This window comes from Kosakonia sp. MUSA4 (genome assembly GCF_013085925.1).
Taxonomy (GTDB): Bacteria; Pseudomonadota; Gammaproteobacteria; order Enterobacterales; family Enterobacteriaceae; genus Kosakonia; species Kosakonia sacchari_B.
Window position 1 is genome coordinate 1,500,865 of the sequence record NZ_CP025697.1, and the last position, 56,746, is coordinate 1,557,610.

Below are 56,746 nucleotides of genomic sequence, written 5' to 3' on the forward strand. Positions count from 1 at the left end.
TCTGTTGCTGGTGGCGATGGGCAGACGCGGTTTTATCGGTCAGTGGCTGTATGACTGGTTCGGTATCACCTTTGCGTTTAGCTGGCGCGGCGCGGTGTTAGCCGCCGCGGTGATGTCTTTTCCGTTGATGGTGCGCGCGATCCGCCTCGCGCTGGAAGGCGTGGACAGAAAGCTTGAACAGGCTGCACGCACGCTTGGCGCAGGGCGCTGGCGCGTCTTTGCCACCATCACGCTGCCATTGACGTTGCCGGGAATTATTGTCGGTACGGTGCTGGCCTTCGCCCGCTCGCTCGGCGAATTTGGCGCGACCATCACCTTCGTCTCCAATATTCCGGGGGAAACGCGCACCATTCCCTCGGCGATGTATACCCTGATTCAGATGCCTGGCGGTGAAAGCGCGGCGGCGCGGCTGTGTGTGATCTCGATTGTGCTGGCGCTGATCTCGTTGCTGGTATCGGAATGGCTGGCGCGCATCAGCCGTGAACGGACAGGGAGATAACCGATGCTGGAGCTCGATTTCACCCAGACGCTGGGAACACATCAACTGCGTGTCGCCGAATCGCTGCCTGCCAGCGGAATTACGGCGATTTTTGGTGTTTCCGGTGCCGGGAAAACCTCGCTGATTAACGCGATCGGCGGCCTGACGCACCCGCAAGAAGGGCGTATTGCCCTGAACAATCGCGTACTTCTCGATACTTCGCGCAAAATTTGTCTGCCGCCGGAAAAACGTCGTGTCGGTTATGTTTTTCAGGATGCGCGCCTGTTCCCGCACTATAAAGTGCTCGGTAACCTGCGTTACGGCATGGCGAAATCAATGGCCGGGCAATTCGACAAGCTGGTGGCGCTGCTAGGGATTGAGCCGCTGCTGGGGCGTCTGCCCGGAACGCTCTCCGGCGGCGAAAAACAGCGCGTCGCCATTGGCCGCGCGTTATTAACCGCGCCGGAACTGATGCTGCTGGATGAGCCGCTGGCTTCGCTGGATATTCCCCGTAAACGTGAGCTTTTGCCTTATTTGCAGCGGCTGGCGCAGGAGATCAACATTCCGATGTTGTATGTCAGCCACTCGCTGGATGAGATCCTGCATCTGGCTGATAAAGTGATGGTGCTGGAAGCGGGGGAAGTGAAAGCGTTCGGCAGCCTGGAGGATGTCTGGGGCAGCCGCGTGATGAACCCGTGGCTACCGCCTGAGCAGCAAAGCAGCGTGTTAAAAGTGGTGGTGCTGGAACACCATCCGCACTACGCCATGACCGCGCTGGCGCTTGGCGATCAGCATATCTGGGTGAACAAAGTCGATCGCCCGCTGCAAAGCACGTTGCGCATTCGTGTGCAGGCGACGGACGTTTCCCTGGTGCTGCAACCGCCGATGAACACCAGTATCCGTAATATTCTGCGCGCCAAAGTGGCGCAGTGCTTCGATGTTGATGGGCAGGTAGAAGTTCAACTTGAGGTGGGGAGCCGCACGCTGTGGGCGCGCATCAGCCCCTGGGCGAGAGATGAATTGGGTATCAAAGCGGGCCAGTGGCTGTATGCGCAGATTAAGAGCGTGTCGATTACTGCCTGATCACAGCAGTTCCTTGTAGATATAGCTGGCGATACTGTCGGTCGTGTTATCGCCAATCACCACATCGGCGTGCGCTTTGACCGCATCGTCGGCATTCCCCATCGCTACGCCAACGCCCGCCGCTTCCAGCATGCTGATATCGTTATAATTATCGCCAAACGCCACCACGTCCTGCATCGACAAACCTTGTGATGCCACCCATTCGGCGAGGCGCTTGCCTTTGCTGTTTCCGGCGCGGGCGATATCGACCTGATCGTGCCACGACCATTCACATTCCAGCCCCAGCGTCTGCTCGATATGGTGGGCGAAATCCTTCAGTTTTTGCGTATCTTCGTCGGTGAGCGCGAACTTCCAGATGGCTTGCACTTCCTGCGCCGCGCTGCTCAGCGATGCTACTTGTTCAAACACCGGACGTTGTTCCGGCGGCAGCGATTGCGCCCAGTTGTTGGTGCGCAGCACATGGCCGGTGGGTTTCTCGTACAGCATGGCGTTATCGACATACATCAGGCCATGAATCTCATGCTCGTTAAGCTGAGTAATCAGTTGTTGCGCTTGCGGTACCGGTAGTGGATCGGCAGCGAGTACTTTTTTTGCACGATAATCATACAAATAAGTGCCATTACAACAAATTGCAGGTGTATCCAGCGCCAGTGCCTGATAAAAAGGGTGGATGGCGACATGATGCCGACCGGTGACGATGATGAGTTGATGTCCTGCCGCTTTTGCGCGGGCCAACGCTTCAAGGGATGAGGGCAAAAGCGTTTTTTTCGGTGTCAGTAGCGTACCGTCTAAATCCAGAGCAATAACTCGCGAAGTCATAACATATTCCGTGGTCGATGTTGAAATTTTTGCGTCCGGGCATGGTACACCGCGTCGCCGGATGCGCAAAATCTGGCGCAGAAAATCAGCATCAAGCCAGAAAAAAGGCTATCCTGGTTACTTAACGCAAATAAGAATTAGAGGAAAGGAGTGTTCATGAAACAAACCGTTTATACCGCAAGTCCGGAAAGTCAGCAGATCCACGTCTGGCGTTTGAATTCTGAAGGCTCACTGACGCTGGTTCAGGTCGTTGATGTGCCTGGTCAGGTTCAGCCGATGGTGGTCAGCCCGGACAAACGTTACCTCTACGTGGGCGTTCGCCCTGAATTTCGCGTTATCGCTTACCGTATCGCCCCTGACGACGGTGCGCTGACGTTTGCGGCGGAAGCGCCGTTGCCGGGCAGCCCGACGCATATTTCCACCGATCGCAGCGGCCGCTTCCTGTTCAGCGCCTCTTACAATGCGGGCAGCGTCAGCGTGACGCGCCTGGAAGACGGTATTCCGACGCAGAACGTCGATGTCGTGGAAGGGCTGGAAGGGTGCCACTCGGCGAACATCTCTCCGGACAACCATACGCTGTGGGTTCCGGCGCTGAAGCAGGATCGTATCTGCCTGTTCACGCTGGCGGATGACGGTAATCTGACGGCGCAAAACCCGGCGGAAGTGACCACCGTGGAAGGCGCAGGTCCGCGTCATATGGCGTTCCATCCGAACGCGCGTTTCGCCTATTGCGTGAATGAGCTGAACAGCTCCGTTGATGTCTGGCAGTTGAGCGATGTGCACGGCAAAATCGAGTGCGTACAGACGCTGGATATCATGCCGCCAGATTTTACCGATACCCGCTGGGCGGCAGATATTCATATCACGCCGGATGGTCGCCACCTTTATACCTGCGATCGTACCGCCAGCCTGCTGACGATTTTCAGTGTCTCGGAAGATGGCAGCGTGCTGTCGCTGGAAGGTTTTCAGCCGACGGAAACACAGCCGCGCGGTTTCAACATCGATAAGAGCGGTAAGTATTTGATCGCGGCCGGGCAGAAATCGCATCACATCGCACTGTATGAAATCACCGGCGAGCAGGGGCTGCTGACTGAGAAAGCGCGTTATGCGGTAGGTCAGGGGCCGATGTGGGTGGTGGTTAACGCTTTCTGATGCTGATCATCAGCCATAAAAAAACCTCGCCGCGGCGAGGTTTTTTATTACTGCTGAATTACTTCTTCGGCTCAGCGACAACCTGGCTGCCCACGCCGCGGTTGTTAAACTCCCACATGCGGTTGAACTGCGGGTTGTTCAGCTCGCGCTGTACATTGCCTTTATCATCCACCGCGCCGACATTGCCTGCGTACGCACGGCCAGAAACAGCGGCATCTGCCCACGGTTTAGCGACGTTAAAGCCTTCATTAATCACGCTGTCGCGGATAACGACCTGACCGTTGGTGTTGCCATCAACGTCCAGAGAACGGCCGAGCTGCGCCACGCCGTTGCCGGTAAAGCGGCTGTTCACGGCGAGGAAGCCGTAGTACAGGTTAGAGAGCGTCGCCGGGGCGAAGACGTAGCCTTCTTTCTGCGTGCGGGAGTTCACTACGCGGAAATCGGTGTTATCAAACACCACCGCGCCGCGACCGGAAACGATATCCACATCCCCTTCGAGGTAGCTGTTGGTCACCAGCGTACGGGTCTGGCGATCGCTACGCAGGGTGTTGTCCACGCTGCTGTTGGTAACAAAGAAGGTGTTCTGGCGACCCAGAATGTTGACGTTGTTGATCTGCACTTTATCGCCGTCGCTGCGCAGCGCCACCGCCTGGTGATTGCCCGCATCAACACTGTCGCCCAACGTGTTCTGGATGGTCAGATTCTGCAATTGCAGGCCATTGTTCTGTGACCAGAAAACCGCAGAACACATCATACCAACCGTTGCGGCGCGTTTGCTCTGGCAGTTATCGAACATATACCACGCGGGTTTACCCGGCATATATTTGCCTGATGGATTGACCAGACGACGCCAGGTGTTTGGATCGATTTCAGAGTCAATCGCCATACCAATTTTTACGTCCAGCGCTTTCTCGCCGGTCCCGTAAATGGTCACGCTGCCAGAAGCGGCAGGCACATACACCGTACCTTCATACTCGCCCGGCATCACGGCGATATATTGACGATCGCTGGCATGCTTGTTGATTGCCGCGTCTACCGCAGCCTGAATGGTGGTGTGCGTTACGCCTGGAGTACCTGCCGGGCCAACCACGAAATCCGCTTTTTCCGGCAGACGAATCGACACCGGTTTCCATACCGCGCCGTCCGGCGTCAGCGAGGTAAAGTAGCGATCCGCCACGAAGTTTTTCGCTTCACCCGCGCTGAGGACAGGGCGCGAGGTCGTGCCCGGTGCTTTCTGTTCAGAGGGACGTTCAGCCGGCGGGGTTGAGCTACAGGCGGTCAGTGTCACGCCAAAAGCGAGCGCCAGCGCCAGACGGGAAACCGATGATGTGTTCAAAGCGTGCTCCAGACTATGCAAAGTTGAAAGGGTTACGTCAAAGCCTGCTTTTTTATACTAAGTTGAGCGAAACGGGAAGCCAAAATCGAAAAAAGTCAGCGGTAAGTGAACGAAAATGCCCGTTATTTGGCGGATGGGGGAATTCCCGCCGTGCAAAGGCGTCGGCGGGAAGGGTAATTAAGGATGCAGGGCGAGACCTTTGATCACTTTATCGATGGCTTTTTTCGGCCCGCGCAGGGCAATGCCGACCAGGTTCATTGCCTCCGCATCTTCCTGCTGAAACACGGCGCGGTTAGCGTCATCATTGCCGGTAGAGAACATCGCTTCCACATACGGCACCACCGTCACTTCCCGCTCCAGCCCCTTGCGGTGGGTACGCTGCAAATCGGCCAGCGTACCGGCGAAAATCAGCATCGGCTGCCCGGCAATGCGCTCATAGCGACGCCCGGCGGCATCCACGTAGGGTTCACCCAGCACTTCCGGCGCGGCAGAGACCACGCCGGTGGCGAGAAACGCCACCACATTCAACCGTTGCCAGCTTTCCAGATCGTCACGTACCACAAGGGCAACTTTGGTATCAAACATGCGTTTTTCTTCTCCGTCTGTCGTAAAAGCCCATCTTCGAAGAAGCGCGTTCAGCGGGATAGAACGTTTGTGCACTGGCGCTGGAAGGCGGCGGGAGAGAGGCGATACGCGCGCTGGAACCATCGGCCAAGGTGGCTTTGATCGGCAAAACCCACCTGCGCCGCCACCTGCGCGGGTTCCAGCCCGTGCGCCAGCAAGGCTCTGGCAGTGCGTAAACGCAGGCGAACCAGATAGGCATGCGGCGTCTGGCCAAAGGCTTTCTGAAATTGTCTGCTCAGACGAAAACGGTCAATACCGCAGTGCGCCGAAAGCGCGTCCAGCCCGATATCGTCCGCCATGCGGTCATGCAGCATCTCTTTCACCTGCTGCATACGCAGCACGGTTTCATCCGGCGGCAGGGCGGTTTTGCCATCAATATGGCGGGTAAGCAGCTTAATGAGATGATCCAGACTCTGATCGCGGGCGAGTCGGCCTTCATGGTGATGAAGGGCAAAAAATGCCTGCTGAATGGCGTGGATCAGCATGTTGTCATCGGTCAGGGTGTTACGAAAAGCCGCTTCGATTTGCGATACGTCTCTGTGCCCGCGCTGTTGCAGCATGGTGGTGACCCACTGTTGCGGCAGGTAAAGCATCACATAGGTAAAGCCATTTTCGTCCGGCGCATGTCCGTCATGCACCGCGCCTGGCTCAATCAAAATCGCGCGGCCTGGGTGGCTGGTATGCAACGCGCGGTGGCAGTTAAAACGCTGCACGCCTTGCTGGGTCACGCCCACCAGCACTTCGTCATGATCGTGCGGATCGTAGGCGTGCCCGGTGAAGTGGGCGCTGACGCTCTCAATGCCGGTTTCCTGCTCGCGGCGAAAATCCACCCAGTCGCCGGATGCACTACGTTGTGCGCACATTAATTAGCTGAACATCGCCGTAATGCTGGCGCTGGCGAGTTTATGAAAATGGACGTTAAAACCGACCATCGCACCGCTGGCATTTTCATCCACTTCCAGATGATCCACATCCAGCGCGTAAACGGTAAAGATGTAGCGATGGGTTTCGCCTTTCGGCGGCGCAGCGCCACCGTAACCGGCTTTGCCGAAATCGGTGCGCGTCTGAAGCGCGCCTTCCGGCAGTTCAGCAACGCCGGAACCGGCGCCCTGCGGCAGAACGCGCGTATCGGCAGGCAGGTTGGCGACAATCCAGTGCCACCAGCCGGAGCCGGTCGGTGCATCCGGGTCATAGCAGGTGACGACAAAACTTTTGGTTCCGGCAGGAACATCGTCCCATGCCAGATGCGGGGAGAGGTTGTCGCCATCGTAGCCCATGCCGTTAAACACATGGCGATGCGGCAGTTTTTCACCGTCGCGTAAATCATGACTGATAAGCTTCATTACGGGTTCCTCTGTTCGTTCAGGCTGAAGTGTAGCCTATGCGAACAGATCGCTGCGTGCAACGGCACGATTTACCGCGCCGGTCAGTCGCGACAACTGCTCTGGCGTAATGATGTACGGCGGCATCAGGTAGATGAGCTTGCCAAAGGGCCGGATCCATACGCCTTGTTCAACGAAGAAACGCTGTAGCGCCGCCATGTTTACCGGCGAGCGGGTTTCCACCACGCCAATTGCGCCGAGCACACGAACGTCTGCCACCGTGGCAGCGTGCGCCGCAGGAGCGAGTTCTTCTTTGAGCTGGGCTTCAATGGCCGCAACCTGCTCGCGCCACGCACCGCTTTCGAGAAGCGTCAGGCTGGCGACGGCTACCGCGCAGGCCAGCGGGTTGCCCATAAATGTCGGGCCGTGCATAAAGCAGCCTGCTTCGCCGTTGCTGATGGTTTCGGCGACCAGGCGCGTGGTCAGGGTGGCGGAGAGCGTCATCGTGCCGCCGGTCAGCGCTTTGCCGAGGCACAGAATGTCCGGCGTGATATCTGCATGTTCGCAGGCAAACAGTTTGCCGGTGCGGCCAAAGCCAGTGGCAATTTCGTCAGCAATCAGCAGAATGCCTTCGCGATCGCACATCTTGCGTATGCGTTTCAGCCACTCCGGGTGATACATGCGCATGCCGCCCGCACCCTGAACAATGGGTTCGAGGATCACTGCCGCGATCTCATGGCGATGCGCCGCCATCAGCCGGGCAAATGCCACCATATCAAGCTCGTCCCATTCCCCGTCGAAGCGGCTTTGCGGTGCAGGCGCAAACAGGTTTTCCGGCAGATAGCCCTTCCACAAGCTGTGCATGGAGTTGTCCGGATCGCAGACCGACATTGCGCCAAAGGTATCGCCGTGGTAGCCGTTGCGAAAGGTGAGAAAACGTTGCCGCGCTTCGCCTTTTGCCTGCCAGTACTGCAAGGCCATCTTCATCGCCACTTCCACGGCCACCGAGCCGGAATCTGCCAGGAACACACACTCCAGCGCTTCGGGCGTCATCGCCACCAGCTTGCGACAGAGGTCGATCGCCGGTTGATGCGTTATGCCGCCGAACATCACATGCGAAACCGCATCAATCTGCGCTTTCATCGCCGCATTCAGCGCCGGATGACCATAGCCATGAATCGCCGCCCACCAGGAGGACATGCCATCCACCAGCCGCTCGCCGCTGCTGAGGTGCAGCTCGCAGCCTTGCGCGGATTGCACCGGGTAAACCGGCAGGGGAGAGGTCATTGACGTATACGGGTGCCAGATATGGCGCTGGTCAAAAGCGAGATCGTCTGCGGTCATAATCGACTTGTAAACCAAATTAAAAAGTTTTAGGTTTACGAGTCTACACCGAATCAAAAATTAACAACACCCTTTGGAGACGCCCGATGGCTCACCACGCACGCTGGACAATGTCGCAAGTTACCGATCTGTTTGAAAAACCATTCCTTGAACTGCTGTTCGAGGCGCAGCAGGTTCACCGTCAGCACTTTGATCCGCGCCAGGTTCAGGTCAGTACGCTGCTGTCGATCAAGACCGGCGCCTGCCCGGAAGATTGCAAATATTGCCCGCAGAGCGCGCGCTACAAAACCGGGCTGGAATCCGAGCGGCTGATGGAAGTGGAGCAGGTGCTGGAATCTGCGCGCCAGGCGAAGCTCGCGGGCTCAACGCGTTTCTGTATGGGCGCGGCCTGGAAAAACCCGCACGATCGCGACATGCCGTACCTTGAAAAAATGGTTGAAGGGGTCAAAGCGATGGGGATGGAAGCCTGTATGACGCTCGGCACGCTGAATGAAAACCAGGCGCAGCGCCTTGCCAGCGCCGGACTGGATTACTACAACCACAACCTCGATACCTCGCCGGAGTTTTACGGCAATATCATCACCACCCGCACTTACCAGGAACGTCTCGACACGCTGGATAAAGTGCGCGACGCCGGGATCAAAGTTTGCTCGGGTGGCATTGTCGGGCTGGGGGAAACGGTGAAAGATCGCGCCGGTCTGCTGCTGCAACTGGCGAACCTGCCTACGCCGCCGGAGAGCGTGCCGATTAACATGCTGGTGAAGGTTAAAGGCACGCCGCTGGCCGATAACGAGGATGTCGATGCCTTCGATTTTATCCGCACCATCGCCATTGCCCGCATCATGATGCCCACTTCCCATGTGCGCCTTTCTGCCGGTCGCGAACAGATGAACGAACAGACCCAGGCGATGTGTTTTATGGCCGGGGCGAACTCGATTTTCTACGGCTGCAAACTGCTGACTACGCCAAACCCGGAAGAGGATAAAGATCTGCAACTGTTCCGCAAACTGGGGCTGAACCCGCAGCAAACGGAAGTGCTGAATGGCGATAACGAACAGCAACAGCAGATTGAGCAGCAACTGCTGCACGCCGATACGGAGCAATTCTACAACGCGGCAGCGCTATGAGCTGGCAACAGCGTATTGATGCCGCGTTGAGCGAACGCCGCGCGGCAGATGCCCTGCGCTCGCGACAGACGGTGGCACAAGGCGCCGGACGCTGGCTGACGGTCGGTGAGCGGCGTTTTTGCAACTTCTCCAGCAATGATTACCTCGGCTTAAGCCAGCATCCGGCGGTGGTGCAAGCCTGGCAGCAGGGCGCGGAACGCTACGGTGTGGGCAGCGGCGGCTCGGGCCACGTCAGCGGCCACACCGTGGCGCATCAGGCGCTGGAAAGCGAACTGGCCGAATGGCTGGGATACCCGCGCGCACTGCTGTTTATCTCTGGTTTTTCTGCCAACCAGGCGGCGATCGCCGCGCTGACCGGCAAAGAGGATCGGATTGTCGCCGACAAGCTGAGCCACGCGTCGTTGCTGGAAACCGCCAGCCACAGTCCGGCGCAGTTGCGACGTTTTGCGCACAACGATGTAGCGCAGATGCGAACGCTACTGACAAAACCGATTGACGGCCAGCAACTGGTGGTTACCGAAGGCATTTTCAGTATGGATGGCGACAGCGCGCCGCTGGGGGAAATCGCCCAGGTAGCACGCGAGGCGCAGGCATGGCTGATGGTTGACGACGCGCACGGCACTGGCGTGGTGGGCGAGCAGGGGCGCGGCAGTTGCCATCTGCATGGCATCAAACCTGAGATATTGATTGTCACCTTTGGCAAAGGCTTCGGCGTCAGCGGCGCAGCGGTGCTGTGCAGCGAAACGGTTGCCGACTATCTGCTGCAATTTGCCCGTCATCTGATTTACAGCACCGCAATGCCACCGGCGCAGGCAATGGCGCTCAGCGCGGCATTACGGGTGATCCGCAGTGATGAGGGTGAGCAACGCCGGGCAACGCTGGCGGCGCTGATCGCGCGTTTTCGCCGCGGCGCGGCGCAACTGCCGATGACGCTGGCAGATTCAGAGAGCGCCATTCAGCCGCTGATCGTTGGTGATAACGCGCGTGCCCTGCGTCTGGCGGAGCGTCTGCGTCAACAGGGTTGCTGGGTGACAGCGATTCGTCCGCCGACCGTACCGCCGGGCACTGCGCGCCTGCGCCTGACGCTGACGGCGGCTCACCAGGCGGAAGATATTGATAGTCTGCTGGAGGCGTTATATGGCGGTGAATAAACGCGCCGTTGCCGCCGCATTTGGCCGCGCGGCGCAAAGTTACGCTCACCACGACGCGTTACAGCGGCTGAGCGCCGATCTGCTGCTGACGCAACTGGGCGAAATCACCCCCTCGAATGTGCTTGATGCCGGCTGCGGCCCCGGCGCCATGAGCCGTTACTGGCGCGGGCTGGGCAGTAACGTGACGGCGCTGGATCTCTCGGCCACTATGCTGGATGAAGCGCGCCGACAGCAAAGCGCCGATCGCTATCTGCTGGGTGATATCGAAGCGCTGCCACTGGCGGATGCACAGTTCTCACTGGTGTGGAGCAACCTCGCCGTGCAGTGGTGTGATGATTTACGCCAGGCCATCAACGAACTCTGTCGCGTGACGCAACCCGGCGGTTTTGTGGCATTTACCACGCTGGTGGAAGCCTCGTTGCCGGAATTGAATCAGGCCTGGCGGGCGGTGGATGACCAGCCGCATGCCAATCGCTTTTTACCTCTTTCGGCAATCGAACAGGCTTTAGCGGGTTGGTCTGTACACAGCGGTGTCGAGAGCATCACTTTGCACTTTGATGACGCTGCCCGCGCGCTGCGGTCGCTGAAAGGCATTGGCGCGACACATTTACACAACGGCAGGCAGCAGGGGCTGACGCGGGGCAAACTGCAACGTCTGCAACTCGCCTGGCCGCAACAGCAGGGGAAATGTCCCCTGACGTATCATCTTTTTTGGGGAGTTATCACGCGTGATTGAACGCTATTTTGTCACCGGCACGGATACCGAAGTGGGGAAAACCGTCGCCAGTTGCGCGCTGCTACAGGCGGCAAATCTACGCGGTTTGCGCAGCGCAGGGTATAAACCGGTTGCATCCGGTAGCGAAATGACGGCGCAGGGGCTGCGTAATAGCGACGCGCTGGCGTTGCAGCAGCACAGCAGTTTGCCGCTGGATTATAAAACCGTGAACCCTTACACCTTTGCGGAACCGACCTCGCCGCACATTGTCAGCGCCGATCTGGGCGAGCCGATTGACGCCGCCGTGATGTCTGCCGGGTTACGCACGCTGGAGGCGCAAGCAGAATGGCTGCTGGTGGAAGGGGCGGGTGGCTGGTTTACGCCGCTTTCAGAAACGTTCACCTATGCGGACTGGGTTATCCAGGAGCAGTTGCCGGTGATTCTGGTGGTGGGCGTGAAATTGGGCTGCATCAACCACGCCATGCTGACAGCGCAGGCGGTACGCCAGGCAGGATTACGGCTCGCGGGCTGGATTGCTAACGATGTGGTGGCACCGGGCGCGCGTCACCGGGAGTATATGGCGACGCTGCGGCGCGTGATGCAGGCTCCACTGATGGGTGAAATCCCCTGGTTTGCCCACGCGCCCGAAAAAGAAAAAACAGGCCATTTTCTCGATCTCAGCGTACTGACTCCCGTGTCATCCAGTGTGACAGCATCTGATCATCCAGTTGTCTGACATCTCCCTGCGCGACGTTGCGCCCCCGGTGCAGCAGACAAAAACGGTCAGCTACCCGGCGGATGAATGAGAGATGCTGCTCGGCCAGTAAAATGGTCATGCCGAATTCCTGATTCAACCGCACGATCAAGTTGCCCAGTTTATGGATAAACGCCTGGCCCAGCCCGCGCGTCGGTTCATCAAGCAGGAGCAGCCGCGGGCGGGTGACCAGCGCCCGCGCCATCGCCAGTTGCTGCTGGTTATCCTCTGACAGTTCTGCGCCACGTATCGGGCGCAACGTATACAGCTCCGGGAACAGGTCGTAAATATCGCGACCCAGTACGCTTCCCGGCTCGCCGACAGCACGCATGGCAATGTGCAGGTTCTCCTCGACGGTCAATTGCGAAAAGATACGCCGGTCCTGCGGCACATAGCCAATTCCCATTGCGCTGCGATGCTCCGCCTGAATACTCAGCAGATCGCGCGGCGGTGCGCCGGCTTCCTGCCAAATCATGCTGCCGCTCTCAATGGGCAAATAACCGGAAATACAATTTATCAGTGTCGTTTTCCCCATTCCTGGCATGCCAATAATCGAATTACAGACGCCTGGGGTTAAATCAAGATCAACATTCCATAAAGTATGCTGATTACCGTAGTACTGGTTTACTGCGCGTAGGCTCAACATTGTCCGCTCCTTCTTACGGCTCTGGTGACCCTTCTGTATTGCAAAAGGCTTGCCAGAAGCGAAAAAAGGCTTTTTTTTCGGATGCGGATGATAAAACTGCCGTTTAGCACGCGGGAAAGAGAGAACGCAGGTAAATATCCTGCACTTTGCCAGTGCTACCAGTGTTGGATTGTGGTGCAGCAAAGCGACAATTTGTGATGGGTATCTCATGAGGATGACGTCTTTGTTTAGTTGATAATGAGCAAAAAGAAGTGATAAAAATTTTTTAATGAACAGCGATTGGGTCTTGTTGGGAATTTGTCGGCTGGCGAGGTATACGGGCTGGCGGCAGTTATCCACTATTCCTGTGGATAACCTTGTGCATTAGAGTTAGAAAACGTTCGGCAAGCGAGAGAGGACGCGGCTTGCGTCTGAATTGGTGCGAAACCCGGCTTTTTAAATTAATTATTGCTTATCAATTGGTTATATAAAATCAATGGTTGTAAGAAAAGTGTCACCGGTTGCCACAAAACTTTCAAGGTGCGGCTTGACAATTGTTAAAAAGTGAAGGTTCCTGGGGATAACCCTGCGGGTCTGGTGTTTTATCTTGTCGGGGAGAAAATTTAACGCGGAAACGCATTTCCTTATCGCGGGTAGACCAGATCAGCTAACCTGCCACTGTTTTTTCATCCAGTATTATTTATTGGCAAAAGTGAACAGGGTGAGTAAAATATGTTACCTGCCCGCTCATTCCTTCACCAGGTAGCCGTTCATGAGTAAACCGTTCAAACTGAATTCTGCTTTTCGCCCCTCCGGCGACCAGCCTGAGGCGATTCGTCGGCTTAAGGAAGGTCTGGAAGACGGCCTCGCGCACCAGACGCTGCTGGGGGTTACCGGCTCGGGTAAGACCTTTACCATCGCCAATGTCATTGCCGATCTGCAACGCCCGACAATGGTGCTGGCGCCGAACAAAACGCTGGCGGCGCAGCTGTATGGCGAAATGAAGGAGTTCTTCCCGGAAAACGCGGTGGAGTATTTCGTCTCCTACTATGACTACTACCAGCCGGAAGCCTATGTGCCCAGTTCGGACACCTTTATCGAAAAAGATGCCTCGGTGAACGAGCATATCGAGCAGATGCGTCTGTCTGCAACGAAGGCGCTGCTGGAACGCCGTGATGTGGTGGTCGTGGCGTCCGTTTCAGCCATCTATGGTCTGGGCGATCCGGATCTCTACCTGAAGATGATGCTGCATCTGACCAACGGCATGATTATCGACCAGCGTTCGATTCTGCGTCGCCTGGCAGAACTTCAGTACACCCGCAACGATCAGGCTTTCCAGCGCGGGACGTTTCGCGTGCGTGGGGAAGTGATTGATATCTTCCCGGCGGAATCGGATGACCTGGCGCTGCGCGTGGAGTTGTTCGACGAAGAAGTAGAGCGCCTGTCGCTGTTTGACCCGCTCACCGGGCATGTGGAATCGACCGTTCAGCGCTTCACCATCTACCCGAAAACGCACTACGTGACGCCGCGCGAGCGTATCGTGCAGGCGATGGAAGAGATCAAAGATGAGCTGGTGGAACGGCGCAAAACGCTGCTGGCGAACAATAAGCTGCTGGAAGAGCAGCGTCTCAGCCAGCGCACGCAGTTCGATCTGGAGATGATGAACGAGCTGGGCTACTGCTCCGGCATTGAAAACTACTCGCGCTATCTCTCCGGGCGCGGTCCTGGCGAGCCGCCGCCAACGCTGTTCGATTACCTGCCGTCCGACGGTTTACTGGTGATCGACGAATCCCACGTCACCATCCCGCAAATCGGCGGCATGTTCCGTGGCGACCGCGCGCGTAAAGAGACGCTGGTGGAGTACGGTTTCCGTTTGCCGTCGGCGCTGGATAACCGTCCGCTGAAATTTGAAGAGTTTGAAGCGCTGGCGCCGCAGTCTATCTATGTTTCGGCAACGCCGGGCAATTACGAGCTGGAGAAATCCGGCGATGAAGTGATTGACCAGGTGGTACGTCCGACAGGTTTGCTGGATCCCATCATCGAAGTGCGTCCGGTTGCTACGCAGGTTGACGATCTGTTGTCGGAAATCCGCATCCGCGCGGCCATTAACGAGCGCGTGCTGGTGACGACGTTGACCAAGCGTATGGCGGAAGATCTCACCGAATACCTGGAAGAGCACGGTGAGCGGGTGCGTTATCTGCACTCTGATATTGATACGGTTGAACGTATGGAAATTATCCGCGACCTGCGTCTCGGCGAGTTTGATGTGCTGGTGGGCATCAACCTGCTGCGCGAAGGGCTGGATATGCCGGAAGTGTCGCTGGTGGCGATTCTGGATGCGGACAAAGAGGGCTTCCTGCGTTCGGAGCGTTCACTGATTCAGACCATTGGCCGCGCGGCGCGTAACATCAACGGGAAAGCGATTCTGTACGGCGATAAGATCACGCCGTCGATGGCGAAAGCGATCGGTGAAACCGAACGCCGCCGCGAAAAACAGCACGCCTATAACGTCGAGCACGGTATAACGCCACAGGGCCTTAACAAGAAGGTGGTGGATATTCTGGCCATGGGCGAAGGGCTGGCGAAAACGCGTGCGAAAGGGCGTGGCAAAACCCGCACCCCGGCGCAGGTGGAAGCGGCAGAACTGGCGCTGACGCCGAAAGCGCTGCAACAGAAAATCCACGAGCTGGAAGGGCTGATGATGCAGCATGCGCAGAATCTGGAGTTCGAAGAGGCGGCGCAGGTGCGCGATCAACTGCACCAGCTACGTGAACTGTTTATTGTCGCATCTTAATGTTTGCTTAACCTACTCCTGACACACTGCCCCCACTATTCTGGAGGGCAGTGTCATGCAGCAGTTTAAGGTTCGTGAATTTTTAGCCGTCGCCTTCGCACTGGCATTAGTGATCGGTTTCGCTCATCTGTGGGTGCTGAGCTACTGATGGCAAATAGCGGGCGGCCGGAAGAAATTTAATCCACGCCCGCACCCCGGATTGCGTCAGGCGGTTGTGCAAAAAGAACTGTGCGTCATGAAGCTGTGCAATACGCGACACAATGCTTAACCCCAGCCCGGTTCCGCCGTAACGGCTGTCCATGCGCACAAACGCTTTGCTCAGTTCTCCGCTGCGGCTCTCATCAATGCCCGGACCTTCATCCTCCACGGCCAGCACTGGCGTAGCAGCCGGTTCGATGCGTATCGTAATGACCGAACCTTCCGGGCTGTAGCGGTACGCGTTCTCCACCAGATTTCTCACCAGCAGCCTTAACAGCGTGGCATCGCCGGAGACGGCAATATCGGCGTCAATTTCCGGCACCGCCAGCGTTTGCTTGCGCCCGGCGAGCATGGTTTCCAGCTCGCTGCGAATGGGCACCACCACGTCGGCCATCAGCCGTACCTGCTGGTAACTGCCAGCCGAAAAAGACTGCCCGACGCGGGCAAGCAGCAACAACTGCGCGATGTTTTCCGTCATCTGTTCGAGCCGCTGTACCAACGGCTCGACGTTGATGCCGTTGGTTTTTGCCATCAACTCCAGATGCAGCCGCAGCCCGGCCAGCGGCGTGCGTAGCTCATGCGCCACATCTGCTGTAAATAATCGCTCGCGATCCAGCGTGAGCGTCAGCCGCGAGACGAGATCGTTAATTGATGTCGTAACAGCTTCCACTTCGCTGACGCTGTTATTTAACGTAATCGGTTGCAGGTTATTCGGCGTACGTTTGTTAAGCTCTTCCTGCAACTCCAGCAGTGGGCGGGTAATGGCTTTGACCGCCTGCATGCAAAGCACCAGCGCCAGCCCGATAATCAGCAGGCTTGGCACCAGCAGGCTGGCGACCGCCTCGCGGACTTCATGTTCAACATGTTTACGGTTGTTATGGTTGTGGAGCGCCGCCTGCACCAGCAACTGGATCTGCTCTTCACTTTCATGCCACAGCCAGAACACACTGACCAACTGGCAAAACACCAGAATCCCGCCGATGGTCAGCAGCAGACGGCGGCGCATGCTCCAGTGGCTGAAATTGAAAAACGCCATTGATTACTCCCGGTGTTGCGGCTGAACCAGCATGTAGCCAAACCCGCGGACGGTACGGATGCGCGATTTGCCGATTTTGTCGCGCAGATTATGAATATGTACTTCCAGCGTATTGGTCGAGGGCTCGTTGTCCCAGTTGTAGATATCGTTATAGAGAATTTCCCGGTGCACCGGGCTGTCGGCTTTCAGCATCAGGCGCGAAAGCAGGGCGTACTCTTTCGGCGTCAGATCCAGCAACTGGTTGTCCAGCCATGCCTGGCGGCGGGTAACATTCAGCGTCAGATTACCGTGGGTGATTTCGTTTTCACCCTGATTATGATGACGGCGCAGCAGCGCGCGGATACGGGCATTCAGTTCATCCAGCGCGAAGGGTTTGACCAGATAGTCGTCCGCGCCGGTATCCAGCCCGGCGACGCGATCTTCCAGCGTATCGCGGGCGGTGAGAATCAGCACCGGTTGGGTATATTTTTCTCGCCGCAAACGGGCGAGCAGATGTAATCCGTCTTCATCGGGCAGACCAAGATCGAGCACGATCAGGCTGTAGTGGCCGTTCGCCAGACACAGCACCGCTTCGTGCGCGGTGGATACGCCATCGCAGGCATATCCTTCGCTTTGCATCGCCAGAATCAACCCCTGCAACAGCAGAGCATCGTCTTCAACCACCAGAATTTTCATTTCGCCTGCTCCCGGCAAGACGTTAAAATATCGTCTTCAGCACGGTACTCTTTCGTGCTGACCCCCAGTATACCCAACATTGTCGGGAAGAGGTTGTCCTGCGAAACCGCCTTCTCCCGCGCATTTTTTTGCAGACACTGGTTATTCACGCCGTAGCGTTTCTGGTAGTCATCGGACAACCAGATCAGCATCGGAATATGTTTTTGTGTTTCCGGTGCGATGGAATAAGGCAGACCGTGCAAATAAACGCCATTTTCACCCAGCGATTCACCATGGTCGGAGAGATACACCAGGCTGGTGGTAAATCTGTCCTGTTTGGATTGCAATAATTTAATCGCTTTATCAACAATATAGTCGATATACAAAATGGTATTATCGTAGGTATTTACCAGTTGCTGCTGTGAGCAGCCCTGAATTTCGTTGGTATCACAGGTCGGCGTAAATTTGCGGAACTGCGCCGGATAACGGTTGTAATAAGTCGGCCCGTGGCTACCAATGGTATGTAAAACGATAATGCCGTCGCCCTGTAATTTGTCGATATAGCTGGCGAGATCGTGGAATAAGATCTCATCCTGGCATTCACCCTTAATGCAATATTCCGGCAGGTTTAACTGCGTCACATCCTGGTGCGGCACGCGATCGCAAGCGCCTTTACAACCGCCGTCATTTTCATTCCATAAAACCTGAATGCCGGCGCGTTGGATAATATCCAGCAACCCTTCCTGATGATGGGCAAGCTGATCGTCGTAATGTTCCCGCGGCATCCCCGAAAACATGCACGGGACCGAGACAGCGGTGGCTGTGCCGCAGGATGTCGCGTTCGGAAAGTAAATAACATTATCCTGTTTTAACAGCGGGTTAGTTTCACGCTCATAACCGCCAAGCGAGAAATTCGCCGCGCGGGACGTTTCACCCACGACCAGTATGGTCAGGTTCTTACGCGGACCATTTTTCATTTCCGGGCGTTGTTGAGCATCTTCACCAATACGTACCAGCGGCAAGTTATCCATGCGATTATGGGAATACCAGGACAGAGACGCCACAATGGAGTTGGACGGGCTGAGAGATTTCACCAGCTCTTTATTATTGCGGAACAGCGAGGCGTAATCTTTATAAAACAGCAGCGCCACCAGCACGATAAGCAGCGCAGAAATAACGATACTGACCGCGCGATACGCGATGCTGCGCAGCGCTGATTGCGCCGGTTTAATTTTAATAAACCAGGCAATGAGTACCGGCACAATGGCCGTCAGTAAAATCGTCAGCACCATTTTTGTCGACATCAGGGCGAAACTTTCCGCAGGCGTGGTGTCGAGAATATTGGTGATCATTGAGCGGTCAATGACGATGCCAAAGGTCGAAATAAAATATTGCGCTGCCGCGCTGACCAGCACAAACACCGTGATAAGCGGGCGTTCAAGAAAGAAGAATGACGCCAGCGACAGCAGGATATTGATCACGCTGAACGCCACCACCGGCATTGACAGAAATACCAGCCAGTTACGCAGCGAGTTTACCGGTAATAGCGTAAAAGCCTGATGGTAGAAAACGATATTCAGCGCCAGCGCAATATAGAGCGCAAACAGAATAATAAACTGAAGACGGCTTAACGCCGGTCGACGAAGGTGAAGCATAGGTATTCTCTGGTCCAGTAAAGGAAAGTAGCGCTATGCTGACAGGCGTTTTTTAAGACAACCTTAAGAAATTAAGCAATCCAGCGGCGAGTAAAAATGGCCGCTGAAAAGTTAACCCAGTTGCTGTACCGCCTTTTCCAGCGCGGCGCGCAGCAGATGGCGATCGTGGCGATAGGGGATATCGCCTGCTTCCAGCACTTCCTGAATAATTAATCTTTCAGTGACGGCGCTGACATTCACTTTCGGCCCGACGACCACGGCATCGATAATCTTTCGGCCGACATATTGTTCCATAATGGCCAGTTTATCGGCGAGCGACAGGCTGGCGGCGGCGGGGCTGAGCTCTTTCCCCAGATTGCTGATAAACACAACGGGCGCGGGCGTGCGGCGCAGCGCCTGCGCTAACTCTTCCAGCAGCAACAGCGGCAGCAGGCTGGTGTAAAAGCTGCCGGGACCGATGAGAATCAAATCCGCTTCGGCAATCGCCTGTATTGCTTCCCGGGTGGCGGACACCCTGGGAAACAGCATTAATTCCTGAATCGGCGCATGAAGCTGGTCGATATTCACTTCGCCATATACTTGATGTCCTTCACTGTCGGTGGCCATTAAATCGACAGGTTGTTCCGACATAGGAATTAAAAAGGCATCCACTTTTAATAAATTACGAATTAAATTGATGGCTTCCAGAGGCCGCACGCTCAGGTGATCCAGCGCTTTTAACATCAGGTTTCCGAGGTTATGCCCGGAAAGTTCACCATTGCCGCTAAAACGGTATTCAAACATCGCCGAAGCGACGCTCGGCTCGGTGATTAATTGGTTCAAACAGTTGCGCATATCGCCCCAGGCAATGCCGCCTTCTGAGCGGCGAATTCGCCCGGTAGAACCACCATTATCGGTAGTGGTTACAATGCCGGTGAGACGCGATCCCAGCGACGCAAGCGAAGACATCACACGCCCCAGACCATGTCCGCCGCCGAGTGCGACAACACGATCCAGATCTGCCAGTGTGCGATTACGCATAATGATTCCTTAGTAAGATTTACCGCGCTACGTTAGCCTAAATACCACCAAAAGACGATGCCTCGCTGAGTGGAAAATGACACATATCAATGCAAAAACGCGATTTTCTCGTACTCTGTAGCGAAAGTGCGTGATCATGGCGATATATATAAAAATATATAGCGATATTCATGATGGCGAAAAGAATTTTCCCGCGCTACTATCGCCTTAAGCAATTTTAGCGTTACTGACAAAACATACACTCTAGCCTCTTCGTCTACGTTTCCGGTTAATCGTGAAATATGACGATTTGGCCGTAGCAAAACCGGCAACGGTTTTCGCTGCCAGGGTGCAGGAAGAAATGACTGCATCTCCCGTATTTGGAAAGGTGTACATGCCCTCACAACTTACTGATGCGTTCGCGCGTAAGTTTTATTACTTGCGTTTGTCGATCACGGATGTGTGCAATTTTCGTTGCACCTACTGCCTGCCGGACGGTTACAAGCCGGGCAGCGTCAACAACAATGGCTTTCTCAGCGTCGATGAAATTCGCCGTGTCACGCGCGCCTTCAGCGCCATGGGCACCGAAAAAGTGCGTCTGACGGGCGGAGAACCGTCACTGCGCCGGGATTTCCCCGACATCATCGCCGCCGTACATGAAAACGCCGCCATTCGCCAGATCGCGGTGACCACCAACGGTTATCGGCTGGCCCGCGACGTTGCGCTGTGGCGCGATGCCGGGCTTACCGCCATCAATGTCAGCGTCGACAGCCTCGATGCCCGCCAGTTTCATGCGATTACCGGGCAGGATAAATTCCGCCAGGTGATGGACGGCATCGACGCCGCATTTGCCGCCGGTTTTGCCAAAGTCAAAGTGAACACCGTGCTGATGCGCGATGTGAATCATCACCAGCTTGATACCTTTCTGGCGTGGATCAAATCGCGTCCTATCCAGCTGCGCTTTATCGAATTGATGGAGACCGGAGAGGGCAGCGAGCTGTTCCGCAATCATCACATCTCCGGCATGGTGCTGCGCGATGCGCTGCTCAAACGCGGCTGGATCCACCAGTTGCGCCAGCGCAGCGATGGTCCGGCGCAAGTGTTCTGCCACCCGGATTACGTCGGTGAAATCGGTCTTATCATGCCGTATGAAAAAGATTTCTGCGCCAGTTGCAACCGTCTGCGCGTCTCCTCCACGGGCAAACTGCATTTGTGCCTGTTCGGCGATGGCGGTGTGAATCTGCGCGACCTGATGCAGGCCGATACGCAGCAAACGATGCTGGAGCAACGCATTGCAGTCGCGCTGACGCATAAAAAGCAGACGCACTTCCTGCATGATGGCAACACGGGCATTACGCAAAACCTTTCATACATTGGCGGCTAAGCCGCAAGGAGAATGAGATGAGCCAGGTCAGCGCTGAATTTATTCCGCTCAGGCTTGCTATTTTGACGGTCTCTAACCGTCGTGGCGAAGAGGATGATACCTCCGGTCACTGGCTGCGCGACGCCGCGCACGATGCCGGTCATCAGCTGGTGGCGAAAGCGATTGTCAAAGAGAACCGTTACGCGATCCGTGCGCAGGTCTCCGCGTGGATCGCCAGCGACGACGTGCAGGTGGTGCTGATTACCGGCGGCACGGGGCTGACCGAGGGCGATCAGGCGCCGGAAGCGCTGCTGCCGCTGTTCGATCGCGAAGTTGAAGGGTTTGGCGAAGTGTTCCGCATGCTCTCTTTCGAAGAGATCGGCACTGCGACATTGCAGTCCCGCGCGGTGGCCGGTATCGCCAACAGGACGCTGATTTTCGCCATGCCCGGTTCGACAAAAGCCTGTCGTACCGCCTGGGAAAATATCATTGCGCCGCAGCTTGATGCGCGCACGCGTCCGTGTAATTTCCATCCCCATCTTAAGAAGTAAGTTATGTCACAACTGACCCATATTAATGCCGAGGGTGAAGCGCATATGGTGGATGTTTCCGCCAAGGCCGAAACCGTTCGTGAAGCGCGCGCGGAAGCGTTTGTCACTATGCAGGCCCGCACGCTGGCGATGATTGTCGAAGGCAGCCACCACAAAGGCGACGTATTTGCCACGGCGCGTATTGCGGGCATTCAGGCGGCGAAACGCACCTGGGAGCTGATCCCGCTGTGCCACCCGTTACTGCTGAGCAAAGTGGAAGTCCAGTTGCAGGCGCAGCCGGAGCACAACCGTGTGCGTATCGAAGCGGTCTGCCGTCTGAGCGGTAAAACCGGCGTCGAAATGGAAGCGCTGACGGCGGCTTCGGTTGCCGCGCTGACTATCTACGATATGTGTAAAGCCGTGCAGAAAGATATGGTGATTGGCCCGGTGCGCCTGCTGGAAAAGAGCGGCGGCAAGTCGGGGGATTTCAAGGTGCAACACGATGATTAATATATTTTTCTTTGCGCAAGTGCGCGAACTGGTCGGCTGCGACAGTCTGGTCTCTGAGACGATTTTTCCGTCCGTTGAAGCGCTGCGCCAGCATCTGGCGGCAAAGAGCGATCGCTGGTCGTTGGCGCTGGAAGAGGGCAAGCTGCTGGCGGCGGTGAACCAGACGCTGGTCAGCTTCGATCACCCGTTAAGCAGCGGTGATGAAGTGGCGTTTTTCCCGCCGGTCACCGGAGGCTAAAATGAGCGAGACGCGAATTTGTGTCGAACGCGCGGCATTTAACGTCGGCGAAGAGTACAGCTGGCTGGCGGCGAATGATGAAGATGGCGCCGTGGTGACCTTTACCGGCAAAGTGCGCAACCACAATCTTGGCGACAGCGTCAGCGCATTAACGCTGGAGCACTATCCGGGCATGACTGAAAAATCGCTGGCTTCAATCGTTGAAGAAGCGCGCAGCCGCTGGCCGCTTGGCCGCGTAACGGTTTATCACCGCGTCGGAGAACTCTGGCCGGGCGATGAAATCGTGTTTGTCGGCGTCGCCAGCGCCCATCGCAGCAGCGCCTTTGATGCCGGGCAATTTATTATGGATTACCTGAAAACCCGCGCGCCGTTCTGGAAGCGTGAAGCCACCGCAGAAGGCGATCGCTGGGTTGAAGCCCGCGACAGCGATAAACAGGCTGCACAGCGTTGGTAATTCATTGAACCAGGATGTGTTAACCTTAGTGATATAACCCCATCTATCAGGAGTGACTATGGACCGTTATCCTCGTTCTGATTCTATCGTCCAGCAGAGCCGCACCGGGCTTCAGACCTATATGGCGCAGGTCTATGGCTGGATGACCTGCGGCCTGCTGCTCACCGCTTTTGTCGCCTGGTATGTGGCTGGTAATGATGCAATCATGGCCCTAGTTTTTTCGAGCCAGATTACCTTTTTTGGGCTGATTATCGCGCAGCTGGCGCTGGTATTTGTGCTTTCCGGCTTGATTCAGCGTTTGAGTGCGGGCATGGCAACCACGCTATTTATGCTCTATTCCGCGCTGACCGGGCTGACCCTCTCCAGTATTTTGCATATTTACACTACTGAATCTATTGCCGCGACCTTTGTGGTCACCGCCGGCATGTTCGGTGCGATGAGCCTGTACGGTTACACCACCAAACGGGATCTCAGCGGTTTCGGCAACATGCTGTTTATGGGGCTGATCGGCATCGTGCTTGCTTCGCTGGTGAATTTCTGGCTGAAAAGCGAAGCGTTGATGTGGGCGGTGACCTATATCGGCGTGGTGATTTTTGTTGGTCTGACGGCGTACGACACGCAGAAGCTGAAAAACATTGGCGAGCAGATCGATACCCGCGATGCTTCGCTGTTACGTAAGTATTCCATTCTCGGCGCGCTGACGCTGTATCTCGACTTTATCAACCTGTTCCTGATGCTGTTGCGCATTTTCGGCAACCGCCGTTAAATTGTCAGTCGCCATCAGGCAAATCGCCTGATGGCGCTACGCTTATCAGGCCTACAGATCCCGCATTGCCCTTGCCTGGCCCGTAAGCCGGATAAGGCACAAGCCGCCATCAGGCAAATCGCCTGATGGCGCTTCGCTTATCAGGCCTACAGATCCCGCATTGTCCATGCCTGGCCCGTAGGCCGGATAAGGCGGTAAGCCGCCATCCGGCAATCCGCCGCCATCGAATCAATCAGCCCACTTTCTCCATCGCGCGTTCATTTTTCTCCCGCAGTTTCTTCGCCCGGCTCTCCAGCGCCAGATAACCGATCAGCGCCAGCAGCAGCGGCAGAAAATAGTAGAGCACGCGATAAGCGAGCAGGGCCGCGATAATGGTTCCCTGCGCCACATGTTCACCCGCCAGCAGGGCGATAAATACCGCTTCCAGCACGCCGATACCCGCCGGAATATGCACAATCACCCCGGCAATACTGCTTACCAGCAGCACGCCGAGCACAAAAAAGAAATCCGCTTTCATGCCCAGCAGCAGCCAGATAATTGCGCCCATTGCTATCCAGTTGGCGCTGGAGATCACTAACTGGGCGACGGCGAATTTCCATGAAGGCAACACCAGCTTGTGGCCTTTCACCGTCAGATGACGGCGCTTAGCGAAAGCGCAGCACCACAAATAGCCGATAATCACCAGCAGCAGTACCACACCAACAATGCGCAGCGTGCGTTCATCGATATACCAGTGCGCCGGGATCTGCACCACGCCAAAGGAAAAGATCACACCGCCCAACAAAATGTAGCCCAGCCAGTTGGTGGTAATACTGAGTGAGAAAATCCGCGTGATCGTGCTGCCTGGCAGCCCAAGGCGTGAATAGAGCCGATAGCGCATGCCGATGCCGCCAACCCAGGTACTGAGCGTCAGGTTAAAGGCATAACAGATAAACGACACCAGCATCACCTGGCGTTTCGCCAGTTTATGCCCGCAGTAAGCGCGGCCGAGCAGATCATAAAACCCGTACAGCACATAGCTGACAATCACCAGCGCGACGGCGCTAAGCAATGCGGTGCGGTTGTAGTCGCCAATCACTTGCCAGACATCGTCCCAGTTGACCTTCTGCGCATAGAGCACCAGCAGTACCACCACGGCGATAAAAAACAGCACCGTCAGGATCTTTTTCGCCAGCCGCCAGCGAGGATGGGATTTCTTCATCAGGGTTTCACCCCCGGATGTTCTGTTTCCGCACGATCCTGGGTTTCGATTTCCGGCTGGATGGGCGGTTTCACCTGCGACAGCTGCGGCGTATGTGCAGGAAGCCAGCCGGCCATGGCCGGAAAATGGCGTAAGAAGTGGAACACGACAATGCTCTTGCCAAGGTTCCACCAGGTGCGCTTCGGCGCCATCGATTCGTCCACCCGCACGCAGTCCTCACGAATAATGGCCTGCAAATTGTCGCGCAGCGTCTGGTTAAATTCACGGTCATGGATAATCAGGTTAGCCTCCAGATTCAGCGACAGACTGAGCGGATCGAGGTTGCTGGAACCGACGGTCGCCCAGTGATCGTCCATCAGCGCTACTTTGCCGTGCAGCGGGCGGCGGCGATATTCATACACCTGAACGCCGCCTTTCAGCAGATAGTTGTACAGCAGCTCCGCGCCGACTTTGACAATCGGCATATCCGGCTCGCCCTGCACAATCAGTTTCACCGACACCCCGCGCCGGGCAGCGTTGCGCATGGCGTGCAGCAGGCGATAACCGGGGAAGAAGTAGGCGTTGGCAATAATCACTTCACGGCGGGCTTTGGCCAGCATCTTCAGATAATGACGTTCAATATCGTCGCGATGATCGTTATTATCGCGCCAGATAAACAGCGCTTGCGCTTCGCCGGGCGTGCGGTTCTCTTCCGGGCGATGGCGTCGGCGCTGCCACCAACGTTTTGCCGGCGCGTTATCCGGCAGATTCTCCAGCTCAAATTGCAGAATATCTTCCACAATCGGCCCTTCAACGCGCACGGCGTAATCCTGCTTGGCTTCCGGGCCATAGCTGGTGAGATGTTCCGCTGAATAGTTAATACCGCCAACGAAAGCCACGGTGTTATCGATCACCACAATTTTACGGTGCATGCGGCGAAAGAGATTGGTGCGCATACCGAGCAGGCGCGGGCGCGGATCGTAATAGCGGAATACCACGCCCGCGGTGGTCAGTTCGTTGACAAACGGTTCGCTTAAATCCGGCGAGCCGTAACCATCCAGCAGCACTTCGATGTTGATCCCGCGCCGGGCGGCCCGCAGCAGCACCTGCTGCAACTGGCGGCCAACGTCATCCTCAAACCAGATAAAGGTTTCCAGGATGACGCGTTGCTGCGCATGGTCGATGGCGTCATACAGCGCCGGATAGTAGTTGTCGCCGTTTTCCAGCAACTGAATACGGTTACCTTCCCGCCATGTGCATTTCATAGGTGGATCTCCGCGCTCAGAGGGGCGTGATCGGAAAGGTGTCGCCAGTTACGCAGCGGCAGCGCGGTCGGCGCGCTGGCATTGGCGTTTTTCACATAGATGCGATCGAGCCTCAACAAGGGCAGCGCGACCGGGAAAGTGCGGGCAGGGCGGCCGTGAGCGCGGGTGAAAATCTCCTCCAGCCCGGCCTGCGTCTTCAGCGGATGGTTGGCTTTTTGCCGCCAGTCATTAAAGTCGCCCGCCACCACGACCGGTTCGCCTTCGGGCAGCGCATTCACCCACTCTGCCAGCATGGCGAGCTGCGCCTGGCGATGAGCTTCCCGCAGGCCAAGATGAACGCAAATGACATGTACTGAATGGCCGAGATCCGGGGGCGTAATGCGACAGTAGAGCAGGCCGCGTTTTTCGCTGCCATCGACAGAAACATCACGATTTTCAAAGTGTTCAATCGGATAGCGGGAAAGCACCGCATTCCCGTGATGGCCTTCGGGATAAACCGCGTTGCGTCCGTAGGCGTAATCGCTCCACATGGTATCGGCAAGAAATTCATAGTGGGTGGTGTCCGGCCAGTTCTCCACATGCAGTGGATGTACTTCGTGGGCGCCCATCACTTCCTGCAGGCAGACGATATCCGCGCTGACGGTCCGTACCGCGTCGCGCAGCTCAGGCAAAATAAAGCGCCGGTTAAACGCGGTAAAGCCTTTGTGGGTATTAATGGTGAGCACTTTCAATGAAAAATGTCGCGCGTGTTGGGTCATAATTCTCCTGCCAGCGTCACTCTCCTCGTGAAAATAAATTGTAGTCCCTGTCACAAATTGTGGCGGGGTTACGGAATTTTCCGTAAATCCGCGTACTCTTCAAAAAGACAAAAATTCTTCAGGAGAGAGGCCATGAAGTGGCAACAACACATTCGTGATGTAACTGGCCTGAGTTGCTGGCAGATTATGTTGCATATGCTGATTGTAGCGCTGCTGGTGATGGGCTGGATGAGCGGTTCTCTGGTACGCGTCGGTCTGGGCCTGTGCGTACTTTACGGCGTGTCCGTACTGCTGATGCTGTTTCTTCAGCGCCACCACGATGCACGCTGGCGCGGCATCGGCGATGTGCTGGAAGAGTTGACCACCACCTGGTATTTCGGCGCGTCGCTGATCGTTATCTGGCTGCTTTACCGCGTGCTGCCTAACCACTTTATTCTGGCCGCCGTCGGACTGGTTATTCTTGCGGGTCCGGCGGTGGTTTCGCTGCTGACCAAAGAGCGCAAGTTAGGCAATATTTCTGCGAAACAGCGCATACGCCGCTGATCCGGTGACGGCCGCAATCACCACCAGCGGCCATAGACTCTGCCAGACAATCGTCAAGCTGGCATCCTTCAAATAAATTTCCTTGGTGATATCGGTAAAGTGCCGGATAGGGTTGGCCCAGGTTAAATCCTGCAACCAGACCGGCATGTTCTCCACCGGTGACACATAGCCCGACAGCAGGATCGCGGGCATCATAAAGACAAACACGCCAATAAATGCCTGCTGCTGCGTCGCGCAAAGCGACGAAATCAGCAGGCCGAAACCCACCAGCGACAAGCCATAAATCAGCATTGAGAAATAGAACAGCAGCAGCGATCCGGCAAAGGGAATTTTATAGGCCAGAATGCCGACGGTGAGCACAATCGTTGCCTGAAACGTTGCGACAATCAGCGCCGGCACGGCTTTGCCGACAAAGATTTGCCACGTGGACAGCGGCGAAACCAGTAGCTGATCCAGCGTGCCCTGTTCGCGTTCGCGCGCCACCGACAGCGAGGTCACAATCATCACGCCGATGGTGGTGATCATGGCGATCAGCGACGGCACCACAAACCATTTGTAATCAAGATTCGGGTTGTACCAGTTGCGAATCACCAGCTCGCTGTTATTCGGTTTCTGCTGGCCGCTCAGCAGCTCCTGCTGATAATCCTGCACGATTTGTTGCAGATAATTGGCGGCGATTTGCGCACTGTTGGAGTTGCGCCCGTCGAGGATCAACTGCATTGGCGCGGTGATGCCGCTATCAAGATTACGGGAAAAATCGGCCGGAAAACGCACCAGCAATAACGCTTTCTGCGTATCGATGGTCGGGCGTATCTCCTGCGGGCTTTTCAGCAGCAGAATATGGGTAAAGGCTTTCGCGCGGGCAAAACGCTGCGTCAGCTCAACCGCGTGCTTACCGTTATCTTCGTTATAGATGGCGATAGTGGCGTTGGTCACTTCCAGCGTGGCGGCAAAGGGGAACAGCAGCACCTGCAACAGCACCGGCAGGATCAGAATGGCGCGGGTTTGCGGTTCGCGCAGTAGCGACTGTAACTCTTTGCGGATAAGCGTCAGTAAACGGTGAAACATGGGTTTTCCTTAATCCAGTCTGCGTTTGGTTTTCAGCCACGTCAGGCCAATAAACATCAGCGCCGAAGCAATCAAAAACAGGACGTTAACCATCAACACCACCGGGATATTGCCCGCCAGAAACAGGCTTTGCAGGGTACTGACGAAATAACGCGCCGGAATGATGTAGGTCACCACGCGGATAACGGCGGGCATACTGTCAATCTGGAAGATAAAACCGGATAGCATAATCGACGGCAAAAAGGCGGCGTTCAGCGCGACCTGTGCGGCATTAAACTGGTTACGTGTGATAGTGGAAATCAGCAGCCCCATCCCCAACGTGCTGAGCAAAAACAGGCTGGTGATGAGAAATAAAATCAGCAGCGAGCCGCGATAAGGCACACCGAGAATAAACACCGACACCAGCATGCACAGCAGCATTGCCAGCATACCGAGAAAATAGTAGGGAATCAGCTTGCACAGCAGCAATTCCGCGCGCGTCACTTCGGTTGAAAGCAGGGCCTCCATCGTGCCGCGCTCCCATTCTCGCGCCACCACCAGCGAGGTGAGGATGGCGCCAATCACCGTCATGATGATGGTCACCGCGCCTGGAATAATAAAATGCTGGCTGATGGCAGCCGGGTTAAACCAGTAGCGGGTCTGTACATCGATCAACGGCTCAAATGTCTGGCCCCGATCTTCTGCCCGCTGCTGCTGCCAGAGTTGCCAGATCCCCTGTACGTAGCCCTGCACAAAGTTGGCGGTATTCGGTTCGCTGCCATCGGTGATCACCTGAATCGGCGCAACTTCATTTGCACGCGCCATCTGCGCGGCGAAATTCGTCGGCACCACCACCAGCCCGCGAATACGTCCGGCCTGCATCATCTGGATGAGCTGCGGGCGGTTATCGCTGATCGTGGCATCAATATAGGGCGAGCCGGTCAGCGTATGGGTGAAATCCATCGCCTCTTTGCTCTGCTGCTCCAGCAGCACGCCAATCCGTAGCTTGCTGGAATCAAGGTTGATGCCGTAACCGAAGATAAACAGCAGCAACAGCGGGATGACGACGGCAATCAGCCAGCTACTGGGGTCGCGGACAATCTGCCGCGTCTCTTTGACGCACAGCGCCCGCACGCGCCGCCAGCTGAGAGTGTTAAGATGCATGGCCGTGCTCCTTATCCCAGTTATGGATAAGCGTAATAAAAGCCTGCTCCATTGTTGGATCCGGGTTATCCGCATCGGCGCTTTGCGCCTTTAAATCATCCGGCGTGCCGCTGGCGATAAGCTTTCCGCGATACACCAGCCCGATACGATCGCAATACTCGGCTTCGTCCATAAAGTGCGTGGTGACCATCACGGTCACGCCTTTCTCCACCATGCTGTTGATATGCAGCCAGAACTCCCGGCGCGTCAGTGGATCGACGCCGGAAGTGGGTTCATCAAGGAACAGAATATCTGGTTCATGCATCAGCGAGCAGGCCAGCGCCAGGCGCTGCTTAAAGCCCAGCGGCAATTCATCGGTTGCATGATGAGCAATGGTTTTCAGCCCGAACGCCTCGCTCATGCGGGTTATCTTTTCGTTTTGCGCCCGTCCGCGCAGGCCATAGACGCCGGAGAAAAAGCGCAGGTTCTGCTCCACCGTCAGGTTGCCGTACAGCGAGAATTTTTGCGCCATATAACCCAGATGCTGACGCGCTTTGCCGGAGCTGACTTTGAGATCGAGATTCAGCACCAGCGCCTGGCCGTCGGTGGGCACCAACAAACCGCACATCATCTTGAAAGTGGTCGATTTACCCGCGCCGTTCGGCCCCAGCAGGCCGAAGATTTCACCGCGCTTGACGGCAAAATCGACATGATCGGTAGCGGCAAAATCACCAAATTTTTTGGTCAGCGAGCGGGCTTCAATCACCGTTTCGTCCGTGCTGCCTTCCACCGTATGCAGAATCGCCCCCAGCGGGGATTCGGACGCGCCCGCGCCGCCGAGCAGATCGATAAATGCATCTTCAAAGCGCGGCGCGGTTTCCGTTATCTCTAATACCGGCATGTTGTCGGCGTGGCGAATGTCGTCGGCGTGCGCCTCTTTTTTCAGGATCATGCGCACCGAGCGCCCCTGAATCATGCCATCGCTGACCTGCGGTTGACGCAGAATAAGACGCAGCAAGCGGCGGTTGTTCTCCTGCGCGCTGGTGACAAGAAAACTGCGCCCGGCCATGCGTTGCGTCAGCGCAGTCGGCTCGCCCTGATACAGCAATTCGCCTTCGTTCATCAGCAGCACATCGCGGCACTGCTCCGCTTCATCAAGATACGACGTGCTCCAGAGGATCAGCATCCCTTCGCCCGCCAGTTCATGCACCATCTGCCACAGTTCGCGGCGGGAAATCGGGTCAACGCCGACGCCCGGCTCATCCAGCAACAGCACTTTCGGTTCGCCGACCAGCGTGCAGGCCAGCCCCAGTTTCTGCTTCATCCCGCCGGAGAGCTTTCCGGCCAGCCGTCCGGTAAACGGGGCGAGAGCGGTAAACTCCAGCAGGCGTTCGAAGGTCTGGCGGCGCTGCTCGCCGGTGACGCTGCGCAGATCGGCGTACAGATTCAGGTTTTCCATTACCGTTAAATCTTCATACAGCCCGAATTTTTGCGGCATATAACCGAGCATGGCGTGCAATTCGCTATCCTGACGTAGCGGGTCCAGCCCCATCACCTGCACGCTGCCTTCATCCTGCTTCATCAATCCGGCAAGAATCCGCATCAGCGTGGTTTTCCCTGCGCCATCCGGGCCGACCAGCCCGGTGACATACCCGGCGCGAATCTCGCAATCGAGCTTTGCGACGGCGGGTTTTTCCATGCCCGGAAAGCGTTTTACCAGCCCGCGTAATTGGATGGATGCCTCATTCATGACGCGCCTCGCCCGCAAAATGCACGGTTACCGGCATCCCCTGGCGCAGCGAGTTGTCGGCATCGGTAACGATAATGCGCAGGCGATACACCAGATCCGTTCGCAGATCCGGGGTTTGTACGGTTTTGGGCGTAAATTCGGCAGTGGGCGAGACAAAGCCGATTTTGCCGTGATACGGCTTATTCGGCCGTCCATCGGTGTAAAGCAGTACCTCCTGACCCGGCTGCGCCTGCTGCAAGTTGATCTCATCAACATACGCGCGCACCCATACCGGACGAGTTAATGACAAGGTGAATACGGTGCTGCCCGCGCTGAGCATGCTGCCTGGCTCAACGGCGCGGGTCAGGATTGTCCCGGCGGAAGGGGCGACCAGCGTGGTGTCATGCAGATCCAGTTGCGCCTGCGCCAGTGCGGCCTGCGCCTGTTCAAGGCCCGCTTTCGCCTGTTCAATCTCCTGCGGGCGGTTACCGGTGCGGTACTGGCTTAACTTGTCCTGCGCGGATTTCAGCGTTGCCTGCGCCTGATCTCGTGTGGAACGGGCATTTTCCAGATCGTTGGCGGAGATCACCCGGCTTTTCCATAACCCTTGCTGACGCTGATAGTAGTTTTGCGCATAGTCATAGGCGGCCTGCGCCTGATTCACCGCCGCGACAGCCTGGGCAATCTCTTCATCACGGTAGCCGGCAGTAGCCAGATCGTATTTCGCTTGCGCAGTGGTGACATTGGCCTGCGCCTGCAATAAGGCGTTCTCATAAGGCGCTTTATCGATCTCACCGAGGGTCTGTCCGGCCTGGATCGCATCGCCCTCATCAACGTTTAGCGAAGCGAGCCGTCCGCCGACGCGGAAACTCAAATTCACCGTGCGAATATCAACGTTACCGTACAGGGTGAGCGCGCGCTCCTGCCTGCTCTGATACCACATCCAGCCGCCAGCCAGCGCGGCGATAACGACCACCACAATCAACACCGTAACGAGAGGTTTTTTCATCACTCCGGACTCCTGTGCGTTAATCCTTGCAAAATGAGATCGATATGGCAGGTGATAACCTGATAAATCTGCGCGGTTTTCTCTTCGTCAAACTGCGACCATCCCGCACGCAACAAGAAGGTTTCCCGCCCGAGACGAAACGCGAGAATTTCACCGAGCAGCGCGTGGGTATGAATAATGGTTTCGGTATCCGTTGCCTCTCGCCCGGTATAGGCCGCCAGCAGGGCGGTAAGATGGCTGTGCATCGGCGCAATGACCTGATCGTGTACTCGCTGATACGCCCGCGTTGGCGAGAGCTGCTCGCGGGAGATAAATTTGCTCAGGTTCAGCGTCTCATCATGGGTGAGCAGCGTGATCATGCTGCGGCAGGCGCTATGGATCAGGGCGCGTATCTCCGCCTTATCCGGCTCCGGTTGCGCGAACAGCGCTTCGGCGGCCTGAACATGCGGGTGGAAATTCTTATTGATAAAGTCGGCGATCCACTGGGCGCAGGCGAGGTATAAATCCTCTTTCGAACCAAAGTAATAGGTGATCGCCGCAATATTTTGCCCGGCCAGCGCGGCGATATCGCGGGTGGTAGCGTGCAGCCCGTATTCACCGAATTGCGCCAGCGCGGCGGCAATCAACTGTTGTTTGGCCTGTTCGCCTTTACTGGTCGTTGGGGTCGTATTCATGGCGGCAAAATAATTAATCAATCGATTGATTAAATTTATGCTTCAGAACGAAACTTGTCCAGCGCCATGCAGGGAAAAGGTGACGAGTGAAGCGGAAACCGGTTCAGCAGGCGCTGCTATGCTGACCTGCAACAGGCGGAAAGATTGCAGACGATCCCTGGCCGGATATTTATGCGCTCGATCACAAAAGCTGATACACTCCGCACCTTCATGACATTGTGGTTTTTGTCATCAGTCAAATTATATCTCCCTGAAAACTACACCTGTGACAGGTCGGGGCGGTGTGGAGTTGTTATGTCATTTGATGCCCTTGGCCTGAATCCGGAAATCCTGCGCGCAATCGCCGAGCAGGGCTATGTTCAGCCGACCCCTATCCAGCAGCAGGCGATCCCCGCCGTACTGCAAGGCCGCGACCTGATGGCCAGCGCCCAGACCGGTACCGGTAAAACGGCCGGTTTCACCCTGCCGTTGCTGCAACTGCTGGTGCAAAAAGAGCCGCACGCGAAAGCTCGTCGCCCGGTGCGTGCGCTGATCCTGACGCCAACCCGTGAACTGGCGGCGCAAATCGGTGAAAACGTGCGCGATTACAGCCAGTATCTGAACATCCGTTCGCTGGTGGTGTTTGGCGGCGTCAGCATCAACCCGCAGATGATGAAACTGCGCGGTGGCGTTGATGTGTTGGTGGCTACGCCTGGCCGTTTGCTCGATCTGGAACACCAAAATGCGCTGAAACTCGATAGCGTGGAAATTCTGGTGCTGGATGAAGCCGACCGCATGCTGGATATGGGCTTTATCCACGATATTCGCCGCGTGCTGGCAAAACTGCCGCAGCGTCGTCAGAACCTGCTGTTCTCCGCGACCTTCTCCGACGAGATCAAAGCGCTGGCGGAAAAGCTGCTGCACAACCCGCTGGAAATTGAGGTGGCGCGCCGCAACACCGCTTCCGAGCAGGTGACGCAGCATGTGCATTTTGTAGATAAAAAACGTAAGCGTGAACTGTTGTCGCAGATGATTGGCCAGGGTAACTGGCAACAGGTGCTGGTCTTTACCCGCACCAAACACGGCGCTAACCATCTGGCGGAACAACTGAATAAAGATGGCATCACCAGTGCGGCGATCCACGGTAACAAGAGCCAGGGCGCGCGTACCCGTGCGCTGGCAGATTTCAAATCCGGGGATATTCGCGTGCTGGTGGCAACGGATATCGCCGCGCGCGGTCTCGACATCGAAGAGTTGCCGCACGTGGTGAACTATGAGCTGCCGAACGTACCGGAAGATTACGTCCACCGTATCGGCCGTACCGGGCGTGCGGCGGCTACCGGTGAAGCGCTGTCGCTGGTCTGCGTTGATGAACACAAACTGCTGCGCGACATTGAACGTCTGCTGAAAAAAGAGATCCCGCGCATTGCCATCGAAGGCTATGAGCCGGATCCGTCAATCAAAGCCGAACCGATCCAGAATGGTCGCGGCCAGGGCGGCGGTCGTCAGGGTGGTGGTCGCGGGCAGGGCGGCGGTGGTCGTGGTCAGTCCGCGCCGCGCCGCAATGAGGGTGAGGAGCAGAAACCGCGCTCCCCGCGTCGCACTGACGGTGAAGCGCAAAAACCACGTGCTCCACGCCGCAGTGAAGGGGGTTCACGCCGTCTGGATGGTAACGCCCAGCCTGCGCGTGACGGCCAGGGTAAACCGGCAGGAAACGGCGCACGCCGTCGCCGTCCGCGTAAACCGACTGCCGCGCAGTAACGCATTTTGCAGGCCGGATACACCTTATCCGGCAATCGACGCCGCCAGCGGGCAATGTACCGGCTGGCGGCGTCGTTTTATCAGGCTTATGTTCGGCAATTAACGCGAGCCAGCCAGGCCTGACGCGTTTCCCGCGCCCGCTGTGCAACCTCAGCCTGCGGATCGGAAGTAAAGCCGTGGTAAGCGCCAGGCCAGATATTCATCTCCACTGCCACACCCGCCTGAATCAGCCGTTGTGCCCACGCCATATTCTCATCGAGAAACAGATCCAGCGTGCCGACGCCAATCCATGTCGGCGGCAAACCCGCCAGATCGCGTGCCCGCGCCGGAGCAGCATAAGGCGAAACCTCTTCGCTACCCGGCTCGCAGCCCAACAGCGCACGCCAGCCAAAGTCGTTATTCTCCCGCGTCCAGATAAATTCCCCGGTTGCCGGGTTCAGTTCGGTGTTGGTGACCGTGCGGTCATCGAGCATCGGGAACATCAGATTCTGAAATGCCAGCGCAGGCCCGTGGCGATCCCGCGCCAGCAGCGCCAGCCCGGCGGCAACGCCTGCCCCCGCGCTGTCGCCCATCAAACCGATATTATTGACATCGATACCCAGTTCCGCCGGGTGCTCCGCCATCCACACCAGCGCGGCGTAGCAATCCATCAGCGAACCCGGAAAGCGGGTTTCCGGCGACAGGCGATAATCCACCGACACCACCACGCAGTCATGGCGCGCTGCTGTCGGTCGCGTCAGCGACAGAGATTGCTCGGGGCTGCCAAGCAGATGGCCGCCACCGTGGATATGCAAAATCCCCATACGATTAGCGCGTGGCATTGCCGGGGCGATAATGCGCACCCGAACCGGCGGTTCGCCGTCGATGCCTTCAATAGTGCGCTCGCTCATCTCCAGCGCTAAGCCATCATCAAGTTGCATAGCCGCCAGCGCGGCCTGCTGACGCTGCGCGCGTAAGGCGGGCAGGGCATCGGCGTTGAGCGTAGCGGGTGTCCAGGATTCCAGCGCGGGACGAAGTTCGGGGTCAACCAAATGCCATGTGCTCATAGGTACCTTGTCTAAGCCAGAAAAATGTCCGGTGCGGCCGGATTGCCGGGTGGCGCTGACGCTTACCCGGCCTACAAACCCTGCCAGCATCCTGCTGAAACGGCGTAGGCCGGATAAGGCGAAGCCGCCATCCGGCGCCAACCAACCGCACGGGAACACAATGCGAGCCTCAACCTTACAGCACTTCACCATGACTGGCGATAACTTGCTGATACCATTCGAAACTGCGTTTTTTGCTGCGCTTCAGCGTACCGTTGCCGTCGTTATCTTTGTCGACATAGATAAAGCCATAGCGCTTTTTCATCTCGCCGGTTCCGGCACTGACGATATCAATCGGTCCCCACCAGGTGTAACCCATAATGTCGCAGCCATCGTCAATCGCTTCTGCCATTGCCTGAATATGGCGGCGGCCATAATCGATTCGCGCCAGATCGTTAATCTGCCCACTGTCATCCGGCTCATCGACGCCGCCATAGCCGTTTTCCACAATAAACAGCGGCTTGCGGTAGCGATCCGCCAGTTCATTACAGACGATACGGAAACCCTGCGGATCGATCGGCCAGCCCCAGGCGGTTTTTTCAAGAAACGGGTTATCCAGCCCGGCGGTGCCGCCAGTATCAATGCGGAACTGGCCGCCCGCCTGGTGCAGCACGCTGCGGTAATAGCTAAAGCCGAGATAGTCCGACGGATAATCGGCCAGCAGTTGCAGATCGCCATCGGCAATGGCCAGCTCCACGCCCAGCTCGCGGAACAGACGCGGCGCAAATGCCGGATAGTGGCCGAGCATCATCACATCGGAGAAAAACAGCGAACGGCGGCGTAACTGCAGGGTAGAGAAGATATCTTCCGGGTTGCAGGTCGCCGGGTAAACGGTGCTCAGCGACAGCATGCAGCCGATTTGCGCGTCGGGAATGATGTCGTGGCACAGTTTGTTCGCCAGTGCGTTAGCGACAAACTGGTGGTGATTCGCCTGCCAGATATCCTGTGCGCCAGCGCTGGCATCCACCGCGCCAGTGGCGAACGGCATGCGGTTCATGTTGTTCAGTTCGTTGAAGGTCATCCAGTATTTGACCTTGCGCTGGTAACGGCGGAATACCGTTTCGCAGTAGCGGCTGAAGAAATCAATCAACTGGCGATTCTTCCAGCCGCCATACTCCTGATACAGCGCCAGCGGCGTCTCATAGTGGGAGAGGGTAATCACCGGTTCAATGCCGTACTTCAGCAGTTCATCAAACAGATCGTCGTAAAATTTCAGCCCCGCTTCGTTTGGCGTGGTTTCATCCCCGCGCGGGAAAATGCGCGACCAGGCAATCGAGGTACGAAAGCATTTGAATCCCATCTCTGCGAACAGCGCGATGTCTTCTTTGTAGTGATGGTAGAAATCAATCGCTTCGTGGCTGGCGTAATAGAGATTCGGGTCAATCACCGCATCATGTTTGCCGGAAGCGATACCGCCGCGCACCACGTCGGCAATCGATGGCCCTTTGCCATCCTCGTTCCATGCGCCTTCCGCCTGGTTGGCGGCAATCGCGCCGCCCCACAAAAAATCTTTCGGGAAAATAGCCATCTCAGCTCCTTAATCGCGTAAGTCTTCGCCGTTAGAGGCGATCAGTTTTTTGTACCAGTGATAACTTTTCTTCAGCGAGCGCGCCTGCGTACCGTTGCCCATGTCATCCTGGTCAACATAGATAAAGCCGTAGCGTTTGGAAATTTGCGCCGTTCCGGCGCTGACCACGTCAATCGGCCCCCACCAGGTGTAGCCAAACAGATCGACGCCGTCGCCAATCGCTTCCTGCATCTGCTCCACGTGCTGGCGCAGATAATCAATACGGTAATCGTCGTCGATGGAGCCGTCCGTGTTGACGGTATCCACCGCGCCGAGGCCGTTTTCGGCAATAAACAGCGGCTTCTGGTAGCGGTCATAGAGCTGGTTTAAGGCGAGACGCAGCCCTTTCGGGTCAATCTGCCAGCCCCACTGGCTGGTCGGCAGGTACGGGTTGCGGATGCCGCCAGTCACCATATTGCCTTCCGCGATTTCCAGTTTTTCCGGGTGCGCGCTAACGGTGCTCGACATGTAGTAGCTAAAGGAGACGAAATCGACCGGGTGCTGGCGCAGGATCTCATCATCGCCGACCACTTTTTGCAGCGTGACGCCTTTTTCCGTCAGCATGCGATCGGTGTACGCCGGGTAGTAACCGTGCGCCTGCACGTCGCTAAAGAACAGCGACACGCGCTGCATCTCTTCACAGGCCTGCAAATCATCCGGGTGGCAGGTGTGCGGATAGAGCATCTGGTAGCTGATCATGCAGCCGACCTGCGAGCCGGGAATAATGGCGTGGCAGGCTTTGGTGGCCAGCGCACTGGCAACAAACTGATGGTGCGCGCCCTGGTATTTATCCTGTTCGAGATGCGGATTGTCCTCTTCAATCACACCAACGCTGACATACGGGTGATGCTTCACGCAGTTGATCTCGTTGAAGGTCATCCAGTACTTCACTTTTTTGCGGTAGCGGGTGAACACCGTAGTGGCGAAACGCACGTAGAAATCCACCAGTTGGCGGTTCGGCCAGCCGCCGTAGTCGGTCACCAGCGCCAGTGGCATCTCGTAGTGCGACAGCGACACAATCGGCTCAATACCGTGCGCCAGCAGCGTATCGAACACCTCGTCGTAGAATTTCAGCCCGGCTTCGTTCGGCGTGGTTTCATCGCCGCGCGGGAAGATACGCGTCCAGGCAATCGACATGCGAAAGCACTTAAAACCCATCCCGGCGAACAGGGCGATATCCTCTTTAAAGTGGTGGTAAAAGTCGTTGCCTTTGCGTTTCGGGTAGTACTTTTTACTGTCTGGATCCTGCGCTTCGCGGATCTGAGCGTGCGTCATGCCAAGCCATTGATCGAGCCAGCGCTCGCGCGGCGTATTGATATCAAACGTGTAGACATCAGAAACAGAAAGCCCTTTGCCGCCCACATTCCATGCGCCTTCCAGTTGATTCGCCGCTGTTGCGCCGCCCCATAAAAATCCTTCCGGGAATGCTTTCGAAAATGCCATACCTTTGCTCCTTACGCCGCTGTCGCGGTCAGTGTGAGAAATGCGTCCCGGCTGGCGACATCGCCTTGTGCTTTGACCGGGCTGATATCGCCGTATTGCTCGCTGTTGGTGACCACCACAATCACGCTCGGATCGATGCCAGCGGCCTTCAGCGCCGCCAGATCAAAGCTCACCAGCAGATCGCCTACCTCGACGTTTTGCCCGGCGGCGATGTGGCTGGTGAAGTACTTACCGCCCAGTTTTACCGTGTCGATACCGATATGAATGAGGATCTCCGCGCCGGTATCGCTTTGCAGCGCCAGTGCGTGATGGGTTTCAAACAGGGATTCCACCTTGCCGTTGACCGGGGAGCGCAACTCGCCGCTGGTGGGGTAAATCGCCAGCCCTTTACCGAAAATCTCATCGGCAAATACCGGGTCGCTGAGGGCGTTGAGGGGTTTCAGTTCGCCGCTCACCGGGGCAAACAGTTTTTCTTCGGTACGCGCCACTGACATCGGGCTGACGCCAGCCACCACCGTCTCTTCAAATCCGAGGATCACCGTGACGACCGCCGCGCAGACAAACGAAATGGCGATACTGACCAGCGCCCATAAAAATGTCGGGCCGACCAGCGCCGGAAGGCCGGGCAAGCCGCTGAGCGCAAAGGCGTAGGTTTTCACCCCCATCGCCATGGCAAGGCCGCCGCCGCACGCGCCGCCAATCAGCGCAGCGGCAAACGGGCGTTTATAGCGAATATTGATGCCGTACATCGCCGGTTCGGTAATACCCATGGCCGCGCTGAAACTGGTGGTCAGCGCCAGCGATTTCAGCTTTTTATCCCGCGCCCGCAGGAACACGCCAAAGGCCGCGCCCGCCTGGCCGAGGTTGGCAATATAGAAGAGGATTTTGAACGGATCGAAACCCAGAGTGCTGATGTTGTTGATCATGATTGGCACCAGCACGTAGTGCATACCGGTGATGATGATCATCGACAGCGTGCCGCCAACCACCACGCCCGCCACGATGCCGGCATTTTCCACCAGCCAGATAATGCCGCCGGAGAGCGCATTACCGGCGAAAATTCCCAGCGGGCCAATGGCAATCAGCGTAATCGGCGTGACAATCACCAGGCTCAGCAGCGGCACAAACATCGTTTTCAGTGCGCCGGGCATGATGCGATCAATCAGTTTTTCTACCCGGCTCAGCAGCCAGACGGCCAGCAGGATCGGGATCACCGTTGAGGCATAATTCACGGTTGGCACCGGCAGGTGCATAAAATTGACCGGCGCGCCGGATTTAAACAGCGCCTGTATCGCAGGATGGAAGAGGGCGGCGGCCAGCGCTACTGCAACGTAAGGATTTGCGCCGAACTTATTGGCGGCGCTGAAAGCCAGCGCCAGCGGCATAAAGTAAAACACGCCGTCGCTGATGGCGAGCAGGATTTGGTAGGTCTGGTTGCTGGTTTCCAGCCACTGCATCGCAACCAGTAGCGCCAGTACGCCTTTCAGAATACCGGCCCCGGCAATCGCCGGAATGATCGGCGAGAAGATACTGGACAGCCCCTCCAGCAGCACCGATACAGGATTGCGGCGTTTGCCATGTTGCACAGCGCCGCCGGACGAGACGCCGGGTAATTGGGCCAGCAGCGCGTCGCACAGCGGGGCCACATCGTTACCGATAATCAACTGAAACTGATCGCCAGAGATGTTGACGCCTATCACGCCATCCAGCGCTTCCAGCGCCGCGCGATCGGCCTTGTTGTTATCTTTGAGTAAAAAACGCAGACGGGTAATACAGTGAAACAGCGACAGAATATTGTCCTTGCCGCCGATCTTGTTGATGATCTGCTGCGCGGTATCCTGATAGTTCATGATAATTCCTCCAGACTGACGCCCGCATTGCCGGCATCATCCACAATCACCGGCTTTACGCCGATACCTTGTTTCCTCTGGGGTTTGCCTGATTGAACAGTAACAAGCCTGGACGGAATCTAAACACTATCCTTCGGGCTGCCGCTTTGTTGGTTGCGGCTACGCGAATGATTTATATAAACTAATTGGGTTCTTCCCGCTGCACGACGTTTTCGATATGCACGGTCAGATAGAGCTTTTCCGAGTTGCTCATGGTGTGGTGATAATTTTTGCCGACAAACTCATTGATGGCATCGACGCATTTCAGGGTGGTCTGATAGCGGCGCTGTACCATGGCAAATAACTCTTCATCGTCATTATTTAACACCACCCCATCAATCACCCGCTGGGCGAAAAATTTTAAATGGGTAATGAAACGTTGGTAATTCAGGCTGTGCTCGTCGAGCGGCAGGCTAAAAAAGTATTTAACGATATTCTGTAATTGATAAATAAGCCGCGTGATTTGCGTGGTTTTTCCCATGCTGTCGTTCAGCCCGGCATTCACTATATGTAGCGCAATACTGCACGCTTCGCTGTCAGGTAATAATTGCCCGGTACGTGCCATCACCATACCAATCGCCTGGCGACCAAGGGCATATTCAGCGGTATAAAAATGGCGCACTTCCCACTCCAGCGGATTCGGCAATGGCTCATGTTTTTCATTGCGTTGCAGCGCGAAATGGAGATGGTCGGCGAGCGTGACGTACAGGCCTTCGCTTAATTTGTGCGATAACTGGCTGCGGGCCAGCGTGACAATGTCGGCGGTCAGTTGCACTATTTCGACAGGCACTTCGCTAATCAGATCTTTAAACCGGGCCGAGACCTGCGAATCCTGCAAATGGAATATTTTTTCGATGGCTTGCTCGTTAACGCTGGCGCCGTTCTGCGTATTAAAACCCAGCCCTCGCCCGGTCAGAATAACCTCAAAGCCACGATCGTCGATGGCGCTGACCACGTTATTATTTAAGATTTGTTTGACCAGCATCGCTAACTCCTGCAAACAAAAACGGGCAAAACGTAAATACAGCAACGGACATCATCTGTCCTTGTTCTCTGCATTTAGGTTTTGCCCGATATTCGGTAACAAGCGTAATGCAGCTAAAAACTAGCATTGCCCTGCTAAATGATCAACGCGCTATATAGAGTACTTATGAATGGATCTGCTAATTTGTGATCCGCCCGGCGAAAAATATCCTGTATTGCAGAGGCGGGAAATGGGTTTCCGCGGCCGCTTCCAGAATGGCAAAAAGGGTTACCCAGCGGGCGCTAAAAATGCCACAATAGTGGCTGTTTATACAGTATTTCAGGTCTCTTCATGGCTCTTACCGCCGCGCTAAAAGCGCAGATCGCCGCCTGGTATAAGGCGTTGCAACAACAGATCCCGGACTTTATTCCCCGTGCGCCGCAGCGGCAGATGATTGCTGATGTCGCGAAAACGCTGGCGGGTGAAGAGGGCCGGCATCTGGCGATCGAAGCGCCGACCGGCGTCGGGAAAACGCTCTCTTATTTAATTCCGGGCATTGCTATTGCCCGCGAAGAGCAAAAAACGCTGGTGGTCAGTACCGCCAACGTGGCGTTGCAGGATCAGATCTACAGTAAAGATCTGCCGCTGCTGCGCAAAATTATTCCCGATTTACGTTTTACCGCAGCGTTTGGCCGTGGGCGCTATGTCTGCCCGCGCAATCTGGCCGCGCTGGCCAGCAGCGAACCGGACCAGCAGGATCTGCTGGCGTTCCTTGATGATGAGCTGACGCCGGGCAGCAAAGAGGAACAGAAGCAGTGCGCGACGCTGAAAGCCGATCTCGACAGCTATAAATGGGACGGTCTGCGCGATCACACCGATAAAGCCATCAGCGATGATTTATGGCGTCGCCTCAGCACCGATAAAGCCAGTTGCCTGAACCGCAACTGCCACTACTATCGGGAATGCCCGTTCTTCGTTGCGCGGCGTGAAATTCAGGAAGCGGAAGTGGTGGTGGCGAACCACGCGCTGGTGATGGCGGCGCTGGAGAGCGAAGCCGTCTTACCGGAGCCGAAAAACCTGCTGCTGGTGCTGGATGAAGGCCATCATCTGCCGGATGTGGCGCGCGATGCGCTGGAGATGAGCGCCGAAATAACGGCGTCCTGGTATCAACTACAGCTCGACTTATTTACCCGGCTGGTGGCGACATGTCTGGAGCAGTTCCGGCCGAAAACCCTGCCGCCGCTGGCGACGCCGGAGCGGCTCAACGCCCACTGCGAAGAGCTGTTCGGGCTGATTTCATCACTGAATAACATGCTCAACCTCTATCTTCCTGCCGGTCAAGAAGCCGAATACCGCTTTGCTATGGGCGAGCTGCCGGATGAGGTGATGGCGATTTGTCAGCGGCTGGCGAAGCTAACAGAAATGCTACGCGGGCTGGCGGAGCTGTTCCTCAACGATTTAAGCGAAAAGACCGGCAGCCACGACATTGTGCGTTTGCACCGGGTTATCCTGCAAATGAACCGTGCGCTTGGCATGTTTGAAAGCCAGAGCAAACTCTGGCGGCTGGCCTCGATGGTGCAGGCTTCCGGCGCGCCGGTATCGAAATGGGCGACGCGCGAAGTGCGTGAAGGGCAGTTGCATCTGCTGTTCCACTGCGTGGGCATTCGCGTCAGCGATCAACTGGAGAAGCTGCTGTGGCGCAGCGTGCCGCATATTGTTATCACCTCCGCCACGCTGCGATCGCTGAACAGTTTTAATCGCCTGCAAGAGATGAGCGGCCTGAAAGAGAAAGCGGGCGACCGCTTTGTCTCGCTGGATTCGCCTTTCAATCACGTCGAGCAGGGGAAGATTGTTATCCCGCAAATGCGCTACGAACCGCTGATTGAAAATGAAGAGCAGCATATCGCCGAAATGGCGACCTGGTTTCGTGAGCAGGTGGAAAGTAAAGCCCATCCTGGCATGCTGGTGCTGTTCGCCAGCCAGCGCGCGATGCAGCTGTTTTTAAGTTACGTGACGGATTTACGCCTGCTGCTATTGGTGCAGGGCGATCAGCCGCGCTACCGGCTGGTGGAACTGCACCGTAAACGGATCGACGCGGGCGAGCGCAGCGTGCTGGTAGGCCTGCAATCCTTCGCCGAAGGGCTTGATCTAAAAGGCGATTATCTGACACAGGTACATATTCATAAAATCGCCTTTCCGCCGATTGATAGCCCGGTGGTGATCACCGAAGGCGAATGGCTGAAGAGCCTCAACCGTTATCCGTTTGAAGTACAGAGTTTGCCCAGCGCCTCGTTTAATCTTATCCAGCAGGTCGGCAGGCTTATCCGCAGCCACGGCTGTCGCGGCGAAGTGGTGATTTACGATAAGCGCCTGCTGACCAAAAGCTACGGAAAACGTCTGCTTGATGCGCTGCCGGTGTTTCCTATTTCCCAACCGGCAATGCCGGACGTTATAGTGAAGAAACCGGTGAAAAAACCAGAACAAAAGCGCCGCAGGCGCCGTTAATGATGTGAGCATGTGAGGAACTGTCATGGATTACCGTAAAGTTATCAAAGAGATTGGTCGCGGAAAGAACCACGCCCGGGATCTGGATATTGACACCGCGCGTGGTCTCTATGCGCAGATGCTGAACGGCGACGTGCCGGATCTGGAGATGGGCGGCATTCTGATTGCGCTGCGCATTAAAGGTGAAGGCGAGGCGGAAATGCGCGGCTTCTACGAGGCGATGCAGCAGCACACGCTGGCGCTGACGCCGCCGGTGGCTAAACCGATGCCGATTGTTATTCCCAGCTATAACGGCGCGCGCAAACAGCCTAATCTCACGCCACTGTTGGCTATTCTGCTGAATAAACTCGGTTTCCCGGTGCTGGTGCACGGTGTCAGCGCCGATCCCACACGCGTGATCAGCGAAAGTATTTTCACCCTGTTGGGTATTGAACCAACGTTGCATGCCGGGCAGGCGCAGGCGAAGCTGGAAAGTCATCATCCGGTCTTTATGCCGGTGCACGCGCTCTGTCCGCCGCTGGAAAAACAACTGGCGATGCGCTGGCGCATGGGCGTGCGCAACAGTGCTCACACGCTGGCGAAGCTGGTCACCCCGTTTAAAACCGACGCGGCGCTGCGTTTATCCAGCGTTTCTCATCCCGAATACCTTACGCGGGTGGGGAAATTTTTCGCCGACATCGGTGGCCGTGCGCTGCTGATGGCGGGGACGGAAGGGGAAGTATATGCGAACCCGCAGCGCTGCCCGCAGATCAACCTGATTGATGCGGCAGGCGAGCGGATCCTTTTTGCGCGCAACGATGCTGCTGAGCAGGTCGCGCTGGAGGGCGTGGCAAAGGATGCCGAGAGTACGGCACGCTGGATCGAACACTGTATTGCCGGGCGCGAAGCGATACCGGAGTCATTAAAAATTCAGCTGGCCTGTTGCCTGGTGGCAACCGGAGAAAGTGCGACGCTGGAAGAAGGGCTGGCGCGGGTAGCGCAAAGTTTTTAAGCAAAAAAAAGCCCGTCACAATCCAGGACGGGCAAAAACAGGGTAACAACAGGGTCAATGAGGGTGGAGCATCCCGGCAGAGGGTTAATTTGCCGGGGGGTACAACTTCGGTTGGGTTATTTGTAGATAACCGCGGTGCCGCTCAGTTTGTTATTGCCGGCAGCAGAGATGATGCTGTAGCCGCTGGCGCCAGCAGCCTGCGCTTTGGCAGCCAGTTTGGCTTCCAGACCGTCCAGTGTGGTTGCGCCGTGAGCAGAAACAACACCGATTTTGTCCAGGCTTTCGGCCTGTGCGGCAGTCACGGACTGGGCAGCAAAGGCACCGAAAGAGAGGGTAGAAAGCGCGATAGCAGCAACAGCATATTTAATGGTTTTCATAGTCAATTTCTCGCAGGTTATTCTGTGTTGGGGACGTTGTTCCGTCGATGTGATAAGTATCACGGTTTTTCACAAGAGATAAAATCGAAGAGAATTGACGACCTTATTCTAAAAAATTGAACAAGATATAGCTGTTTGATTTGAAAGGATTTTACGCAAGAAAAAAGGACGTCTGTCAGCAGGTCAGCGCAGCGGGCAATTTTGCGGCACATTTTGCTACTTTCACAGCGGGATTTTGTGGATGTAAAGGCAACCGCTTGCGCTGGTTACAAACGTCAGGAACGGTCAACGTAGCTGGCTATCCTTAGAGCCTCTGCGATTATATCCTGAAAATGTAGAGTTATGTAAATCTTTCTCCTGCTGGCAGGTGACGCATAAACGCACCCCTGGGATCGCTTTACGACGCGCTTCCGGAATCGGTTCGCCACACTCTTCGCAGATCAGCAGACTTTCGCCGTGGGGTAAATCACGGCGGGCGCGCGCCACGGCATCGTCAATGGTACTGTCGATCTGCTGCTGTACTGCACCGTCATTTGCCCAGCCTGAAGCCATGATCGCCTCCTTAGTTTTGCAATAGGTAATTATAGCAAACGCCCGCTGGCGCCGGGTCTCCAGCGGGCTACCCCAGGTAAACGGGGTTAGCGGTTATCCGGGCGGATCAAATCAAAGCGCTGTGCTTCACTGATCCCGTAGTAGGCAGACGGGCCGCCCGCGCGCAGCACAGGTTGCGCTTTCGCAGTCTGATAAATACCGTTTTCCAGCAGCGATTCATCAATGTGTACCGCGACCACTTCGCCCAGCACCAGCCAGCTATCGAGGGCGCTGCCGTCGGCGGCGGTCAGTTGAATACATTGGGAGAGACGACACTCGAAATTGACCGGGCTTTCCGCCACGCGCGGCGCGCTGACGATACGACCGGCAACGGGCGTCAGGCCTGCACGGGTAAACTCATCTTCGCCGTGGGGCAGCGACGCGGAGGTTTCATTCATCCGCACCGCTAAATCGCGGGTCGTCAGGTTCCAGACAAACTCTTTGGTTTCAGTGATATTGCGTACGCTATCTTTCCAGCCGCTGCTGGCGAAACCGATAATCGGCGGGCGATAATTGAAACAGTTAAAGAAACTGTACGGCGCAAGATTTCGCTGGCCTTTGCCATCCAGCGAGGCAATCCAGCCGATAGGGCGCGGGCCAATAATCGCGTTCAGCGGATCGTGCGGCAGGCCGTGGCCTTTCGCCGGTTCATAAAAATACATAGCGTTTCCTGGTTGTCAGACAAGTTTCTTCAGCCTCACTTATTTACCCGGCCAACGTCAACGGGTATCTTACGCCGCTGCTAACAGGAGAAAGCCATGAATGCCCAGAAGCCGGGTTTGCACCCGCGTAATCGTCATCACAGCCGCTACGATCTTGACGCATTGTGCGTCGCGAATCCGTCATTGCGCGACTTTATCACCGCGAACCCAAAAGGCGAGGCGACTATTGATTTCGCCGAACCGCAGGCGGTGAAAGCCTTAAACAAAGCGCTGCTGGCGCATTTCTATGATGTGCGTGAGTGGGATATCCCTGATGGTTTTCTCACCCCGCCGGTGCCAGGACGCGCCGATTATCTCCACCATCTGGCTGATGTGCTGGCAGAGAGCAACGAAGGGCAGATCCCTGCGCAGTCCAGCGTGCTGGATGTTGGCACCGGCGCGAACTGCATCTATCCGCTGATTGGTCACCATGAATATGGCTGGCGTTTTACCGGCAGCGAAATTAACGATGCGGCACTGACCAGCGCGCAGGCGATTATCAGCGCTAATCCGGGACTGAGCCGCGCGGTTCGTCTGCGTCGGCAAAAAGATCCGTCGGCGATTCTTGCTGGCGTTATCCATAAAAATGAGCAGTACGATGCCACGCTCTGCAACCCGCCGTTTCACGACTCGGCGCAGAGCGCGCAGGCGGGTAGCGAGCGTAAGCGCCGTAATCTCGGGCAGGCTGCCAGCGATGCCGCCAACTTTGGTGGTCAGCAGCAGGAGTTATGGTGCGAAGGGGGAGAAGTCGCCTTTATTTGCAAGATGATTGCCGAAAGCCAGCAGTTCGCCCGCCAGGTGCTGTGGTTCACCTCGCTGGTCTCGCGCGGCGATAACCTGCCCGAATTGTATCGCGCCCTGACGCAGGCTGGTGCGGTGAAGGTGATGAAAAAAGAGATGGCCCAGGGTCAAAAGCAGAGTCGCTTTATCGCCTGGACTTTCCTCGATGAGACCCAACGTAAACGCTGGGCGCAGAGCCGCTTTAAAGGGTAGGTTCTGCTGGCGGCGGCGGGCTGGCCGGTGATGCCGGTTGCGGTGAGCTTTGCGGTGCAGGCAGCATTTGATACGTCTGCACCGGTGGGCGAACGCCCGCGCGATCGAAATGTTTTTTCACCATAGTGTCGAGAGCAAACCTGACTGTCCACTGCTTCAGCGGCAGCGTGGTGAAGGTGACACGCAGCGTAAAGGCGGTATTGGTTAGCCCAACCAGCCCGGCGAACGACGGCTCGCCAATCACCAGCCCGCGAATATCTTCCTGTTCCATCAGTTCGGCCACCGCATCCTTCAGCGCCTGATTCGCTTTATCGGTCTCTTCATGGCGATCGACATCATAATTCGCCACCACCGAACCAATACCGCGGACAAAGTTGGCGAAGGTGGTAATCGATGACCAGGGAATAATATGGTACGCACCTGTATCCTGGCGCACGCCGACAGAACGAATCGACATTCGCTCGACGGTGCCGGTTAGCGGCCCGATAGTCACCAGATCGCCGGTGTTCATCCCATTTTCGAACTGAATAAAAATCCCGGTGATAATATCTTTGACCAGCGTTTGTGAACCGAACGAGATCGCCAGCCCTAACGCACCGGCACCGGCGAGCAGCGGTGCGATATTGACGCCAATTTCTGAGAGCACAATCATCACCGTGATGGTGCTTATCACCACCGCCAGCGCATTGCGGAACAGCGTCAGCAGCGTGCGCGTGCGCGCGCTTGGCAGTGGACGGCCATGAATATCGGACGCCAGACGGTTCTCAATCAGGCTCGCCAGCAGCGTCCAGCCCACCGCCGAGAAGAAGAGGATCAGCGCAATGCGGATCAGAATATCAACGGTTTTCTCCCCCGCGCCATAATTGAGCCAGTGCCAGAAATCAAACAGCCGCCAGGCATTCAGCAGCAGCATGATGGTGGCGCATACCACCAGAATGCGCGCCGTTTTTAGCGCCGCCGACAGCCAGCCGTTCAGCCGCTTTTGCAATTCCGGGTAGTTGCGCTGCACCTGTGGCGAGAGGGTGATGGTTTTATTCAGCCAGCGCGACAACACGCCGGAGAGGAAGGCCGCAATACTCAGAATGGCAAGGCTGTTAACCGACGCGCTCATCATAAATTTCAGGCTATTGCCCGGGTCAAACAGCGAGAAAAAGAACAGCACAACAAAGTAGGCGCTGGCGAGCCAGTGCCAGATCAGCGCAAAAGCGCGGATAAACAAGCTAAAGAAGGCCAGTGAATGATCGGCAAGCACAATCAGGTTGTGCTGGATCTCGTGCTTATTGTGGAAGATAAGATAGAGCGCCCAGGCGGTAATACACAGCATAATCACCACGTTGGCGAGTGCGCCGACCTGCACATTCACCTGATTGGAGATAATCGGCACCGCCACCAGCAAGCCATAACCAATCAGGCTGCTCAATGCGCTCAGGCGCAGATGCCAGTAGCGAGCGGTGCCGTCGGCAATACGAAACGGGCGCAGTTCCGGAATGCGCGGGCAGAAAATCAGCCGCAGAATGGCTTTGAAAAACTCAATCAGCGCAAACGCATTGAGGAACAGGCTTTGCTGGAAAGCGATGGTGCTGTTGCCCGCATTCAGCCTGGCGCTGAGCAACTGGCCGATAAACAGCGTCAGCACCAGTAACAGCAGGTCGATAATAAAGGCGCCAATGATCATGGCGGGCAACTGCAACCAGTTCCGCCGTTCGCGGTTTTTGCGCCTCCCCCAGTTGCCCATCCGGCGGTAGAGCGGCATCACGCACTGACGCACCAGTATCCAGAAAGCAAAAACCAGTACCGCGAGTAATAAAAAGTGGCTGGCGGCATTCGTGAAGGTTTGCGGGTTGAAGGCTTTGTGCGGCGAGCCGGTGATATTGCGGTAGAGTTGGGCAAAGCGGGAGGCCAGCGCTTCGCCGTAGTAGCCGCTGACTTCGGTGACATTCTCCAGTACCGTTTTCTGTTCTTTGACTTCCGGCGGCGTGATCTCCGGAACTGGCTCCTGCGGCGGCGTGGTGGCGACTTTCCGCAACTGATCAATCAGCTCCTTGCGTGAATCATCGTTTTCCAGCACGTCTGCCAGCGCCGCATAGGCTGCTTTTTTTTGTTCGACGCTGGGTTCACTGCTTTGGGTAGATGATGCGTTATTGGCTGCGGGTGCGGTGATGCCGGGTATCGTCGCGGCCTGAAGCGGCGCGCACAGCAGAGTGATGAATAGCAATATCCACGGCATAGGCTCCTCCGGTGAGAAAGTCCAGCAAAATGATAAGTATAGATGCCGGGCGGAGCAGGGCAGGAAATGAGAACAATCTGGGGAAAACGCCCCTCCAGGCGGAGGGGCGCAAGCGCATCAGGAAACGTGTTGTAAAAATTCCTGTAAGCGCGGGCTGGGTGGATTTTCGATCAACTGTTGCGGATTGCCGTCTTCGGCAATGCGGCCTTTGTCGATGAAAATCAGGCGCGACGCCACTTTCTCGGCGAAGCCGATTTCGTGGGTAACGATCACCATGGTCATGCCTTCTTCAGCCAGATCCTGCATCACTTTCAGCACTTCGTGGCGCAGCTCTGGATCGAGCGCGGAAGTGGGCTCATCAAACAGCATCATCTTCGGTTTCACCGCCAGCGCGCGGGCAATCGCGACGCGCTGCTGCTGACCGCCTGAAAGCTCAGACGGATAGTGATGCGCACGTTCAGCCAGCCCAACTTTCGCCAGCAGATCTCTTGCCAGCTTTTCAGCATCGGCTTTATTGGTTCCGCGCACGCGCAGCGGGCCAAACATGACATTTTCCAGCGCCGTCAGATGCGGGAACAGATAGAACTGCTGGAAAACCATGCCGGCTTCCTGGCGGATCAGGCGTTCATCCACTTTCGGATCGTTGACTTTCAGGCCATCAACAATCAGATCGCCGCTGGTGATCTCTTCCAGCTTGTTAATGCAGCGCAGCAGTGTCGATTTACCCGAGCCGGACGGCCCGATAATAACCACCACTTCACCTTCAGTGATATTCAGATCAATGTTGTGCAGCACCTGGGTTTGACCGAAGTGCTTGGAGACGTTTTTAAATTCAATCACAGGATTTTCATCCTTCTTTCAAGACGACGCAGAATGAAGCTCAGCACCAGGGTAATGATCAGATAGACAACCGCAACGGCGCTCCAGATCTCCAGCGCGCGGAAGTTGCCGGCAATGATTTCCTGGCCCTGGCGGGTCAGTTCGGCGACGCCGATAACAATAAACAGCGAAGTATCTTTGATGCTGATGATCCACTGGTTGCCCAGCGGCGGCAGCATACGGCGCAGCGCTAATGGCAGGATCACGTGACGAATGGTTTCGCCACGCGACAGACCCAGCGCGAGGCCCGCTTCACGGAAGCCTTTATGAATAGAAAGCACTGCACCACGGGTGATTTCCGCAATATAGGCACCTGAGTTAATCATAATGGTAACGACGGCGGCCGAGAAAGGATCGATGCGCAGATCGTTAAACGCCATCGGCAGGGCAAAGTAGATAAACATGACCTGTACGACGATAGGCGTACCGCGAATAACTTCGATAAATACCAGTGCGATGTGGTTGGAAATCCAGCCGCCGAAAGTGCGTGCGAAACCCGCTGCCAGACCAATGATCAACCCGCCAACGAGGCCGAGGACCGAGATCAACAGCGTCATCTTCGCGCCTTCGATCAGAAGCGGAATGGCAGGCCAAATGGCGCTCCAGTCAAACTGCATGATGTGTTCCTGTATACCGTGGTTGTAACAAATGTATCAGGGGCGAAGATCGCCCCTGAGGAGTAACGCTTTATTTTTTAATAATTATTTAGGCTCAGAACCGAACCATTTTTTGTAGATTTCGTTGTAGGTGCCGTTTTCGCGCAGGGTTTTCAGCGCGCCGTTCACTTTTTCACGCAGGTCGTCGCTGCCTTTCGGGAAGGCGATACCATACTGCTGCGCTTCCAGGGACTCACCGACCGCTTTGAACTGGCCGTTACCGGCAGTTTTAATGAAATACAGGATGTTCGGCGTATCGTGCAGAACGGCATCAGCGCGGCCAGTGCCCAGTTCCATGTAAGCATTGTCGATGTTCGGGAACTGACGCAGGTCTTTGGTTTTGATGTTTGCTTTCGCGTAATCAACAGAACCGGTGCCGCCCTTGACTGCCACCACTTTACCATCCAGATCTTTCACGCTTTTCACGTCGTTATTGTTGGCTTTCACCATCACCAGCAGACCGCTTTTGTAATAGCCGTCAGAGAACTCGATCGCTTTCTTACGCTCTTCGGTAATCGTAATGCCTGCCAGCGCCAGGTCGACGTTTTTGGTTTGCAGCGCCGGGATGATGCCGCTGAAATCCATCGGCTTCAGTTCATAATCCAGTTTCAGCTCTTTTGCGATAGCAGCCCACAGATCCACGTCGAAACCAACGTATTTGTCGCCTTGTTTGAATTCGAAAGGAACGAATGCGGTGTCGGTGGCAACCACCAGTTTTTTATCAGCAGCCTGAGAGGAAACAGCAAAGGCGAGAGCGAGTGCAGCCAGGGAAAATTTCAGTACAGACTTCATAGTTTTTCCTTTTGTATCCGGGGAGCGATCCCCTGCGAGAATGAACGCAGTATGAAAAAATCATGCCATGTTTACAACCTATTGTTTTGTAAAGGCGATGCTTTAACCGGTTGCACAATAAGTGTAGCAGCGATACCGTTTCGCACTATTTTGGTGCGCAACTTTGGTGCATAAAAATAGCGTGGCGGATTTTGCTCTTTTTTAGCGCAGAACGTGGGTGTAAAACAATCGGTTATTAACAATTTTGTGACGGGATAATAACGTAGAGGAAACTTTAGGCAGTGAAAAGGGAAAAGCAACGCACCATGAAAGTGCAAACCCCTTCGCGGGAGGCGAAGGGGTCATTGATAAAGCTTATGGATTATTCGATATTGGATTCGATGAACCACAGGAATTTATCCAGATCGCGGGACGCCGCGGTGAAGATATCTGCGGTATCTTCGTCTTTCGCTTCACTAATCGCTTTACGCACGTCATTCGCCACGATGGCATAACGATCGGCCAGCTCTTTCAGGTGATCCTGAACGCTGTGGATGTCCAGCGGGTAGCTTTTCAGCGGGGTTTTGCTGTTGATCACCTGCGTGGTGCCCAGTGCCACTCCGCCCAGCTGTACAGCACGTTCCGCCATCGTATCAAGATGGTCGGTCAATGCAGTACGGAACTGATCCAGCATTTCATGTACGGCAATGAAGTTAGCACCGCGCATATTCCAGTGGGCCTGTTTGGTAATCAGCGACAGGTCAATGAACTGGATCACCTGGCGATTCAACAACTCAATGGTCGCTTTTTTATCGCTATCCGATACATCGTTGCGGGTATAAAGCAGATTAGACGCTTTCGTTTTAACCAGTTTAGCGGTACTCATAATCTCATATCCTCTTGATGTTTGTGTCCCAAGTAATTACCGGAACTAAGTATAGCACCAGATTTCATTTATCTGTTTTGGCTGTGCCTATCGGTTCAATAGCAAAACCAGAATATATGCTCATTTTTTATGTGGTGACAACTAACAAGATGAATTATAAGAAAAATTAAATAATTTCTGGAATGGAAGGGGGACGGTAATCTCTATTTCAAGCGAAATGTACGTAAACGTAAGAAATAATGTCTCTGGAGTTGGAGGTTATTCAGCATAAGATAAATCTCATGCTGAATAATAATTATTTAACCGATTTCCACTTTGCGGATTTTACTTTCCCGCCGCAGCGTCAGCGTGGAGCCCATCGAGGCGATGACGATAGCCATCAGCGCCAGCACCTGCTGCAAAGCGAGCGTTTCGCCAAGGAAAATCATGCCTGAGAGCGCTGCCATCGCTGGCTCCATACTCATCAGCGTACCGAAGGTGCGGGTGGGAAGCCTGGTTAATGCAATCATCTCCAGTGAGTAGGGCAGCGCGGTGGACAACACGGCAACGGCGATGCCAAGCGGCAAAATCGACCAGTGCCACAGCAGTTCACCAGACTGGAGCGCACCGAGAGGGACAAACACGATCGCCGCAATTAACGAGCCAAGCGCAACCGTTGCCGGGCCGTGTTCCTCACCCGCGCGCTGGCCGCAGAGGATGTAAATTGCCCAGCAGGCCCCGGCGCCGAGGGCAAAGGCTGCGCCGCTCAGATTCACATGCGCGACGTTTTCTCCCAGCGGCAGCAAATACCACAGACCGAGTACGGCAAGGATCACCCAGATAAAATCAACCGGGCGGCGGGAGGAGAACAGCGCAACGGCCAGCGGCCCGGTGAATTCCAGCGCCACGGCGATACCCAGCGGTACGGTCTGAATGGAGAGGTAGAACATATAGTTCATCCCGCCGAGCGACAGCCCGTAAAACAGGAGCGGCAAACGTTGTTCGCGGGTGAAACGTAACCGCCAGGGTTTGAAAACGATGGCCAGGATAATCGTGCCGAGCGCCAGACGCAGTGCGGTGACGCCAGGTGCGCCGACCAGTGGAAACAACGATTTCGCCAGCGATGCACCGCCCTGAATAGAGATCATGGCGATAAGTAACACCAAAACCGGCAGCCACACCGGCAACTTACGAGACAACCCTGGCATCCTTTCTCCCGTCAATTTATGTCAAGTGAAGTAAAGCCGTCAGTCTACTTGAAAATACCTCCGGCTGGTTGAGCGTTCGTTGAAAAAAACTGCCCGAATATCCGTAGAATAAGGATTATCTGATGGTTAATTAACCTGTTGATTTAAGAATTGTCTGGATGAATGTGCCACTTATGGAGCATCATAATGGTGCGTTATGCGGGAAAAGGCGTGTTTTTTGAAAGGGTTGTTCAATAGCGGAAACTTTCTGTTACATCAAATGGCACTTTAGACCCCAATTCCTGCAAAGAGTTTCCTGACCATTTTTGATATATTTAAAAACGTAGGACGTAGGATTTACTTGAAGCACATTTGAGGTGGATTATGAAAAAAATTGCATGTCTTTCAGCACTGGCCGCTCTTCTGGCGGTATCTGCAGGTTCCGCAGTAGCAGCAACTTCAACCGTTACCGGCGGCTACGCTCAGAGCGATGCGCAGGGTATTGCTAACAAAACCAACGGTTTCAACCTGAAATACCGCTACGAGCAGAATGACAACCCGCTGGGTGTTATCGGTTCCTTTACTTACACTGAAAAAGATCGTACCGAAAGCGGCGTCTACAACAAAGCGCAGTACTACGGCATCACCGCAGGTCCGGCTTACCGTCTGAACGACTGGGCGAGCATCTACGGCGTAGTCGGTGTTGGTTACGGTAAATTCCAGCAGACTGTTGATACCGCTAAAGTTTCTGACACCAGCGACTACGGTTTCTCTTACGGTGCCGGTCTGCAGTTCAACCCGATGGAAAACGTCGCTCTGGACTTCTCCTACGAGCAGAGCCGCATTCGTAGCGTTGACGTTGGCACCTGGATTGCCGGTGTTGGTTACCGTTTCTAATCGCTTCGGCGATATAAAAAATCCGCCCAATGGGCGGATTTTTTTTGCCTGAAACGCTCACCAATCAGTGCTTACTGCGGGTATCAAAAAGATCCGTGCCCAAGTGGTTGTAGTCAACTTTCTGTAACTTAAAGTTAGTAATGTAAACTGGCCCGGCTTTTTGCTCGGAGGTAAAGCGGTAAGAATTTTTTATCTGCTCGGCGGCGATCCCGGTCCACTGTGCGAAGAAACTAAGGAAATCATTGGCTGAACGGCGAGCCTTGACGATCCGGTGCTTTGTATCATCGCTGGAGATCACCATAAACGGCACCTGGAAATCCTGCTGGAATTTGTCGGCATGTGCCAGATACTGCGCCTCTTTACCGCGCTCTTTAATTGCCAGCCCGTGATCGGAAAAATAGACCATTGAAAAACTGTCGCCGGTATTCACCAACTGGGAATAGAGCTTGCCAAGCAGATCGTCCGTCTGCGTGATGGAGTAGAGGTAGCAGGACGTTTCTTTCGATTGTACAAACTCGTTGTATTTACCGCCGGTGCGATCGCAGGCTTGCGGGTGCGATCCCATCAGATGCAGAACGATCAGTTGCGGCTGCGTGCGCGGCGTCGAAAAGACCTGAGCGGTCAACTTCAGTAGTTGTTCGTCACGGGTGTTCTTATTCGCTTCAAAATCGCCATTTTTCAGGAACTGCACTTCATCGGCGCGCTTCGCAATGCTGGCGATCGCCGTATCGTATTCGCCAATTTGTCCCTGATTAGAGAACCACCAGGTCTGGAAACCCGCACGATTAGCCAGCGTAACAAAGTTATCCTGGTATTGCGGTTTATCACCGACCACCCGGTTCAGCGTTAGACCGAGCGACTTCTGCGTTGAGCCGCTGGCAGACACGTAATCCATAAAGAACGTGCCGTTTGCCTGGCTGGCGAACGGCGTGTTATTCCAGTGGCCGCCAAACGCGCCTAACGCATCGCGGCGCGCGCTTTCGCCAATCACCACCACATAAGTGTGATATTTCGGTTTGACTGCCGTTACGGTCCAGGTGTCTTTCATGCTGGCGAACTCCGCCATATTCTCCTGCTCGACGCGCACTAAATAGTAGTTAAACGCTACATCGCGCACGAAACGCAGCACCGGCACACCGGTATCAATAATCCTGAAGTCATATCCCAGAAAGTGGTTCTGTACCGGGCCGATAAAATAAGACGCCACGCAAAACACGGCGCCTACGATATCCCACTTTAGCCACGGCGTCGGCGCGGCAGGGATGCGGCGGCGCATCGACATAACGCCCAATCCGAAGATAAACAGGCCAATGACATAGTGATACCACGGGAAAATAGTCAGA

54 protein-coding genes and 1 riboswitch (2 of these 55 running past the window's edge) are annotated in these 56,746 nt (G+C 55.8%); of the genes, 20 read left to right on the top strand and 34 right to left on the bottom strand.

The window, feature by feature from the left end:
* Both modB and modC read left to right on the top strand, forming a co-directional pair.
* Positions 1–499 carry the 3' portion of a molybdate ABC transporter permease subunit gene (modB, locus tag C0557_RS07185; RefSeq protein WP_007373940.1) on the top strand. The gene continues 191 nt to the left of window position 1, outside the view, so only the last 499 of its 690 coding nucleotides appear in the window; its start codon lies beyond the left edge, outside the window; the stop codon is at positions 497–499.
* A 3-nt stretch (positions 500–502) separates the two neighbouring features.
* Positions 503–1,561 (top strand): molybdenum ABC transporter ATP-binding protein ModC, encoded by a 1,059-nt coding sequence (modC, locus tag C0557_RS07190; RefSeq protein ID WP_208657979.1) that lies wholly within the window; start codon positions 503–505, stop codon positions 1,559–1,561.
* Here the strand turns inward: modC and C0557_RS07195 are convergent, their stop codons facing one another.
* Positions 1,562–2,380 carry a pyridoxal phosphatase gene (locus C0557_RS07195; protein ID WP_208657980.1) on the bottom strand — a complete coding sequence of 273 codons (819 nt, stop codon included), beginning with the start codon at positions 2,378–2,380 and terminating at the stop codon, positions 1,562–1,564.
* 156 nt (positions 2,381–2,536) lie between these two features.
* Here C0557_RS07195 and pgl point away from each other — a divergent pair, with 156 nt between their 5' ends.
* Positions 2,537–3,532: a 6-phosphogluconolactonase gene (pgl, locus tag C0557_RS07200; protein ID WP_208657981.1), complete on the top strand. Its 996-nt coding sequence runs from the start codon at positions 2,537–2,539 to the stop codon at positions 3,530–3,532.
* Positions 3,533–3,590: 58 nt separating this feature from the next.
* Here pgl and C0557_RS07205 read toward each other — a convergent pair whose 3' ends face one another.
* The 5 genes from C0557_RS07205 to bioA all read right to left on the bottom strand — a co-directional run bounded on the left by C0557_RS07205 (position 3,591) and on the right by bioA (position 8,158).
* Positions 3,591–4,868: a putative acyl-CoA thioester hydrolase gene (locus C0557_RS07205; protein WP_208657982.1), complete on the bottom strand. Its 1,278-nt coding sequence runs from the start codon at positions 4,866–4,868 to the stop codon at positions 3,591–3,593.
* A 177-nt stretch (positions 4,869–5,045) separates the two neighbouring features.
* Complete coding sequence (locus C0557_RS07210) at positions 5,046–5,453, bottom strand: DUF2000 family protein (protein WP_208657983.1); 408 nt, start codon at positions 5,451–5,453, stop codon at positions 5,046–5,048.
* 50 nt (positions 5,454–5,503) lie between these two features.
* Positions 5,504–6,355: an AraC family transcriptional regulator gene (locus C0557_RS07215; protein WP_208657984.1), complete on the bottom strand. Its 852-nt coding sequence runs from the start codon at positions 6,353–6,355 to the stop codon at positions 5,504–5,506.
* A gap of 3 nt (positions 6,356–6,358) precedes the next feature.
* Entirely contained in the window at positions 6,359–6,835 is a 477-nt protein-coding gene (locus C0557_RS07220; protein ID WP_208657985.1) for a kinase inhibitor, read from the bottom strand.
* A 36-nt stretch (positions 6,836–6,871) separates the two neighbouring features.
* Positions 6,872–8,158: an adenosylmethionine--8-amino-7-oxononanoate transaminase gene (gene bioA, locus C0557_RS07225; protein ID WP_208657986.1), complete on the bottom strand. Its 1,287-nt coding sequence runs from the start codon at positions 8,156–8,158 to the stop codon at positions 6,872–6,874.
* An 86-nt stretch (positions 8,159–8,244) separates the two neighbouring features.
* Here bioA and bioB point away from each other — a divergent pair, with 86 nt between their 5' ends.
* From bioB to bioD, 4 genes are read left to right on the top strand one after another with little or no spacing between them, the layout of a single operon-like run.
* The gene (gene bioB / locus C0557_RS07230; RefSeq protein WP_208657987.1) at positions 8,245–9,285 is read left to right on the top strand and encodes a biotin synthase BioB; all 1,041 of its coding nucleotides are present in this window, start codon (positions 8,245–8,247) and stop codon (positions 9,283–9,285) included.
* The gene (gene bioF, locus C0557_RS07235) at positions 9,282–10,436 is read left to right on the top strand and encodes an 8-amino-7-oxononanoate synthase (protein WP_208657988.1); all 1,155 of its coding nucleotides are present in this window, start codon (positions 9,282–9,284) and stop codon (positions 10,434–10,436) included. The genes bioB and bioF overlap by 4 nt, the downstream gene beginning before the upstream one ends.
* Positions 10,423–11,172 (top strand): malonyl-ACP O-methyltransferase BioC, encoded by a 750-nt coding sequence (gene bioC, locus C0557_RS07240; RefSeq protein ID WP_208657989.1) that lies wholly within the window; start codon positions 10,423–10,425, stop codon positions 11,170–11,172. The genes bioF and bioC overlap by 14 nt, the downstream gene beginning before the upstream one ends.
* Positions 11,165–11,887 carry a dethiobiotin synthase gene (gene bioD, locus C0557_RS07245; protein WP_074775360.1) on the top strand — a complete coding sequence of 241 codons (723 nt, stop codon included), beginning with the start codon at positions 11,165–11,167 and terminating at the stop codon, positions 11,885–11,887. The genes bioC and bioD overlap by 8 nt, the downstream gene beginning before the upstream one ends.
* Here the strand turns inward: bioD and C0557_RS07250 are convergent.
* Positions 11,829–12,551, bottom strand: coding sequence for an ABC transporter ATP-binding protein (locus C0557_RS07250; protein ID WP_208657990.1), 723 nt, complete (start codon positions 12,549–12,551; stop codon positions 11,829–11,831). The two genes, bioD and C0557_RS07250, sit on opposite strands and share 59 nt — an antisense overlap.
* Positions 12,552–13,302: 751 nt before the next feature.
* Between C0557_RS07250 and uvrB the strand changes: the two genes are divergently transcribed.
* Positions 13,303–15,324, top strand: coding sequence for an excinuclease ABC subunit UvrB (gene uvrB / locus C0557_RS07255; RefSeq protein ID WP_074775364.1), 2,022 nt, complete (start codon positions 13,303–13,305; stop codon positions 15,322–15,324).
* A gap of 106 nt (positions 15,325–15,430) precedes the next feature.
* On the opposite strand, the gene pmrB is transcribed toward uvrB, so the two are convergent.
* The 4 genes from pmrB to yvcK all read right to left on the bottom strand — a co-directional run bounded on the left by pmrB (position 15,431) and on the right by yvcK (position 19,887).
* Positions 15,431–16,558: a two-component system sensor histidine kinase PmrB gene (pmrB, locus tag C0557_RS07260; protein WP_208657991.1), complete on the bottom strand. Its 1,128-nt coding sequence runs from the start codon at positions 16,556–16,558 to the stop codon at positions 15,431–15,433.
* 3 nt (positions 16,559–16,561) lie between these two features.
* Entirely contained in the window at positions 16,562–17,233 is a 672-nt protein-coding gene (gene pmrA, locus C0557_RS07265; RefSeq protein WP_074775368.1) for a two-component system response regulator PmrA, read from the bottom strand.
* A complete protein-coding gene (gene eptA / locus C0557_RS07270) occupies positions 17,230–18,873 on the bottom strand; it encodes a phosphoethanolamine transferase EptA (RefSeq protein WP_074775370.1) in 1,644 nt (547 codons plus the stop codon). The genes pmrA and eptA overlap by 4 nt, the downstream gene beginning before the upstream one ends.
* A 105-nt stretch (positions 18,874–18,978) precedes the next feature.
* Positions 18,979–19,887, bottom strand: a complete 909-nt coding sequence (gene yvcK / locus C0557_RS07275) for a uridine diphosphate-N-acetylglucosamine-binding protein YvcK (RefSeq protein ID WP_007373964.1) — start codon at positions 19,885–19,887, stop codon at positions 18,979–18,981.
* A gap of 227 nt (positions 19,888–20,114) precedes the next feature.
* A riboswitch (molybdenum cofactor riboswitch) is annotated at positions 20,115–20,273 on the top strand.
* Between yvcK and moaA the strand changes: the two genes are divergently transcribed.
* The 6 genes from moaA to C0557_RS07305 all read left to right on the top strand — a co-directional run bounded on the left by moaA (position 20,261) and on the right by C0557_RS07305 (position 23,727).
* Positions 20,261–21,250 (top strand): GTP 3',8-cyclase MoaA, encoded by a 990-nt coding sequence (moaA, locus tag C0557_RS07280; protein WP_208657992.1) that lies wholly within the window; start codon positions 20,261–20,263, stop codon positions 21,248–21,250. It overlaps the preceding riboswitch by 13 nt.
* 17 nt (positions 21,251–21,267) lie before the next feature.
* Positions 21,268–21,780: a molybdenum cofactor biosynthesis protein B gene (moaB, locus tag C0557_RS07285; RefSeq protein WP_035885936.1), complete on the top strand. Its 513-nt coding sequence runs from the start codon at positions 21,268–21,270 to the stop codon at positions 21,778–21,780.
* Positions 21,781–21,783: 3 nt separating this feature from the next.
* A complete protein-coding gene (gene moaC / locus C0557_RS07290) occupies positions 21,784–22,269 on the top strand; it encodes a cyclic pyranopterin monophosphate synthase MoaC (protein ID WP_007373967.1) in 486 nt (161 codons plus the stop codon).
* Positions 22,262–22,507: a molybdopterin synthase sulfur carrier subunit gene (gene moaD, locus C0557_RS07295; protein ID WP_208657993.1), complete on the top strand. Its 246-nt coding sequence runs from the start codon at positions 22,262–22,264 to the stop codon at positions 22,505–22,507. Before moaC ends, moaD begins: the two co-directional genes overlap by 8 nt.
* A gap of 1 nt (position 22,508) precedes the next feature.
* Positions 22,509–22,961: a molybdopterin synthase catalytic subunit MoaE gene (gene moaE / locus C0557_RS07300; protein WP_144134688.1), complete on the top strand. Its 453-nt coding sequence runs from the start codon at positions 22,509–22,511 to the stop codon at positions 22,959–22,961.
* A gap of 58 nt (positions 22,962–23,019) precedes the next feature.
* Complete coding sequence (locus C0557_RS07305) at positions 23,020–23,727, top strand: Bax inhibitor-1/YccA family protein (protein WP_208657994.1); 708 nt, start codon at positions 23,020–23,022, stop codon at positions 23,725–23,727.
* 232 nt (positions 23,728–23,959) lie between these two features.
* On the opposite strand, the gene C0557_RS07310 is transcribed toward C0557_RS07305, so the two are convergent.
* Genes C0557_RS07310 through C0557_RS07320 form a run of 3 tightly spaced genes read right to left on the bottom strand, consistent with a single transcriptional unit; the run spans position 23,960 to position 26,930 of the window.
* Positions 23,960–24,928: a lysylphosphatidylglycerol synthase domain-containing protein gene (locus C0557_RS07310; RefSeq protein ID WP_208657995.1), complete on the bottom strand. Its 969-nt coding sequence runs from the start codon at positions 24,926–24,928 to the stop codon at positions 23,960–23,962.
* Positions 24,928–26,172 carry a cardiolipin synthase ClsB gene (clsB, locus tag C0557_RS07315; RefSeq protein WP_208657996.1) on the bottom strand — a complete coding sequence of 415 codons (1,245 nt, stop codon included), beginning with the start codon at positions 26,170–26,172 and terminating at the stop codon, positions 24,928–24,930. Before clsB ends, C0557_RS07310 begins: the two co-directional genes overlap by 1 nt.
* Entirely contained in the window at positions 26,169–26,930 is a 762-nt protein-coding gene (locus C0557_RS07320; protein WP_208657997.1) for an endonuclease/exonuclease/phosphatase family protein, read from the bottom strand. Before C0557_RS07320 ends, clsB begins: the two co-directional genes overlap by 4 nt.
* Before the next feature lie 132 nt (positions 26,931–27,062).
* On the opposite strand from C0557_RS07320, the gene C0557_RS07325 reads away from it, so the two are divergent.
* A complete protein-coding gene (locus C0557_RS07325) occupies positions 27,063–27,473 on the top strand; it encodes a YbhQ family protein (RefSeq protein WP_074775385.1) in 411 nt (136 codons plus the stop codon).
* On the opposite strand, the gene C0557_RS07330 is transcribed toward C0557_RS07325, so the two are convergent.
* Genes C0557_RS07330 through cecR form a run of 5 tightly spaced genes read right to left on the bottom strand, consistent with a single transcriptional unit; the run spans position 27,435 to position 33,075 of the window.
* Entirely contained in the window at positions 27,435–28,541 is a 1,107-nt protein-coding gene (locus tag C0557_RS07330; protein WP_208657998.1) for an ABC transporter permease, read from the bottom strand. The genes C0557_RS07325 and C0557_RS07330 overlap by 39 nt on opposite strands.
* A gap of 9 nt (positions 28,542–28,550) precedes the next feature.
* Entirely contained in the window at positions 28,551–29,684 is a 1,134-nt protein-coding gene (locus C0557_RS07335) for an ABC transporter permease (protein WP_007373976.1), read from the bottom strand.
* Positions 29,674–31,413: an ATP-binding cassette domain-containing protein gene (locus C0557_RS07340; protein WP_208657999.1), complete on the bottom strand. Its 1,740-nt coding sequence runs from the start codon at positions 31,411–31,413 to the stop codon at positions 29,674–29,676. Before C0557_RS07340 ends, C0557_RS07335 begins: the two co-directional genes overlap by 11 nt.
* Positions 31,406–32,401, bottom strand: a complete 996-nt coding sequence (gene hlyD, locus C0557_RS07345; RefSeq protein ID WP_208658000.1) for a secretion protein HlyD — start codon at positions 32,399–32,401, stop codon at positions 31,406–31,408. The genes C0557_RS07340 and hlyD overlap by 8 nt, the downstream gene beginning before the upstream one ends.
* Positions 32,401–33,075: a transcriptional regulator CecR gene (gene cecR, locus C0557_RS07350; protein ID WP_208658001.1), complete on the bottom strand. Its 675-nt coding sequence runs from the start codon at positions 33,073–33,075 to the stop codon at positions 32,401–32,403. Before cecR ends, hlyD begins: the two co-directional genes overlap by 1 nt.
* Positions 33,076–33,369: 294 nt before the next feature.
* Between cecR and rhlE the strand changes: the two genes are divergently transcribed.
* On the top strand, positions 33,370–34,815 hold the full coding sequence (gene rhlE, locus C0557_RS07355) for an ATP-dependent RNA helicase RhlE (RefSeq protein WP_208658002.1): 1,446 nt from the start codon (positions 33,370–33,372) through the stop codon (positions 34,813–34,815).
* A gap of 86 nt (positions 34,816–34,901) precedes the next feature.
* Here rhlE and C0557_RS07360 read toward each other — a convergent pair whose 3' ends face one another.
* From C0557_RS07360 to licT, 5 genes are all read right to left on the bottom strand, one after another.
* Positions 34,902–35,861 (bottom strand): alpha/beta hydrolase, encoded by a 960-nt coding sequence (locus C0557_RS07360; RefSeq protein ID WP_208658003.1) that lies wholly within the window; start codon positions 35,859–35,861, stop codon positions 34,902–34,904.
* A gap of 175 nt (positions 35,862–36,036) precedes the next feature.
* Positions 36,037–37,428, bottom strand: a complete 1,392-nt coding sequence (locus C0557_RS07365) for a glycoside hydrolase family 1 protein (protein WP_208658004.1) — start codon at positions 37,426–37,428, stop codon at positions 36,037–36,039.
* Positions 37,429–37,437: 9 nt separating this feature from the next.
* The gene (locus C0557_RS07370; RefSeq protein WP_208658005.1) at positions 37,438–38,910 is read right to left on the bottom strand and encodes a glycoside hydrolase family 1 protein; all 1,473 of its coding nucleotides are present in this window, start codon (positions 38,908–38,910) and stop codon (positions 37,438–37,440) included.
* A gap of 11 nt (positions 38,911–38,921) precedes the next feature.
* The gene (locus C0557_RS07375; RefSeq protein ID WP_208658006.1) at positions 38,922–40,760 is read right to left on the bottom strand and encodes a beta-glucoside-specific PTS transporter subunit IIABC; all 1,839 of its coding nucleotides are present in this window, start codon (positions 40,758–40,760) and stop codon (positions 38,922–38,924) included.
* Positions 40,761–40,941: 181 nt separating this feature from the next.
* Entirely contained in the window at positions 40,942–41,784 is an 843-nt protein-coding gene (gene licT / locus C0557_RS07380) for a BglG family transcription antiterminator LicT (RefSeq protein WP_208658007.1), read from the bottom strand.
* 330 nt (positions 41,785–42,114) lie between these two features.
* On the opposite strand from licT, the gene dinG reads away from it, so the two are divergent.
* Both dinG and ybiB read left to right on the top strand, forming a co-directional pair.
* Positions 42,115–44,268, top strand: coding sequence for an ATP-dependent DNA helicase DinG (gene dinG / locus C0557_RS07385; protein WP_208658008.1), 2,154 nt, complete (start codon positions 42,115–42,117; stop codon positions 44,266–44,268).
* Positions 44,269–44,293: 25 nt separating this feature from the next.
* Positions 44,294–45,259, top strand: coding sequence for a DNA-binding protein YbiB (gene ybiB, locus C0557_RS07390; protein ID WP_208658009.1), 966 nt, complete (start codon positions 44,294–44,296; stop codon positions 45,257–45,259).
* A 116-nt stretch (positions 45,260–45,375) separates the two neighbouring features.
* Here the strand turns inward: ybiB and ybiJ are convergent, their stop codons facing one another.
* The 3 genes from ybiJ to C0557_RS07405 form a co-directional block, all read right to left on the bottom strand.
* Positions 45,376–45,636 carry a DUF1471 family protein YbiJ gene (gene ybiJ, locus C0557_RS07395; protein ID WP_007373990.1) on the bottom strand — a complete coding sequence of 87 codons (261 nt, stop codon included), beginning with the start codon at positions 45,634–45,636 and terminating at the stop codon, positions 45,376–45,378.
* Positions 45,637–45,921: 285 nt separating this feature from the next.
* Positions 45,922–46,188, bottom strand: coding sequence for a DksA/TraR family C4-type zinc finger protein (locus C0557_RS07400; RefSeq protein ID WP_208658010.1), 267 nt, complete (start codon positions 46,186–46,188; stop codon positions 45,922–45,924).
* 86 nt (positions 46,189–46,274) lie between these two features.
* Positions 46,275–46,889 (bottom strand): flavin reductase family protein, encoded by a 615-nt coding sequence (locus C0557_RS07405; RefSeq protein WP_208658011.1) that lies wholly within the window; start codon positions 46,887–46,889, stop codon positions 46,275–46,277.
* 96 nt (positions 46,890–46,985) lie between these two features.
* Between C0557_RS07405 and rlmF the strand changes: the two genes are divergently transcribed.
* Positions 46,986–47,921: a 23S rRNA (adenine(1618)-N(6))-methyltransferase RlmF gene (rlmF, locus tag C0557_RS07410; protein ID WP_208658012.1), complete on the top strand. Its 936-nt coding sequence runs from the start codon at positions 46,986–46,988 to the stop codon at positions 47,919–47,921.
* Here rlmF and ybiO read toward each other — a convergent pair.
* The 6 genes from ybiO to rhtA form a co-directional block, all read right to left on the bottom strand.
* Positions 47,911–50,148, bottom strand: a complete 2,238-nt coding sequence (gene ybiO / locus C0557_RS07415; protein WP_208658013.1) for a mechanosensitive channel protein — start codon at positions 50,146–50,148, stop codon at positions 47,911–47,913. The genes rlmF and ybiO overlap by 11 nt on opposite strands.
* A gap of 117 nt (positions 50,149–50,265) precedes the next feature.
* Positions 50,266–50,988: a glutamine ABC transporter ATP-binding protein GlnQ gene (gene glnQ / locus C0557_RS07420; RefSeq protein WP_007373996.1), complete on the bottom strand. Its 723-nt coding sequence runs from the start codon at positions 50,986–50,988 to the stop codon at positions 50,266–50,268.
* Complete coding sequence (glnP, locus tag C0557_RS07425; protein WP_074775415.1) at positions 50,985–51,644, bottom strand: glutamine ABC transporter permease GlnP; 660 nt, start codon at positions 51,642–51,644, stop codon at positions 50,985–50,987. Before glnP ends, glnQ begins: the two co-directional genes overlap by 4 nt.
* Before the next feature lie 84 nt (positions 51,645–51,728).
* Positions 51,729–52,475 (bottom strand): glutamine ABC transporter substrate-binding protein GlnH, encoded by a 747-nt coding sequence (gene glnH, locus C0557_RS07430; protein WP_074775417.1) that lies wholly within the window; start codon positions 52,473–52,475, stop codon positions 51,729–51,731.
* Between the two features lie 361 nt (positions 52,476–52,836).
* Entirely contained in the window at positions 52,837–53,340 is a 504-nt protein-coding gene (dps, locus tag C0557_RS07435; protein WP_007374000.1) for a DNA starvation/stationary phase protection protein Dps, read from the bottom strand.
* Positions 53,341–53,639: 299 nt separating this feature from the next.
* Positions 53,640–54,527 (bottom strand): threonine/homoserine exporter RhtA, encoded by an 888-nt coding sequence (gene rhtA / locus C0557_RS07440; RefSeq protein ID WP_074775420.1) that lies wholly within the window; start codon positions 54,525–54,527, stop codon positions 53,640–53,642.
* A 363-nt stretch (positions 54,528–54,890) separates the two neighbouring features.
* On the opposite strand from rhtA, the gene ompX reads away from it, so the two are divergent.
* Positions 54,891–55,403, top strand: a complete 513-nt coding sequence (gene ompX, locus C0557_RS07445) for an outer membrane protein OmpX (RefSeq protein ID WP_007374002.1) — start codon at positions 54,891–54,893, stop codon at positions 55,401–55,403.
* 64 nt (positions 55,404–55,467) lie between these two features.
* On the opposite strand, the gene C0557_RS07450 is transcribed toward ompX, so the two are convergent.
* Positions 55,468–56,746, bottom strand: partial view of a phosphoethanolamine transferase gene (locus C0557_RS07450; RefSeq protein WP_208658014.1) — the 3' portion only. 311 nt of this gene lie beyond the right edge of the window; the window shows 1,279 of its 1,590 coding nt (coding positions 312–1,590); its start codon lies beyond the right edge, outside the window; the stop codon is at positions 55,468–55,470.

Bases quoted from the DNA above. Each gene is read 5' to 3' on its own strand.
- modC (WP_208657979.1), top strand. From the start codon at position 503: ATGCTGGAGCTCGATTTCACCCAGACGCTGGGAACACATCAACTGCGT.
- C0557_RS07195 (WP_208657980.1), bottom strand. From the start codon at position 2,380: ATGACTTCGCGAGTTATTGCTCTGGATTTAGACGGTACGCTACTGACA.
- pgl (WP_208657981.1), top strand. From the start codon at position 2,537: ATGAAACAAACCGTTTATACCGCAAGTCCGGAAAGTCAGCAGATCCAC.
- C0557_RS07210 (WP_208657983.1), bottom strand. From the start codon at position 5,453: ATGTTTGATACCAAAGTTGCCCTTGTGGTACGTGACGATCTGGAAAGC.
- C0557_RS07215 (WP_208657984.1), bottom strand. From the start codon at position 6,355: ATGTGCGCACAACGTAGTGCATCCGGCGACTGGGTGGATTTTCGCCGC.
- C0557_RS07220 (WP_208657985.1), bottom strand. From the start codon at position 6,835: ATGAAGCTTATCAGTCATGATTTACGCGACGGTGAAAAACTGCCGCAT.
- bioA (WP_208657986.1), bottom strand. From the start codon at position 8,158: ATGACCGCAGACGATCTCGCTTTTGACCAGCGCCATATCTGGCACCCG.
- bioB (WP_208657987.1), top strand. From the start codon at position 8,245: ATGGCTCACCACGCACGCTGGACAATGTCGCAAGTTACCGATCTGTTT.
- bioF (WP_208657988.1), top strand. From the start codon at position 9,282: ATGAGCTGGCAACAGCGTATTGATGCCGCGTTGAGCGAACGCCGCGCG.
- bioC (WP_208657989.1), top strand. From the start codon at position 10,423: ATGGCGGTGAATAAACGCGCCGTTGCCGCCGCATTTGGCCGCGCGGCG.
- C0557_RS07250 (WP_208657990.1), bottom strand. From the start codon at position 12,551: ATGTTGAGCCTACGCGCAGTAAACCAGTACTACGGTAATCAGCATACT.
- uvrB (WP_074775364.1), top strand. From the start codon at position 13,303: ATGAGTAAACCGTTCAAACTGAATTCTGCTTTTCGCCCCTCCGGCGAC.
- pmrB (WP_208657991.1), bottom strand. From the start codon at position 16,558: ATGGCGTTTTTCAATTTCAGCCACTGGAGCATGCGCCGCCGTCTGCTG.
- pmrA (WP_074775368.1), bottom strand. From the start codon at position 17,233: ATGAAAATTCTGGTGGTTGAAGACGATGCTCTGCTGTTGCAGGGGTTG.
- yvcK (WP_007373964.1), bottom strand. From the start codon at position 19,887: ATGCGTAATCGCACACTGGCAGATCTGGATCGTGTTGTCGCACTCGGC.
- moaA (WP_208657992.1), top strand. From the start codon at position 20,261: ATGCCCTCACAACTTACTGATGCGTTCGCGCGTAAGTTTTATTACTTG.
- moaB (WP_035885936.1), top strand. From the start codon at position 21,268: ATGAGCCAGGTCAGCGCTGAATTTATTCCGCTCAGGCTTGCTATTTTG.
- moaC (WP_007373967.1), top strand. From the start codon at position 21,784: ATGTCACAACTGACCCATATTAATGCCGAGGGTGAAGCGCATATGGTG.
- moaD (WP_208657993.1), top strand. From the start codon at position 22,262: ATGATTAATATATTTTTCTTTGCGCAAGTGCGCGAACTGGTCGGCTGC.
- moaE (WP_144134688.1), top strand. From the start codon at position 22,509: ATGAGCGAGACGCGAATTTGTGTCGAACGCGCGGCATTTAACGTCGGC.
- C0557_RS07305 (WP_208657994.1), top strand. From the start codon at position 23,020: ATGGACCGTTATCCTCGTTCTGATTCTATCGTCCAGCAGAGCCGCACC.
- C0557_RS07310 (WP_208657995.1), bottom strand. From the start codon at position 24,928: ATGAAGAAATCCCATCCTCGCTGGCGGCTGGCGAAAAAGATCCTGACG.
- clsB (WP_208657996.1), bottom strand. From the start codon at position 26,172: ATGAAATGCACATGGCGGGAAGGTAACCGTATTCAGTTGCTGGAAAAC.
- C0557_RS07320 (WP_208657997.1), bottom strand. From the start codon at position 26,930: ATGACCCAACACGCGCGACATTTTTCATTGAAAGTGCTCACCATTAAT.
- C0557_RS07325 (WP_074775385.1), top strand. From the start codon at position 27,063: ATGAAGTGGCAACAACACATTCGTGATGTAACTGGCCTGAGTTGCTGG.
- C0557_RS07330 (WP_208657998.1), bottom strand. From the start codon at position 28,541: ATGTTTCACCGTTTACTGACGCTTATCCGCAAAGAGTTACAGTCGCTA.
- C0557_RS07335 (WP_007373976.1), bottom strand. From the start codon at position 29,684: ATGCATCTTAACACTCTCAGCTGGCGGCGCGTGCGGGCGCTGTGCGTC.
- C0557_RS07340 (WP_208657999.1), bottom strand. From the start codon at position 31,413: ATGAATGAGGCATCCATCCAATTACGCGGGCTGGTAAAACGCTTTCCG.
- hlyD (WP_208658000.1), bottom strand. From the start codon at position 32,401: ATGAAAAAACCTCTCGTTACGGTGTTGATTGTGGTGGTCGTTATCGCC.
- cecR (WP_208658001.1), bottom strand. From the start codon at position 33,075: ATGAATACGACCCCAACGACCAGTAAAGGCGAACAGGCCAAACAACAG.
- rhlE (WP_208658002.1), top strand. From the start codon at position 33,370: ATGTCATTTGATGCCCTTGGCCTGAATCCGGAAATCCTGCGCGCAATC.
- C0557_RS07360 (WP_208658003.1), bottom strand. From the start codon at position 35,861: ATGAGCACATGGCATTTGGTTGACCCCGAACTTCGTCCCGCGCTGGAA.
- C0557_RS07365 (WP_208658004.1), bottom strand. From the start codon at position 37,428: ATGGCTATTTTCCCGAAAGATTTTTTGTGGGGCGGCGCGATTGCCGCC.
- C0557_RS07370 (WP_208658005.1), bottom strand. From the start codon at position 38,910: ATGGCATTTTCGAAAGCATTCCCGGAAGGATTTTTATGGGGCGGCGCA.
- C0557_RS07375 (WP_208658006.1), bottom strand. From the start codon at position 40,760: ATGAACTATCAGGATACCGCGCAGCAGATCATCAACAAGATCGGCGGC.
- licT (WP_208658007.1), bottom strand. From the start codon at position 41,784: ATGCTGGTCAAACAAATCTTAAATAATAACGTGGTCAGCGCCATCGAC.
- dinG (WP_208658008.1), top strand. From the start codon at position 42,115: ATGGCTCTTACCGCCGCGCTAAAAGCGCAGATCGCCGCCTGGTATAAG.
- ybiB (WP_208658009.1), top strand. From the start codon at position 44,294: ATGGATTACCGTAAAGTTATCAAAGAGATTGGTCGCGGAAAGAACCAC.
- ybiJ (WP_007373990.1), bottom strand. From the start codon at position 45,636: ATGAAAACCATTAAATATGCTGTTGCTGCTATCGCGCTTTCTACCCTC.
- C0557_RS07400 (WP_208658010.1), bottom strand. From the start codon at position 46,188: ATGGCTTCAGGCTGGGCAAATGACGGTGCAGTACAGCAGCAGATCGAC.
- C0557_RS07405 (WP_208658011.1), bottom strand. From the start codon at position 46,889: ATGTATTTTTATGAACCGGCGAAAGGCCACGGCCTGCCGCACGATCCG.
- rlmF (WP_208658012.1), top strand. From the start codon at position 46,986: ATGAATGCCCAGAAGCCGGGTTTGCACCCGCGTAATCGTCATCACAGC.
- ybiO (WP_208658013.1), bottom strand. From the start codon at position 50,148: ATGCCGTGGATATTGCTATTCATCACTCTGCTGTGCGCGCCGCTTCAG.
- glnP (WP_074775415.1), bottom strand. From the start codon at position 51,644: ATGCAGTTTGACTGGAGCGCCATTTGGCCTGCCATTCCGCTTCTGATC.
- glnH (WP_074775417.1), bottom strand. From the start codon at position 52,475: ATGAAGTCTGTACTGAAATTTTCCCTGGCTGCACTCGCTCTCGCCTTT.
- dps (WP_007374000.1), bottom strand. From the start codon at position 53,340: ATGAGTACCGCTAAACTGGTTAAAACGAAAGCGTCTAATCTGCTTTAT.
- rhtA (WP_074775420.1), bottom strand. From the start codon at position 54,527: ATGCCAGGGTTGTCTCGTAAGTTGCCGGTGTGGCTGCCGGTTTTGGTG.
- ompX (WP_007374002.1), top strand. From the start codon at position 54,891: ATGAAAAAAATTGCATGTCTTTCAGCACTGGCCGCTCTTCTGGCGGTA.